We start from the raw sequence: 57,671 nt of genomic DNA, 5'->3' as shown, positions 1-57,671 counted from the left end.
AAGATCGCACCGGCGTTCCTCACGCGGTCGGCGACCGCTGCCGCGTCGGCCGTCTGGATCTCCAGGTGCTCGGCGCCGTAGGCGTCGACCACCCGCAGGCCCTCGTCGATGCCGTCGACCAGGACGATCGCGGACTGCCTGCCGGACAGCGCCGGGCGGATCCGGTCCTCGACGTGCTTGGTGGCCGCGACCTGCGGCTCCAGCTCCTTCTCCACCGCGTCCGCGAGCTCGACGGAGTCGGTGACGAGGACGGCGGCGGCCAGCGGGTCGTGCTCGGCCTGGCTGATCAGGTCGGAGGTGACGTGCACGGGGTCGGCGGTGGCGTCCGCGAGGATGGCGATCTCGGTCGGGCCGGCCTCGGCGTCGATGCCGATCTTGCCGGTGAAGTAGCGCTTGGCTGCGGCGACCCAGATGTTGCCGGGGCCGGTGACCATGTTGGCGGGCGGGCAGGACTCGGTGCCGTGGGCGAACATCGCGACGGCGGTGGCGCCGCCCGCCGCGTACACCTCGTCGACGCCGAGCAGGGCGCAGGCGGCGAGGATCGTCGGGTGCGGCAGGCCGCCGAACTCGGCCTGGGCCGGGGAGGCGAGCGCGATCGACTCGACGCCGGCCTCCTGGGCGGGCACGACGTTCATGACCACGGAGGAGGGATACACGGACCGGCCGCCGGGCGCGTACAGGCCGACGCGCTCCACCGGCACCCACTTCTCGGTCACCGAGCCGCCGGGTACCACCTGGGTGGTGTGCGTGCTGCGGCGCTGCTCGCGGTGGACCAGGCGGGCACGCCGGACGGACTCCTCCAGGGCCGCGCGCACGGCCGGGTCGAGCTGCTCCAGCGCGTCCTTGAGGGCCTGGGCCGGGACCCGCACCGACTCCAGACGCACGCCGTCGAACTTCTCGGCGAAGTCGATCAGCGCCGCGTCGCCACGATGATGCACGGCCTCGCAGATGGGACGCACCTTCTCCAGGGCGGCCTGAACGTCGAAGTCGGCTCGGGGCAGCAGGTCACGCAGGGCGGGGCCCTCGGGAAGGGCGTCGCCGCGCAGATCGATTCGGGAGATCACAGGGTCAATTCTCTCAGACCGGCGTCGAGCACCGTTCGCCCGTATCAATGGCTGATACAGAACCCCGCCATCGGCTGATTCTCCGCTCCTGCCGCAACCCGGAAGATCCTCTTCACGTCTTGCGTTCAGAGCGTCACTCACCGGGCATGAACGGTTGTACGAACCCACGAGTAGCTGGGGAGGAAGGAAGCTCCGTGACCGAGGGGGCAGGCATCCGCAACGGGGAACTGCCGGACGACCTGACCGCCGCCGAGGCCGGCATGTGGCAGGCCTTCCGCAACGGCAGTGTGTACGACCTGCGCAGCGGGGACACGGTCGTGGACGATCCGCACGGCGGGCACCCCTGGGGGCCCGAGCGGACCGTGCGGGCGCGCATCGTGTGCTGGCTGCTGCTGGACGGACCTCCCGCGCTCGCGGGGCGCGTGTCGTCGCTGAAGCTCGTCGGCGTCCGGATCCGGGGCATCCTGGACCTGGCGGGCGGCACGGTCGTGCCGTACGTGGAGATGACCGGCTGCCGGTTCGAGCAGGAGATCCTGCTGCCCGAGGCCCACTTCACGACCGTACGGCTGGTCGACTGCTCGGTGCCGCGACTGGAGGCGGCCCGCGTGCACACGGAGGGCGATCTGCACCTGCCGCGCTGCCACTTCCACAACGGCGTGCGGCTCACTGACGCGCACATCGGCACCGACCTGCTGCTCAACCAGGCGATCGTCCACCGCGACCGCAGCGGCCGGTCGATCGCCGGCGACGGCATGACGGTCGGCCAGGACCTCCAGGCGGAGCTGCTGGAGTCGCACGGCGAGCTCAGCTTGCGCAGCGCCAAGATCGGCGTGTCGCTGAGCCTGCGCGGCGCGAAGCTCGCCAACCCCTGCACGCGGCTCGCCCTGAACGCGCCCCAGCTGACCGTCGAGCGCGCCCTCTACCTGACTCCGGCCGGCGTGGGCAACCCGCTGCTGAGCGGCGTGACCCCGGCGCGCGGCACACGCATGCAGCGCTTCGAGTGCCAGGGCGGGGTCCGCCTGGACGACGGGCGGTTCGGTGACGCGGTCGACTTCGAGCGGGCGCGGTTCACCTTCACCGACGACCAGGAGCTGTCGCTGCGCCGGGTGCAGACCCCCGAGCTGCGCTTCCTCGGGGAGAGGCCGCAGCGCGGCAAGGTGGTGCTGTCCGGCGCGCGGATCGTCAACCTCGTCGACCGGGCGAGCAGCTGGCCCGGCCCGGGCAGTGTGCACATGGGCGGATTCGCCTACGAGAACCTCGTGCCGCAGGGCCCGTTCCCGCTGACCGAGCGCCTGGACTGGGTGGCGGCGGCGACCGCCGAGTACAACCCGGAACCGTACGAGCGGCTCGCCACCGTGCTGCGGGGCGCCGGGGAGGACGAGGACGCGCGCGAGGTGCTGCTCGCCAGGCAGCGCCGCCGCCGCGAGACCCTGCCGCCGGCCGGCCAGCTCTGGGGCTACCTCCAGGACTGGGCGGTCGCCTACGGCTACCGGCCGGGCCGGGCGGCGGTGTGGATGGCGGTGCTGTGGGCGGCCGGCTCGCTGGCGTTCGCGCACGCCTCCCATCCCCCGGTCAACGCCGACGGGCACCCGCACTGGAATCCCTCGCTCTTCGCCCTCGATCTGCTCCTGCCGGTCGTCGACTTGGGCCAGGTGGGCCAGTGGCAGCTGAGCGGCGGCTGGCAGTGGCTGGCCGCGGCAATGATCCTGCTGGGCTGGATCCTGGCGACGACGGTCGCGGCGGGGGCGACGCGGTTGCTGCGGCGGAAATGACGGAACTGACCATCGCCGCAGGGGCTCCGCGGGCGGCTCCGGGAGGCAGGTCCGCACATCGGGCACGGCGTTCGAACAGTTGTTGAGCAGTCACCTTTTATCGGGCCTTGACCGGTCCGCGTACAACTTTCCCGGGTTCCGCAGAGGCCCTGGCGTGTCCCCGACCTGCGGTCTTTCAATGGTCGGCACCATGGCTCTGCTGCCCCGTTCATCCGTACGGCCCGGATGACAAGGACGACGACCAAGGACCTCGCCGCGGGACTGCCGGGCGACGACGAGGTCCTCCTGGACGCGCCCGCCGACCACCTCGGTCCGGTACTCGTGGCCGCCGGACGGGGCGCGTACGAGCCCGCCGCGACGCTGCTGGCCACCACCCGCGAGGCGGCCGCATGGGAGGACCGCGACCGGTAAGCGCTGCGGCTCGCCGCGTTCGCACGCTCCCGCGCGGAGTGGTTCGAGGAATGGCGTGCCGCCGCCCCGGACGACCCGGACACCCTGCTGGGCGCGGCCCAGCTCGCGGTGGACCGCGCCTGGGCCTCCCCGCCCGGGCCGAGCTGCTGCGCCAAGTGGAGCCGTCGCTCGCGGCCGCGGCCGAGGGCGACCCGCGCGATCCGGTGCCGTGGCGGATCGCGCTGGACCACGCGCGGGGCGCACGCCGGGCACCGGGAGTTCGAGCGCCGGTGGAGCCAGGCCGTGCGGCGCTCCCCGCACCACTACGGCTGCCATGTGGCCGCCCTCCAGTACCTGTCCGCGGCCTGGCACGGCTCGCACCGCGAGTGCCTGGACTTCGCCGGGTCGGCCGCGCAGGACGCGGCGCCCGGCTCGCTGCTCCAGGCGCTGCCGGTCCTTCGCCTGCCTGACCGACGGCGGCGGGGCGGAGGTGCCGCGCGAACGGCAGGACGCGGCCGCCGACCGGGCGATCGCGCTGTCGTCCGCGTACCCGGCGGGCGACCCTCCGCAGAGGCCCTGGCGTGTCCCCGACCTGCGGTCTTTCAATGGTCGGCACCATGGCTCTGCTGCCCCGTTCATCCGTACGGCCGGCCGAGATGCGCAACCTACCTGCTGGCGTACTTCCCGGTCCGGCTGGAGCGCTGGTCGGACGCTCTCGACCAGCTGCGCCTGGTCGACCCGTACGCCACGTCCTTCCCGTGGGACCGGGTGTCCGACGACCCGCTGGGCCTCTTCCTGCGGGTACGCGAGGAGGTGCGCGCGGCGACCGCCCCGAACCCCTTCGGTGCTCCGCGCGGCGGGCTGCTCCCGGCTCCCCGGCAGCCACGAAAGTGAGCACGGCGGACGCGCCCGCTCCGGCGACCATTAGGCTTTTGCGTCGTGACCACCGTCCGGCTCCCGCTCTTCCCCCTGAACTCGGTGCTGTTCCCGGGGCTGGTGCTTCCTCTGAACATCTTCGAGGAGCGCTATCGCGCCATGATGCGCACGCTGTTGAAGACGCCCGAGGACGAACCGCGCCGGTTCGCCGTCGTGGCGATCCGCGACGGCCACGAGGTGGCTCCGAGCGCCCCGGGCATGCCCGACCCGACGGCGCTGCCCGAGCGCGGCCCCGCCGCCGGCTTCGGCCCCGACCCGGCCAAGGCCTTCCACGGCGTGGGCTGCGTGGCGGACGCGGCGACGATACGGGAGCGGGCCGACGGCACCTTCGAGGTGCTGGCGACGGGGACGACCCGGGTGCGGCTGCTGTCGGTCGACGCGTCGGGTCCGTTCCTCATGGCCGAGCTGCAGAAGCTGCCCGAGGAACCCGGCGACGAGGCGGGCGCGCTGGCCGAGGGCGTGCTGCGGGCCTTCCGCCAGTACCAGAAGCGCCTCGCGGGCGCGCGGGAGCGGTCGCTGTCGACCGGCGCCGAACTGCCGGACGAGCCGAGCGTGGTGTCGTACCTGGTGGCGGCGGCCACGGTGTTGGACATCCCGACGAAGCAGCGTCTGCTCCAGGCGCCCGACACCTCCTCCCGCCTGCGGGACGAGCTGAAACTCCTTCGCTCGGAGACGGCCATCATCCGTAGTCTGCCGTCGTTGCCGGCGTCGGACCTGACGCGCGGTCCGACGCATCTCAACTGACGTACGACCCTTCGTGGGGAACAGGCGGAAAGCTCCGGGATGGCGAAGAAGACGAAGAAGCAGCAGTCGGGGGGCACGCCCGCGACGGTGGCCCTCGCGGCGGCGGGCGTGGAGTACACGGTCCACGCCTACGACCACGACCCGTCCCACCCCTCCTACGGTGAGGAGGCGGCCGAGGCGATGGGTGTCTCCCCGGACCGGGTCTTCAAGACGCTGGTGGCGGACGTCGACGGCACCCTGACCGTGGCCGTGGTCCCGGTGGCCGGCTCCCTGGACCTGAAGGCCCTGGCCTCGGCGGTGGGCGGCAAGCGCGCGGCGATGGCGGACCCGACCCTGGCCGAACGCACCACGGGCTACGTCCGAGGCGGCATCTCACCCCTGGGCCAGCGCAAGAAGCTCCCCACGGTCCTGGACGACTCGGCGACGGCCCACAGCACGATCTGCGTCTCGGCAGGCCGCCGGGGCCTGGAGGTCGAGCTCTCCCCCGACGACCTCGCCAAGCTGACGAACGCGGTCCTGGCCCCGATCGGCCGTGCGTGACCCCTCGACGCGGGGCCCTTCTTCGGTGAAGCATAAGGGACATGTCGAAGAAAACGCGGAAACGCAGGTGGCGCGTCAAGAAGGGCCGTTCGAACCACGGACGGCGACCGGCGTAGGTTGCGGGTGCCCGGCGCCGGGGCGGCTAGGTGTTCTGTCCACGGAGGTTGGTGACAGCGATCACTGACGTGTGATCTTGAAATGGGTGAGGGCCTTCTGGCCTGGTGTGGATTGCGACCTACAATCACCACCGCGGACACACCGCGCTCGCAGGCAAACCACCCGCCAGCCACGTCCCCAACCTCTCAGGGCAATACAGCTAGGCCGACGAAGAGTCCCCGTACGGCCCGTCACCGTACGGCTCGGGATCCCGAGGCCCGAACAACGCCGTAACCCCGAGATGCACCACCAGCGCAGCCAACGGCCACGCCAGCAAGGCCCCCTTCGCGCCCAGCTTCACCGGCGCCGAAAACGTGACCCCCTTCCCCACGGCCTTCGCGTGAGCGATCACGTCCTGCTCGGGCCCGAGCCACACCCCGAGCCGCCACGCCAGCAGCGACCCGAGCAGCCCGCCGACGCACAGCGCGACCACCAGTGGCACACCCCCACGCCGCCGCAGGAGGAAGACGACGACCCCACTCACGACCCCGAAGGCCAGCGCCAGCAGCGTGAACGTCCCGTCGACGCCGATCGCCTGCTCCCCCTCGGTGTCCTTGAGGTAGACGACCCAGTTGTTGCCGACGACGTCGCCGACCAGCGGCACGTGCGGCGCCAGCCACCACCACAGCAGGCCCAGCAGCACCCCTCCGAGCGCCACGGCCACCGTGATCACGGCGGCCTCCCGGACTTCGGTCTTCATCCCGGGGCCGTCCTGCCCGTACGCGGTTCCCACGGCCCCGGCTCCGGCAGGCGGCACCTGCCAGGCCTGCGGGTGCGCGGCCTGCGCGGACTGCGGGGTCTGTGCGGTCCCGGAGGACTGCGAGGGCCCTGAGGGCCGCTGATGCGGCGGCGGAGGTGGAGTCAACGGAGCGGTCACCCTGTCATCGTGCCAGTTGCGTCGGTCAGCCGCGTCACCGGACGGCCGCCCGCCGGTACGCCCAGGTGGCAACGGCCAGCGAGACCACCCCGACCCCGGCGCACACGGCCAGGTCACCGGCCACGAACGCCCAGTCGGGATGCGCCGTGAAAGTGCGCGCGTAGGCCTCCACACCGTATGTCGACGGCAGCAGGTCGCGCGCGAGGCGCACGAGCTCCGGCATCCGGTCGGCCGGCAGCACACCCAGCAGCAGCGCCGCCGACATGCCCAACTGGCCGAGCAGAGTGGCCAGTTCGGGCCGTGGCGCGAGCAGCCCGCAGGCGGCGCCCAGCCCGGAGAGCGCGGCACCGGCGAGCGGGATCACCGCCACGAGCACCCACAGGTTCCCCAGCGGCAGCCCGAACAGCACGCACCCGAACACGGCGGTCACGACGGTTCCCGGCACCGTGAAGGAGGCGTACGCCCCCGCCGCGCCCAGGACCACGGCCGCCGGCGGCACCGGCAGCGTCGCGTAGTGGTCGAGCCCGCCGCTGGCCCGCAGCTGCCCGAAGTACTGCGCCAGCAGGTTCAGCGCGACATAGGCGACGACCACGATCGAGGACCCGGCCACCACCGACTCGGCCTCGCCGCCGCCGCTCACCACGCCCCGCATCATGATCATGATGCCGATGGACTGGAAGGTCGCCACGAACAGCAGCGGCATCCGCGCCACCCGGGCCCGGGACAGCTGCGCCCGGTACACGGCCACGAGGGACGGCCACAGCCGCGCCCGCGGCCCGAGGACGGCCGCCTCCCGGGCACCGCCGTCTCCCACGGCCGTGGCGCCCGGCAGCACGCCGGCGGGTACGACACTCACGTCGAACTGCTCCTCTTTCCTACGGCGGACGCGGCCCACGCGTCGGCCGCACCCCGTGCGCCGGACGGGTTCCCCCCGGCGCCCGCGTGGTCCCTTACGAATCCGCCGGCCCCGGCGCTCATCCCGTCTCCGCCGGCCCACGCCCGCATACCGTCACCGATCCACACGCTCACGCCTTCACCAACCCCTGCCGGGCCGCGCCGCCCAGCGTCAGGTACACGTCCTCCAGGCTGGGCGTGGCGAGGGTGAAGTCGTCCAGGGCGGCGAAGGCGGCCCCGCCGGTCACCGTGGCAACGGCCGCGCGGGCCTCCTCGGGCGCCAGCCGCAGCGTCCAGCGGCGGCCCGACTCCACGGCCCGCTCCCGCAGCGCGGCAACCTCCGCCACCTCCAGGGGCGCCCGGTCCCGCCACACCAGCTCGACCCGCACCTCGCCCGAGACCCGCTCCCTGAGCCCGGCCGGGGTGTCGCAGGCGATGATGCGGCCCCGGTCCAGGACGGCGACCCGGTCGAGAACGGTCTCGGCCTCGATGACGTTGTGGGTGACCAGCAGCACCGTGGTGCCGCGCTCGGCCCGGCGCCGGTCGACGGCGGACCACACCGCCCGCCGTGCCACGGGGTCCATGCCGGTGGTCGGCTCGTCGAGCACGAGCAGCGGCCGCTCGCCGACCAGGGCGGCGGCGAAGCAGGCGAGCCGCCGCTGGCCGCCCGACAGCTTCTTTACCGGACGCCCGGCGATCGGTGCGAGGCCCAGTTCGTCGAGGACGGCGTCCCGCTCGGCCCGCGCCCGCCGGGCGTCCAGGCCGCGCAGCCGTCCGGTGGTCTCGGCGGCGAGCGAGACGGTCAGCTCGTCGAGGGCGCTGGACTCCTGCCCGAGGTAGGCGAGGATCCGCGCGGCCCGCTCGGGGTGCGCCACGATGTCGTGCCCGAGGATCTCGACCGTGCCGCGGTCCGGCCGCATCAGGCCGGTCAGCTGGCGTACGAGGGTGGACTTGCCGGCGCCGTTCGGCCCGAGCAGCCCGAAGATCTCACCGCGCCGGACGTCGAGCTCGATGTTGTCGGTGGCCCGCACCTCGGGCGTCCCGGGGGCTCCGCGCCGGCCGCGTACCGCGGGATAGGTCTTGGTCAGTCCACGCACCGCGCACACGACGTCGTCCCCGTGCCGAAGTGCCTGTGCCGCGCGCGTACTCACAAAGGACGAGAGTACGGGGTCCGGGGCCTTTACTCGCCCTTGGGGCGACTCGGGGGGATTCAGTCGCCGATTCAGTCGGCCGCCGGAGCGTGTTCCGCCGCCGTGCGCACGTCGATCTCGCGCCAGAACCCGGCCCGGATGGCGTAACGGTCGTGTTCGTCGATCTGGTCGTCCTTGTGCGCAAGCAGCCCGAACCGGGCGGCGTAGCGCAGCAGCTCCCCGTCGATGCGGTGCGGGATCCGCGGATACATCGACGACAGCTTCTGCAGGTGCGTCTGGTCGCCCAGCCGTTCCATCCACCGCCGTGCGAAGACCTGCCCCACCTCATACGGGTCGCCGCCGACGGTCGTGATGTCCTCCTCCCGGTCGGCCCAGCGCTGCTCGGCCGTGGTGAGCTGCGCCAGCGTCGGCATGGAGGCGGCCTCGGGGGGCTCGGCGGCGACGCCCGGGCGGTCCACCCAGCCCTTGTCGGAGGACCAGCGCAGGGTCGCCGTGGCGGGGTGCTGGACGGGCTGTGCGCCGGGTGCGCGCAGGGCGGCCAGGTCCTTGGGGGTGGGCACGCCCTTGGGGGCCGGCACCCGCTCCTCGGTGCCGTTGCGCGCTGCGGGCGTGGGCTGCTGCTCCTCGGCGGGGCGTTCGGCGGTTGTGGCGAGCGCGGATTCGGGCAGCGGCGCGGAGAGGATCGCGGCGATCTCGGGGCGCGGCGCGGGCGGCGGCGCGCAGATGCCGGTCAGCTCCTTGGCCCGTACGGCCTTGGTGATCCAGGTGCGGTCCAGGACGCGCCGCTCGTCGGCCTCGGCGACCAGGTCCTCGGACTGGTTGTAATCGCCGTCGGCGGCCTGCACGGCCCACAGGTGGACGGCGACGCCGTGCTCCTTGGCGGCCATCATGCCGGGCAGCAGGTCGCCGTCACCGGTGACGAGGACGACGTCGGAGCAGGCGCGGTTGCGGGCCAGCTCGGTCAGCTCGGCGTGCATGGCGGCGTCCACGCCCTTCTGCGCCCAGCGCCCGTCGCTGCGGGTCAGCGCGCCCAGCCGGACCGTCACCCGGGGCATCACGCGGAGCCTGCGGTGCTCGGGCTGGGGGACGCGGTCGGGGGCGCCGTCGAACCAGTAGATGCGCAACAGGGGCCGTTCCGTGTCGGACTCGGCCTGTTCGCGCAGCCTTTGGACGAGGGCGGTGTGGTCGACGGTGATCCGGGACCGCGACGGCTCCCCGGCAAGGAGACTGGCGGCGGCCCCCAGCAGATACCCGGCGTCCACCAGGACGATGCAGCGGTCCACGCGATCCACCCTCTTTCCGGGAGGTTTGCTTCGGGCTTGCTTCGAGTCTGCCCGACCTCGCGGGGGTTAACGGCCCGAACTCGATCTTCGGCGTGGCGTTTCGGCGGCTCGCGCCCCGACCACCCCTGTCACAGACGGTAATTATCCGACATGCGCTCTTTGTCCGCCTATGTGAATCTGGTCCCGGCCCTGGCCCCTAGATCCCCCTCAGGAGGCAGATCACCATGGCCAAGAACAAGAAGCAGGACCGCAGCCAGCAGAAGACGTCGGGGGCCGAACACGGCCCGCAGGAAACGCAGCGGCCCATGGAGCCGCCGTCCGAACACCACGTCCCGCCGGTGAATCCCGGTGATATAGCCCGCAAGGGCCGGCAGAAGCGCTTCGGCCACAACTGAGACCGGCGCGCGGGCCGTTGAGCCCAGGCACCGACGAGGGGCGTACCCCGCCTCGGGCACGCCCCTCGTTCACGTCGGTTGCTCGGCCGGCTCTCGTCAGCCCGCCAGGCAGGACGGGCCCAGCAGCACCTTCAGGTCGCCGAACAGCGCGGGATCCGGCTTCACCCGGTGCCGGTCCAGGCGCAGCACCGTCGTCTTGCGCGGCCCCTGGAGCTTGATCCGCACCTCGCTGTCGCCCTTGTGGTGGCTGAGGATCTCGCCGAGGCGGCTGACCATCGGCGGAGTGACCTTCACGGCCGGGATGGTGAGGACCACCGGCGCGTTGCTGCCCGCGTTCGACAGGTCGGGGACCATCAGCTCCATGGCGACCAGGCGCGGCACGTCCTCGCGCTTGTCCAGGCGGCCCTTGACGAACACCACGGCGTCCTCGACGAGTTGGGTCGACACCAGCTGGTAAGTCGCCGGGAAGAACATGCACTCGATGGAACCGGCGAGGTCCTCGACGGTCGCGATGGCCCAGGCATTGCCCTGCTTGGTCATCTTGCGCTGCAGGCCGGAGATGATGCCGCCGATGGTGACGACCGCGCCGTCGGCGTGCTCGCCGCCGGTGAGCTGGGCGATGCCCGCGTCGGCCTTGTCGGCAAGGACGTGCTCCAGGCCGAAGAGCGGGTGGTCGGAGACGTACAGACCGAGCATCTCCCGCTCCTGGGCGAGCAGATAGGTCTTGTCCCACTCCTCGTCACTGAAGGTGACGTCGAGGCCGAAGCCGGGCTCGTTGCTCTCCTCCTCCATGCCGCCGAAGAGGTCGAACTGGCCCTCGGCCTCCTTGCGCTTGACCGCGACCACGTTGTCGATCATCGGCTCGTACTGCGCCATCAGGCCCTTGCGGGTGTGGCCGAGGGAGTCGAAGGCGCCCGCCTTGATCAGCGATTCCGTGGTGCGCTTGTTGCAGACCACCGCCTCGACCTTGTCGAGGTAGTCCGGGAAGGAGGTGTACTTCCCCTTGGCCTTGCGGGTCTTGATGATCGACTCGACGACGTTCGTACCGACGTTGCGGACTGCGGAGAGGCCGAAGAGGATCACGTCGTCGCCCTGGGCGGCGAAGTTCGACTCGGACTCGTTGACGTTCGGCGGGAGCACCCGGATGCCCATGCGGCGGCACTCGTTGAGGTAGACGGCCGACTTGTCCTTGTCGTCCTTCACCGAGGTGAGGAGCGCGGCCATGTACTCGGCGGGGTGGTTCGCCTTCAGATAGGCGGTCCAGTACGAGACCAGGCCGTACGCGGCCGAGTGGGCCTTGTTGAAGGCGTAGCCGGCGAACGGGACCAGCACGTCCCACAGGGCCTGGATGGCCTCGTCGCTGTAGCCGTTCTTGCGGGCGCCGGCCTGGAAGATGACGAAGTTCTTCTCCAGTTCCTCGGGCTTCTTCTTGCCCATGACGCGGCGGAGGATGTCGGCTTCGCCGAGCGAGTAGCCCGCGATGATCTGGGCGGCCTTCTGCACCTGCTCCTGGTAGACGATCAGGCCGTAGGTGACGTCCAGGACTTCCTTGAGCGGCTCCTCCAGCTCCGGGTGGATCGGCGTGATCTCCTGCTGCCCGTTCTTGCGCAGCGCGTAGTTGATGTGGGAGTTCATGCCCATCGGGCCCGGCCGGTACAGGGCCGAGACGGCGGAAATGTCCTCGAAGTTGTCGGGCTTCATCATGCGCAGCAGGGAGCGCATGGGGCCGCCGTCGAACTGGAAGACGCCGAGGGTGTCGCCGCGCTGGAGCAGTTCGAAGGTCTTGGGGTCGTCGAGCGGGAGGCTCAGGAGATCGATGTCGATCCCCTTGTTGGCCTTCACCATCTTGACGGCGTCGTCCATGATCGTGAGGTTGCGCAGGCCCAGGAAGTCCATCTTCAGCAGGCCGAGCGACTCGCAGCTCGGGTAGTCCCACTGCGTGATGGTCACGCCGTCGGTGTGCCTGACCCAGACCGGGACGTGCTCGGTGATGGTCTCGCTGGACATGATCACGCCGGCGGCATGCACGCCCATCTGCCGTACCAGGCCCTCCACACCGCGCGCGGTGTCGATGACCTTCTTCACGTCCGGCTCGTTCTCGTACATCGCCCGGACCTCGCCCGCCTCCGAGTAGCGGGGGTGGTTGGGGTCGGTGATGCCGGACAGCGGGATGCCCTTGCCGAGGACGTCGGCGGGCATGGCCTTGGTGATGCGGTCGCCCATCGCGTACGGGTAGCCCAGCACGCGCGCGGAGTCCTTGATGGCGTTCTTGGCCTTGATGGTGCCGTAGGTGCCGATCATGGCGACCTTGTCGGCGCCGTACTTCTCCGTCACGTACCTGATCACCTCGACGCGCCGGCGCTCGTCGAAGTCGATGTCGACGTCGGGCATCGAGATGCGCTCGGGGTTGAGGAACCGCTCGAAGATCAGGCCGTGCGGGATGGGGTCGAGGTCGGTGATGCCGAGGGCGTAGGCGACGATCGAGCCCGCGGCGGAGCCTCGGCCGGGGCCGACCGCGATGCCGTTCTTCTTGGCCCACATGATGAAGTCGGCGACCACGAGGAAGTAGCCCGGGAACCCCATCTGGATGATGACGTCCATCTCGTACTCGGCCTGCTTCTGGCGGTCCTCGGGGATGCCGCCCGGGTAGCGGCGCTCCAGGCCTCGGCGGACCTCCTCCTGGAACCAGGTGACCTCGGTGTAGCCCTCGGGGATGTCGAACTTGGGCATGAGGTCGCGCTTCTCGAACATGCCGGTGGTGTCGACCATCTCGGCGATGAGGAGCGTGTTGGCGCAGCCCTCCTGCCAGGCGTCCGAGGAGTCGATGGCGTACATCTCCTCCGTGGACTTCAGGTAGTAGCCGGTGCCGTCGAACTTGAAGCGGTCGGGGTCGGAGAGGTTCTTGCCGGTCTGGATGCACAGCAGGGCGTCGTGGGCGGACGCCTCGTGCGCGTACGTGTAGTGCGAGTCGTTGGTGACCAGCGGCGGGATGCCGAGCTTCCTGCCGATCTCCAGCAGGCCGTCGCGGACCCGGCGCTCGATCTCGATGCCGTGGTCCATCAGCTCCAGGAAGTACTTGTCCTTGCCGAAGATGTCCTGGTAGTCGGCGGCCGCCTTGAGGGCCTCGTCGAAGTGGCCGAGGCGCAGCCGGGTCTGCACCTCGCCGGAGGGGCAGCCGGTGGAGGCGACGATCCCCTCCGACCACTGGGCGATGGTCTCCTTGTCCATGCGGGGCCACTTCTGCAGCCAGCCCTCGGCGTACGCGTCCGAGGACAGCCGGAAGAGGTTGTGCAGCCCCGTCTTGTTGACCGCCCACATCGTCTTGTGGGTGTAACCACCGGAACCGGAGACGTCGTCCTTCTTCTGGTGCGGCTGGCCCCAGAGGATCTTGCGCTTGTTGCGCCGGGACTCGGGGGCGACATAGGCCTCGATGCCGATGATCGGGGTGATACCGGCCTTCTTCGCGGAGTGGAAGAAGTCGTACGCCCCGTGGAGGTTGCCGTGGTCGGACATGGCGATGTGCGTCATGCCCATCTCGTTGCACGCCTTGAACATGTCCTTCAGCCGCGCGGCACCGTCCAGCAGCGAGTACTGGGTGTGGACGTGCAGGTGCGTGAACGGCGGCTTTGACACGGTTGCGGCCTCCAAGGCGAACGTGGGTGGACGGGCGTCCGAACGGCTGCGGACAGTCTGGGCGACAGCGTTGAAGTCTATGCCCCGGCACTGACACCGAGGTGGATACTGTGGCGCGAAGCGCCCCGATGAAGGGTGGCGGTCGGGCGACGGGAGGGCGGGGTCCGCCGCGTACCTTCATGCGAAGAAACGCGGGCACTCCCCCGCACCGCCGGACGTTGGTGTGAGGGAAGATCCGTCCCATACGTCACGCACCACCTGCACCAGGAGGCACCCAGCGATGTCGGTTCCGCAGCTCAACGACGAGCACCGCGGCGAGGAGATCCTCGCCGTCTTCGACACCGCCTTCGGCGAGCTCCTGGCCGCCGACCCGGCCGCGTTCCGCGTGAAGTTCCGGAAGATGGCGGCCTCGGCCTTCGCGTTCTACCGGGGCACGGCCTGCCTCTTCTACCACGACCTCACAGCGAACAAGGAGTTCGGATCGAAGCGCGGCGGACCGTACCTGGACGAGCGCACCTCGCGCGTGTGGATCCACGGCGACCTGCACGCGGAGAACTTCGGCACGTACATGGACTCCAACGGCCGCCTGGTCTTCAACGTCAACGACTTCGACGAGGCGTACGTCGGCCCCTTCACCTGGGACCTGAAGCGCTTCGCCGCCTCCGTGGCCCTCGTCGGGTACGCCAAGGCGCTCAGCGACGAGCAGATCACCGAGCTGGTGAGGATCTACGCGGCCGCCTACCGCGAGCGCATCCGCGCCCTGGCCACCGGCGCCAAGAGCGACGAGGTGCCGCCCTTCACGCTGGACACCGCCCAGGGCCCGCTGCTGGACGCGCTGCGCGACGCCCGGTCCCTGACCCGCTTCGGGCTGCTGGACTCGATGACCGAGATCCGCGACTTCGAGCGCCGCTTCGCGCCCGGCGGCGGCTCCATCGAGCTGGACGCGGCCACCCGCTACAAGGTGCTCGCGGCCTTCGACGGCTACCTGGAGACGCTGCCGGAGACCTCGCTGTCCCGCCCGGACTCCTACCGCGTGAAGGACGTCGTCGGCCGCCGCGGCATCGGCATCGGCTCGGCCGGCCTGCCGTCGTACAACATCCTCCTCGAGGGCCACAGCGACGCCCTGGAGAACGACGTCGTGATCTACATCAAGCAGGCCCAGACCCCGGCCGTCTCCCGGCACATCACGGATCCGGCGATCCGCGACTACTTCCAGCACGAGGGCCACCGCACGGTGATCTCCCAGCGCGCCCTGCAGGCGCACGCCGATCCGTGGCTGGGCTGGACCGAGCTGGACGGGGCGGGCCAGCTGGTCGCCGAGGTCTCGCCGTACGCCGTCGACCTGGACTGGGGCGACATCGACGACCCGGAGGAGATCGCGCAGGTCGTCGCCGACCTGGGCCGGGCCACGGCGACGATGCACGCGGCGGCGGACGACCAGTCCGGCGAGTCGCTGGTGCCGTTCTCCACCGAGCGGGCCATCGACGCGGCGATCGCGGCCGACGAGGAGGGCTTCGCGCCCCTGCTCGTGGACTTCGCGCACAGCTACGGCGCACGCGCGCGTGCCGACCACCAGATCTTCGTGGACCTGTTCCGCAACGGCCGGATCCCGGGTCTGTGACGGAAAGGCCGCACACAGGGACCCTTTAAGGGTCTCTTACCGGGGCACGTGACACACTCTCCTCCGCTATGGACATATCAGGGACCCAGCTCAGAGCCGTCCGCGCGGCGCTGTTCACGGCCTCCGTCGTGACCCTCAGCACCGCGTCGCACGTGCTGCTGTCCCGGGTCCCCCTGCCGCTGAACACGGTGGCCGCGGTCGCGGTCGCCGTGTTCGTGCTCGCGTACGTCCTCGCCGGCCGCGAGCGCGGCTTCGGGCGGATCGCCGCCCTGCTGATCCCGCTGGAGCTGGCCGCCGACACCGTCTTCACCACCGGCCAGCACGTCTGCTACGGCCCCGCGGGCGGCCCGGTCGCGGGCCCGCTGCGCTCCGTCGGCTTCGACGTGCTGTGCGGCGGCGGCACCGACGTCGGCACCTCGCTGGTCCGATTGAGCGGGGGCGGCGCGCAGCGCCTCCATGAGGGGTGGTGGCCGGGTGACGGGTGGGCCGGCACCGACACCGACCGGCTCGCGGCTCTGCTCGCCCACGCCGACCCGGCGACCGCCTGGCTGCTGCTCGCCGCGCACGTCGGCGTCGGCCTCCTCGCGGCCGGCTGGCTGCGCCGCGGCGAGCGGGCGCTGGCCCAGCTGCTGCGCGCGGCGGCCGTGACCACGTTCCGGCCGCTGCTGCTCGCGGCCGCCGCCGTGACGGTCCGGCCGGCCCCGGCGGTCCCCCGGCCGGCGCGGCCCGCGCCGCGGATCACCGCCCTGCGCACCCGCCTCCTCGTGCACACCCTGGGACGGCGCGGACCGCCGTGCTCGGTCGCCCTCGCCTGAGCGACACCGCCGTCGCCCGGCCGGAGCGCCTCACCCGTCGCCCTCGCCCGGACGGCACCCCTGAGCACGACCAGTCCCCCACACGTACCCCGCGCACGAGAGCTGCGCGTCCCACAGGAGAACACCACCATGAGCAACCGGAACAGTCAGACGGCGAAGACGGCGGCCCGTGAGCGGCTGCGCGCCGAGCGCGAGCGCGAGGCCAAGCGGGCCAAGACCAAGCGGCAGATCATCGTCGCCTGCTCGGTCGCGGCCGTGCTGGCGGCGGCCGGCGGCATCGGCTACCTCGTCGTCCAGGCCAACAAGCCCGGCCACTGGGAGGCCGTGAAGGACGAGAAGGTCGTCGCGCCGGCCAACACCACGGGCACCAACGGCACGACGGTGGTCATCGGCAAGGACACCGCCAAGAAGACCCTCAAGGTCTACGAGGACCCGCGCTGCCCGATCTGCGCCCAGTTCGAGCAGACCGTCGGCTCGACCGTCAAGAAGGACATCGACGACGGCAAGTTCAAGATCCAGTACATCGGCGGCACGTTCATCGACGGCGACGCGCTCAGCAAGGGCACGATCGGTTCGCGCGGCGAGGGCTCCAAGAACGCGATGAGCGCCATGGGCGCCGCGCTCAACGTCAGCCCCGAGGCCTTCCTCGAGTACAAGACCGCGCTGTACTCGAAGAAGTGGCACCCGGAGGAGACGGACGACAAGTTCAAGAGCGACGACTACCTCATCGAGGTCGCGAACACCGTCCCCGCGCTGAAGAACAACGCCAAGTTCCAGACCGCGGTGAAGAACGGCACGTATGACGCCTGGGCGCTGGCGATGTCGAAGACCTTCGACACCAACAAGGACGGTGTGACGGGCACCCCGAGCTTCGTCATGGACGGGAAGATGCTCACCACCCCCGGCACCCAGAACCCGCCGATGACGGTGGCCGAGTTCAACTCCGTGGTGGGCGCGGCACTCAAGGGCTGACGCTTCCGGCAGCCGTATCGGCGCTGAAGAGCGGGCGAACTTTTGCGAGTTCGCCCGCTCTCGTTCATACCGATCAGTAACCTGATCGTCCGTGACCAGTCGATACAGATCGTCCGAGCGCGCCCAGACGTCCTCGGAGACTTCCAACTCGCTTGCCCCGCACCGTCGTACGGTCGTCAAGGCCGCGGCCGCCACCGCCGTACTGGCCGGCCCGCTCGCCGCCGCGCTGCCCGCGCGTGCGGCCACCCAGGCGCCCGCCTTCCTGCACGGGGTCGCCTCCGGCGATCCGCTGCCGGACGGCATCCTGCTGTGGACCCGCGTGACCCCCACCGCCGAGGCGATACCCGGCTCCGGACTCGGTCCGGACACCGAGGTGAGCTGGGTGGTGGCGAAGGACAAGGCGTTCACGAGCATCGTCGCCAGGGGCTCGACCACCGCGACCGCCGCCTCCGACCACACCGTCAAGGCCGACATCCGCGGCCTGGAGCCGGCCACCGCCTACTGGTTCCGCTTCTCGGCCGGCGGCACCGACTCCCCGGTCGCCCGCACCCGCACCGCGCCCGCCCACGACGCCGCCGTGACGGGCCTCCGCTTCGGCGTGGTCTCCTGCGCCAACTGGGAGGCGGGCTACTTCACGGCGTACCGCCATCTCGCGGCCCGGGGCGACCTGGACGCCTGGCTGCACCTCGGCGACTACATCTACGAGTACAAGTCCGGCGAGTACGCGGCCCGCGGCACGGTGGTACGGCCGCACGCGCCGGCGAACGAGATCCTCACCCTCGCCGACTACCGCGTCCGGCACGCCAAGTACAAGACCGACCCCGACCTGCAGGCCCTGCACCACAAGGCGCCGGTCATCGCCATCTGGGACGACCACGAGTTCGCCGACAACGCCTGGTCGGGCGGCGCGGTCAACCACACCGAGGGCGCCGAGGGCGCCTGGACCGCGCGCAAGGCAGCCGCGAAGCAGGCCTACTTCGAGTGGATGCCGGTGCGCCCGGCCATCGAGGGCACCACCTACCGGCGCCTCCGCTTCGGCAAGCTCGCCGACCTCTCCCTGCTGGACCTGCGCTCGTTCCGCTCGCAGCAGGCCTCCACGGGCAGCGACTCGGTCGACGACCCGGACCGCACGCTCACCGGGCGCGCCCAACTCGACTGGCTGAAGGCCGGGTTGAAGGCGTCCGACACCACCTGGCGGCTGGTCGGCAACTCGGTGATGATCTCGCCGTTCGTCGTCGGCTCCCTCTCCGCGGACCTGCTCAAGCCGCTCGCCAAGCTGCTCGGCCTGCCGCAGGAGGGCCTCGCCGTGAACACCGACCAGTGGGACGGCTACACGGACGACCGCCGTGAACTCCTCGCCCACCTGCGCTCGAACGCCATCCGCAACACCGTCTTCCTGACCGGCGACATCCACATGGCGTGGGCCAACGACGTGCCGGTGGACGCCGGTACCTACCCGCTGTCGCCGTCCGCCGCCACGGAGTTCGTGGTCACCTCGGTGACCTCCGACAACCTCGACGACATCGTCAAGGTTTCCGAGGGCACGGTCTCGGCGGTCGCCGCGCCGGTGATCCGCGCCGCCAACCGGCACGTCCACTGGGTCGACACCGACCGCCACGGCTACGGCGTGCTGGACATCACCGCCGACCGCGCGCAGATGGACTACTACGTCCTGTCCGACCGCACGAGCCCGAACGCGACCTCCGCCTGGGCGCGTTCGTACCGCACGCGCAGCGGCACGCAGAAGGTCGAGCGGACGTACGACCCCGTGTAGCCGTCGGCTACAGGCTGTCGAGGAAGCCGAGCGCCACCCGCCAGGTGGCCTCGGCGGCCTCCTCGTCGTAGTCCGGCAGGTCCGGATCGGTGTACAGGTGTCCGGCCCCGGCGTACCGGTAGACCTCCACGTCGGCGCCGGTCCGGCCCATCTGCAGGTACCAGGCGCTCAGCCAGTCGTCCGTCTCGAACGGGTCGGGTTCGGCCACGTGCAGCTGCACGGGCAGGTCGTCCACCTTGGCGCCCGGCGCGATGTCCGACGTGCCGTGCAGGAGCAGCAGGCCGCGCGCCTTGTCGTCGCCGAGCGCGAGGGTCTGTGCGATGGAGGCACCGAGCGAGAACCCGGCGTACACGAGCCCCCGCTCCGAGTAGGGCGCCGCGGCCAGGACGGCCCGCTTGAGCAGCTCGTCCTTGCCGATCTCGTCCTTGAAGGCCATGCCCTCCTCGACCGTGTCGAACGTACGGCCCTCCAAGAGATCCGGCGTCCACACCTCGTGCCCGGCGGCGCGCAGCCGGTCCGCGGCCTGGCGCACCGCGGGTCTGAGGCCATAGGTCGAGTGAAAGAGCATGATGTTCATGAGGCCATGGTGCCAGCCGGGTACGACAACGCCGGATCGCGGGCGTCCGCGGGCCGCCCCGCGAGACCCTCGCCACACCGCCCCGCGCCCTACCCGCGAACGCCGTGAAGACACATGTTCATGCCCGCTGGGAGCCGGTTAGATTCGCAGGCATGGAGAACGTACTCCGCCCGATGATCGTGATCGGCGGCTCGGTCGTCCTCACGCTGGCCGTCGGCTGGATCACCGACCTTGTGCTGCGCAAGGCCGACGAACGGCACCACGAGACACCGCTGTGGGGCCTGCTGCGCCGTGCCCGCATCCCCTACCAGCTCGTGCTGTGCGCGGCCCTGCTCAGAGGGTCCTACGACCAGGCCAAGCTGCTGGAGCAGCACAAGGTCGGTATCGGCAGGACACTGACCCTGGTGCTGATCGGGTCGGCCGCCTGGCTGGTGATCCGGATCGGCAGCGGTGGTCGAGACCTCGTACACGCGCTACGCCAGCGCCCGCGCCCACCGGGATCCGGCCAGGGTGCGCCGGGTGCGCACACAGGTCGAGCTGATCATGCGTGTCGTCTCGGCGGTCGTGTGCGTGGTGGCGATCGCCTCGATGCTGCTGACGTTCCCGGCGATGCGCGCGGCCGGCGCCTCGCTGCTGGCCTCGGCCGGCATCCTCGGCATCGTCGCCGGTGTCGCCGCGCAGTCCACGCTGAGCAACATGTTCGCCGGGCTGCAGATCGCCTTCGGCGACATGGTGCGGATCGGCGACACGGTGGTGGTGGACGGCGAGTGGGGCACGGTCGAGGAGATCACCCTGACGTTCCTGACCGTGCGGACCTGGGACGAGCGCCGGATCACCATGCCGGTGTCGTACTTCACGTCCAAGCCGTTCGAGAACTGGTCGCGCGGCACCTCGCAGATGTCCGGCATCGTCTACTGGCACCTCGACCACACCGCGCCCATCGAGGCGATGCGCGACAGGCTCCGCGACATCCTGCGCGAGTGCCCGGCCTGGGACGGCCGTGCCTACGGCCTCCAGGTCACGGACTCCACGCCGAACACCATCCAGGTGCACGCCCTGGTGACGGCGAAGGACGCGGACGACATCTGGACGGTCCGGGTCACGGTGCGCGAGCAGATGATCCGCTGGCTGTGCGAGGAGCACCCGTACGCGCTGCCCCGCGTCAACATGGCGGACGCGGTGCCGGCGCCGGGCCGCGTCGACGGTCCCCACCCGCCCCGCGACGGCGCCAGGCAGCGCGCCGTCGAACAGCCCTGGACAGGCCGCGGCTGACTCCCTGCAGGCGTCTCAGTGGCCGCGCTCGGCGCCGCCGTTGACCTGGATGATCTGCGAGGTGATGTGGCCGGCCGCCGGGGAGGCGAGCCAGTGCAACGTGGCGGCGACGTCCCCCGGCGTCCCGGCGCGCCCGGTGGAGGTCTCTGCGATGAGCCGCTCCCGCCGCGCCTCGTCCATCGCGTCCCCGAAGAAACCGGTGTCCTCGACGTATCCGGGCGCGACCACGTTCACGGTGATGCCGCGCGGCCCCAACTGCCGGGCCAGGTCGTGGGCATACGGGTGCAGGGCGGCCTTGGACGCCGCGTAGGCGCCGCTCCCCGACCCCCGGTAGGCGGCGATGGAACTGAGGAACAGCACCCGCCCGCCGGGCTCGGCGAGCCGGTCCTTCAGGGCCTCCGTGAGCAGCACGGCGGTCAGGGTGTTGAGCCGGAAGTTGACGGTCCAGTTGTCCGCGACGAGGTCGAGCGGGTCCTCTCGCTCCACCCGTGGTTCGAGCTGCCCGGAGCCTCCGGCACTGTGGATCAGCACGTCCACGGCGCCGAGCTCGTCGGCGACGAACCGGGCGACTCCGCGCACGCCCGCGACGTCACCGACGTCGGCGGCATACGTGAGCGCGCCCGGCACCCCCGCCTTCTGCAGTACCTCGCCCCGCCGCCCGAGCAGCAGAACCCGATCCCCGTCGGCCGCGAAAGCCTGCGCCGCGGCAAGCCCGATCCCCGTACCGCCACCACTGATCACGACGTTGCGAGTCATGATCAGAGCCTATAGAGAGGACGGGGAACGGCGAAGGAACCCGCACCCGCAGCCACAGCCGTCGACGGCGAGTGACCCCCATGGGAGAGGCCCACCCCTCGACCGACTGGAAACGGGTGGTGCGCGGGCCGGGGATCACCGCAGACTGCGTACGTCAAGGTGCCGAAGCACCCGGTCCACGATCTCGGGGTCGGCCCCCGGTTCGCTCCGCGCCGCCAGCACCTCGTGCCGCGCCGCACTCAGCATCTCCCCCTGGATCCGCCGCACCCGCTTCAGTCTCCGCACCCGGTGCTCGTGTGCCTCGCGCCGCTCCTCGTCCCCGATCTCCGGACTGATCCGCACCCCGATCTCGAACGCCCGCCGCTGCATCTGCTCGGACAGCTCCTCCGGCAGATCCTCCACCGCCTCGATCTCCTTCAGCCTCCGCTTGGCCGCCTTCGCCGCCCGCACCGCCAGCTGCTTCTCGAACTCCTTCTCCCGCTCCGTGTCGGCCTGCACCCCCAGCCGCTTCACCAGCCACGGCAGCGTCAGCCCCTGCAGCACCAGCGTCGCCATGATCACCCCGAAGGCGATGAACACGATCTCGTCCCGGTCGGGGAACGGCGCACCGTTGTCCATCTTCAACGGAACGGCCAGGGCCAACGCCACCGAGGCCACACCCCGCATCCCCGCCCACCACATGACGACGGTCTCCCGCCAACTCAACGGGATCTCCTCGTCGTAGTCCCGCAGCGCGTGCAACCGCTTGGTGAGCCAGGTCGCGGGCAGCAGCCACGCCAGCCGTACGAGCACCACCACACCCACGATCGCCGCCGCCCACCCGAGCAGCTCGCCCCACCGCCCGGACGCGGTCCGGATGGCGTTGTGCAGCTCGAGCCCGACCAGTCCGAAGGCGACCCCGGTGACGAGCGTGTCGACGACGTCCCAGACCGTGTGCCCGGCCAGCCGCGTCATCACATCGTCGGCGTCGGTGGCGTACTCGGCCAGGAACAGCGCGGTGGTGAGCACGGCGAGGACGCCGGAGCCGTGCAGCTCCTCGGCGAGCACGTAGGACGCGTACGGTACGAGCAGGGTGAGCCCGATCTGCAGGGTCGCGTCCTCCAGCAGGTCCATCAGCTTGCTCGCGCCCCAGCCGAGGGCGAGTCCGACGGCCACCGCCACCACCGCGGACAGCACCAGGTCGAGCCCGGCCCGCCACGGCGAGAACGTCCCGCTCACGGCGGCCGCGATCGCGACGTGATAGAGCACGATGGCCGTGACGTCGTTGAACAGCCCCTCGCCCTCCAGGATCGACACCAGGCGGCGCGGCAGCCCGAGCCGCCCGGCGACCGCGGTCGCCGCGACCGGGTCGGGCGGGGCGACCATCGCGCCGAGCGCCACGGCGGCGGCGATCGGCAGCCCGGGCACGATGGTGTGGGCGACGACGGCGACGCACACGGTGGTGACGAACACCAGCGCCACGGCCAGCAGGAAGATCGGCCGTTTGTTGGCGGTGAACTGCCGCCAGGACGTGCGCCGTACGGCGGCGTACAGCAGCGGCGGCAGCAGGGCGGGCAGGATCAGGTCGGGCGCGATGGTCACGTTCGGCACGAAGTCGAGCACCGCGAGCAGGATCCCCAACAGTGTCATCAGCACCGGCGCCGGCAGCCCCAGCCGGTCCCCGACGGACACACTCACCACGGCCCCGAGCAACACCACGAACAGCAGGGCCAACTGATCCACGGTCGGCGCTCCGGAAGGTCCGACATTCACACGGCGGACTTCAAGCCTGCCACGTCACCTTCTCACCGGCCTTTCCGGCACCGCGGGCTACAGAGCGCGCCGCATCGCCCGGTGCGGGATGCCCGCGTCCAGGAACTCCGGCCCGTACGCCTCGTACCCCAGCCGCTCGTAGAAGCCCAGCGCGTGCGTCTGCGCGTGCAGGTCCACCGCCGCCAGTCCACGCGCGCGTGCCGCGTCCTCGATGGCCCGCACCAGGGCCACGCCGACGCCCCGCCCGCGGGCCTCCTTGGCGAGAGCGAGCCGCCCCAGGGAGCCCACTGCCGGGTCCCCGCCCGTCTTGGCCGCGGCCGCCTCGCCGTACAACAGCCGGCCGGTGCCCAGTGGCACCCCGTCCTCCCGGACGGCGTGCACGTGCAGGGCGACGGCGTCGTACGCGTCGTACTCGATCTCCTCGGGGACCCCCTGCTCGCCGACGAAGACCTCCTTGCGCACCGCGAAGCACGCCTCGCGGTCGGCGGGGTCCTCGGCGACGCGCACGGTGTACGACGGGGCGCTCACGCGTAGGTCTCCTCGCGGACCTGGTCCAGGGCCTTCTGCAGGTCCTCCGGGTAGTCGCTGGTGAACTCCACCCACTGTCCGTCGCCAGGGTGCTCGAAGCCCAGCCGCACGGCGTGCAGCCACTGGCGGGTCAGGCCGAGCCGCTTGGCGAGCGTCGGGTCGGCGCCGTAGGTCAGGTCACCGACGCAGGGGTGCCGGTGGGCGGCCATGTGGACGCGGATCTGGTGGGTGCGCCCGGTCTCCAGCTTCACGTCGAGCAGGGAGGCCGCGCGGAAGGCCTCGATCAGGTCGTAGTGGGTCACCGAGGGCTTGCCGTCGGCCGTGACCGCCCACTTGTAGTCGTGGGTGGGGTGGCGGCCGATGGGCGCGTCGATGGTGCCGCTGGTCGGGTCGGGGTGGCCCTGCACGAGGGTGTGGTAGCGCTTGTCGACCGTGCGCTCCTTGAACTGGCGCTTGAGCGACGTGTACGCGTACTCGGACTTGGCGACCACCATCAGGCCGGACGTGCCGACGTCGAGGCGGTGCACGATGCCCTGGCGCTCGGCGGCGCCCGAGGTCGAGATCCGGTAGCCGGCCGCGGCGAGGCCGCCGATCACCGTCGGGCCGGTCCAGCCCGGCGACGGGTGCGCGGCCACGCCGACCGGCTTGACGATCACGACCACGTCATCGTCGTCGTGCACGATCTCCATGCCCTCGACCGGCTCGGCGACCACCTGCACCGGCGCGGGCGCCTGCGGCATCTCGACCTCGAGCCAGGCGCCGCCGCGCACGCGCTCCGACTTGCCGACCACCGTGCCGTCGACCAGCACCTTGCCCGCGGCGGCCAGCTCCGCCGCCTTCGTACGGGAGAAGCCGAACATGCGGGAGATGGCGGCGTCGACGCGCTCGCCCTCCAGGCCGTCGGGCACGGGCAGGGTACGGATCTCGGGAATCGTGCTCACCCGTCGAGTATGCCGGACGGGTCCGACAGCCCCGTACGCCCGCCCGTCGTACGCCCTTCCGCACGGGGGCGACGAGCACGAGCCGGCTGCCGGCGCGCCCCGTCGGCGCTCGTCCCTACAGGCGGACGACGACGGGGACGGTGTCGTCGCGTGCGCCCGAAATGGTGAGCAGGTCGGTCAGGAGCCGGTCGGCCAGCACGTCGGGCTCCGCCCCCCAGGTGCTCCTTACGCTCAGGACCGGCGGCGGCCGTACGGTCAGGTCCGGCGGCGGCCGTCGTGGACGGTCAGGGGCCGGCCTCCGCCCTGGTGGACGGTCGGCAGGGCCGGCTTCAGTCCTTGTGGATGGTGCCGTCCGGGTCGAGGCCGCGGAAGGACAGCAGCACGATCAGGATGCCGCCGCAGACGATCGCCGAGTCGGCGAGGTTGAACACGGCGAAGTGCTTGGGGGCGATGAAGTCGACGACCGCACCCTCGAAGACGCCCGGCGAGCGGAAGATGCGGTCGGTGAGGTTGCCCAGCGCGCCGCCGAGCAGCAGGCCGAGCGCGATCGCCCAGGGCAGGCTGTACAGCTTGCGCGCGAGGCGGGCGATCACCACGATCACGGCGGCCGCGATCACCGTGAAGATCACGGTGAAGGCCTCGCCGAAGCCGAAGGCCGCGCCCGCGTTGCGGATGGCCTCGAACTTCAGCCAGTCCCCGATGATCTCGATCGGCGCGTGGTGCTCCAGGCGGGCGACCACGATCATCTTGCTGATCAGGTCGAGGGCGTACGCGAAGGCCGCGACCGCGAACAGCACGGCGATCCGGCGCTTGCCCCGGGGCCGCTCGGCCGGGGCCTGACGGCCACCTGCGCGGGGCGCGGCCGACGTGCCGGTCACGTCGTCCGCCCCGCCCGCTGCCGTCGTTCCGCCGGTGCCGGACCCGCCGACGGGAGCCTCGGCCCCCTCGGCGCCGGACCGCTCGCGCGGCGCCGCGTTCTCGCCGGGCCGCTCCTGCCCGGCCCGTGCCGCGTCCGGGGTGTCCGGCATACCGATGATGCGCTCCGCCTCTGCCACGTGAGTCCCTCAACCTAGGTGCCTGACTGAGGACGAGACTACGGCACGCCTCCCCGGACCCATGTGCTCAGGAGGCGTAACGAGGGGTCGGTCAGTACCGGCGTTCCTGCTTCTGCTTGCACTCCACGCACAGGGTGGCCCGCGGGAAGGCCTGCATGCGTGCCTTGCCGATGGGCTTGCCGCAGTTCTCGCACAGGCCGTAGGTGCCCGCGTCCAGCCGCTCCAGGGCACGCTCCGTCTGGGTGAGCATCTCGCGCGCGTTGGCGGTGAGCGCCATCTCGTGCTCGCGCGCGATGTTCTTCGTGCCGGTGTCGGCCTGGTCGTCGCCCGCGCCGTCCCCCGAGTCCCGCATCAGGCCGGCCAGCCACTCCTCGGACGAGGTGATCTCGGCGCGCAGCCGCTCCATCTCGGACTGCAGCCCCGCGCGGGCCTCCGCGACCTCTTCCGGGGTCCAGGGGTCCTCCCCCGGGCGCACCGCGAGTTCTCCGGGCTCGGCCGTTCCGACCCATGCCTTGGGGACGGCGGTCTGCGTCGCCGCGGCCGTGCCAGGAGTCTTCTTCGCAACCACCGTCGTGGCTCCCGTCTGCTTCGCGGCCTGGGCCGCGCCCACCTTCTTGGCCGTGCTCTTCTTGGCCGCACTCTTCGCGGAGGCACTCGGCACGGAAGCACCCTGCCCAGAGACACCCTCCGGGGAACGCACTTGCGCAGAAACTCCCTCCGCGGCCCCACCTTCGCCGGCACCGCCCTCGCCTGCGGCGCCTTCGTCTGCGGTCCTCTTGGCGGCCGCCTTCTTGGCGACGGCTGCCTTGCCGACGGCCTCCGTGGCCGCGGTGTCCTTGGTGGCGGTCTTTTTCGCTGCGCCCTGCTCCGCCGCGGCATCCTTGGCTGCGGTCTCCTTTGCCGCGGCCTTCTTCGCGCCGGCCTTCTTCGCGCCGGCCTTCTTCGCCGCCGCCTTCCCGCCGACCTCCGTCTGCGCCGGGGCCTCGGCCGCCGCCGGTCGCTCGGGCGCCTTCTGCTCGGCTGCCGGTCGCTCGGGCGCCTCCTCGACCGCCTTCTTGGAAGGGGCGGCCCTCGCAGCGGTCGCCTTCCTCTTGGTGGCGGCTTTCCTGCCGGCCGCCTTGGGAGCCGCCGCCCCACCGGCTGCCTCCGAGACGGCCGCCTCTGCCGTGGCCGCCTGCGCGGCAGCCCTCTTGGCCGAGGTCTTCCTGGCGGGCGACCTCCCCGTGCCCGTTTTCGTCTCAGCTCCCGCCGGAGGCGCCTGCGCGGCCGCCGAGTTCACTGTGGCCTTCTTCGTGGCCTTCTTCGCGCCGCCGGTCCGCGCCGCGGCCGCCTTCTCGCCGCCGGCCTTGGCCGTGCCCGCCGCCTTCTCCTTCGCAGCCTTCGCCGTGACCTCGGCCTTCTCCTTCGTGGCCTTTGCCGTGGCCGTCCTCTTCGCCGGCTTCTTCCCGCCGGCCGACTCCGTGGTCCTCGTTGTGGCCGCCTTCTTCATGGCCGCCTCCTTCGCGGCCGCGCCCCCGGAAGTGGCCGTCTTCCCACGTGCCGCCGTCGGTGCATCCGACCGCGTGGCCGGTTCCGCGGCCGTCTTCGCGGTCGACGCCCCGGTCGACGCCCGCTCGGTCCTATCCGTCCCGTCCGTCCCGTCCGCCCCGCTGGCCCCCGTCGCAGCCCCCGCCGCAGCCGATCGCACCGGCTCCGCCGTCTTCACCGGCTTCGCCGTCTTCGCCGGCCTGGCGGCACGGGCCGCGCCACCCCTCTGCGTGCTCTTCTTCCCGCTCACGTCCTTGGCCGCCCCGCCGGAGGCCCACCTGGACCTGCCGGACGCCGACTGCTCGGCGGTCTTCTTCGCCACCATGGCCGCGGCCCCTTCACATATTGTGATTTTGCTCGCGAATCGTGCTGGGACGATAAATCGACTTCAGTCCCGCGGCAACGGGGCATGCCGCCCGATTCGCCCGCCTCGCGCGTACCGCTCGGCCGGCATGCATGCGTTGTGCCCAGCTCTTCGCCAGGTAATCCGACCAGCTGCGCATCCCAGGATCCGAACACGCGTACCTCGCCGTTCGGGTCACCGCGCGCCCCGCCGGGTCCCCTGCCCGCGCGGTACGAAAACCGGTCGGCCGCTGTCCCCGCGGCGCCGTACACTGGGCGGAGCGAAAAGCGTGGATGGGGACGAGTAGCGGCGTACGCAGCCCAGAGCGACCCGGGGACGGTGTGAGCCCGGGGGCGAGCGCGACGTGAAGATCACCCCGGAGCCGCCGGAAGAACGCCTCAGCGAAACGGCAGGGGTCAGTAGAACCGGCATCGCGATCACAATGAGGGGGCTCACTGGTGCGTACGGCGCACCGGGGGGCCAAGGAGGGTGGTACCGCGGGAGCGCGCCGCACACGGCGTAGGCAGCACGAAGGCTCTCGTCCCTCCGACGGAAGGCAGCACGTCCGCCGGAGGAAGATCGATGACGCAGTACCGCCAGGTGCCCGCCCAGGTCGACCTGCCCGCGCTCGAGCACGCGGTGCTCGACTTCTGGCGCGAGCAGAAGATCTTTGCCAAGAGCCTGGAGCAGTCCGAGGGCCGCCCCGAGTGGGTGTTCTACGAGGGCCCGCCCACGGCCAACGGCATGCCGGGGGCCCACCACATCGAGGCGCGCGTCTTCAAGGACGTCTTCCCCCGCTTCCGCACCATGCGCGGCTACCACGTGGCGCGGAAGGCCGGCTGGGACTGCCACGGCCTCCCGGTGGAGCTGGCGGTGGAGAAGGAACTCGGCTTCTCCGGCAAGCAGGACATCGAGGCGTACGGCATCGCCGAGTTCAACGCCAAGTGCCGCGAGTCCGTGACCCGGCACACCGACGCCTTCTCCGAGCTGACGACCCGCATGGGCTACTGGGTCGACCTGGACGACGCCTACTGGACCATGGACCCCGAGTACGTGGAGTCCGTCTGGTGGTCGCTGAAGGAGATCTTCAACAAGGGCCTGCTGGTCCAGGACCACCGCGTCGCCCCCTGGTGTCCGCGCTGTGGCACCGGCCTGTCGGACCACGAACTGGCGCAGGGCTACGAGACGGTCGTCGACCCGTCCGTGTACGTCCGTTTCCCGCTCACCTCCGGTCCGCTCGCCGGCGAGGCCGCGCTCCTGGTGTGGACGACGACCCCCTGGACGCTGGTGTCCAACACCGCGGTCGCCGCGCACCCCGAGGTCACCTACGTCGTCGCAACGAACGGCGAGGAGAAGCTCGTCGTCGCCGAGCCGCTCGTCGGCAAGGCGCTCGGCGAGGGCTGGGAGAGCACCGGCCAGACCTTCACGGGCGCCGAGATGGAGCGCTGGACGTATCAACGTCCGTTCGAGCTCGTGGAGTTCCCAGCCCCCGCCCACTTCGTCGTGACCGCCGAGTACGTCACGACCGAGGACGGTACGGGTCTGGTCCACCAGTCCCCCGCCTTCGGTGAGGACGACCTCAGGGTCTGCCGCGCCTACGGGCTGCCGGTGGTCAACCCCGTCCGCCCGGACGGCACGTTCGAGGAGGACGTCCCGCTGATCGGCGGCGTCTTCTTCAAGAAGGCGGACGAGAAGCTCACCGAGGACCTCAAGGACCGCGGTCTGCTCTTCAAGCACCTGCCGTACGAGCACAGCTACCCGCACTGCTGGCGCTGCCACACCGCGCTCCTCTACTACGCGCAGCCGTCCTGGTACATCCGCACCACGGCGATCAAGGACCGCCTGCTCGAGGAGAACGAGAAGACCAACTGGTTCCCGGAGACCGTCAAGCACGGCCGGTACGGCGACTGGCTGAACAACAACATCGACTGGGCGCTGTCCCGCAACCGCTACTGGGGCACCCCGCTGCCGATCTGGCGCTGCGAGGACGACCACCTCACCTGCGTCGGCTCGCTCGCGGAGCTGACCGAGCTGACCGGCACCGACCAGTCGGGCCTCGACCCGCACCGCCCGTACATCGACGAGGTCACCTTCGCCTGCCGCCACGACGGCTGCGGCAAGACAGCCACGCGCGTGCCCGAGGTGATCGACGCCTGGTACGACTCCGGTTCGATGCCGTTCGCGCAGTGGGGCTACCCGTACAAGAACAAGGAGCTGTTCGAGGCCCGCTACCCGGCGCAGTTCATCTGCGAGGCCATCGACCAGACCCGAGGCTGGTTCTACACGCTGATGGCGGTCGGCACGCTGGTGTTCGACAAGTCGTCGTACGAGAACGTCGTGTGCCTGGGCCACATCCTCGCCGAGGACGGCCGGAAGATGTCCAAGCACCTGGGCAACATCCTTCAGCCGATCCCGCTCATGGACCAGCACGGCGCGGACGCGGTCCGCTGGTTCATGGCGGCCGGCGGCTCGCCCTGGGCGGCACGCCGCGTGGGCCACAGCACCATCCAGGAGGTCGTCCGCAAGACGCTCCTCACCTACTGGAACACGGTCGCCTTCCAGGCCCTGTACGCGCGCACGTCGAACTGGGCGCCGAGCGAGGCCGACCCGGCCCCGGCCGACCGCCCACTGCTGGACCGCTGGCTGCTGAGCGAGCTGCACGCGCTGACCGACCAGGTGACGCAGGCCCTGGAGGGCTACGACACCCAGCGCGCCGGCAAGCTGCTGTCGGCGTTCATCGACGACCTGTCCAACTGGTACGTCCGCCGGTCGCGTCGCCGTTTCTGGCAGGGCGACAAGGCGGCGCTGCGCACGCTGCACGAGGTCCTGGAGACGGTGACCAAGCTGATGGCGCCGATCACCCCGTTCATCACCGAGCGGGTGTGGCAGGACCTGGTCGTGCCGGTGACCCCGGGCGCCCCGGAGTCGGTGCACCTGGCGTCCTGGCCTCAGGCGGACCTGTCCGCCATCGACCCGGAGCTGTCGCAGCAGATGGTGCTGGTGCGCCGGCTCGTGGAGCTGGGCCGTGCCACGCGCGCGGAGTCGGGTGTCAAGACCCGGCAGCCGCTCTCCCGCGCGCTGGTGGCGGCCGCGGGCTTCGACTCCCTCGACCCCGAGCTGCACACGCAGATCACGGAGGAGCTGAACGTCTCGTCGCTTGCGTCCCTCTCCGAGGCGGGCGGCTCCCTGGTCGACACGACCGCCAAGGCCAACTTCCGTGCGCTGGGCAAGCGGTTCGGCAAGCGGGTCCAGGACGTCGCCAGGGCCATCGCGAACGCTGACGCGGCCGCACTGTCCCTGGCCCTGCGCGAGGGAACGGCGTCGGTGGAGGTCGACGGCGAGAACATCACCCTCACGCCCGACGAGGTGATCATCACCGAAACCCCGCGCGAGGGCTGGTCGGTGGCCTCCGACGCGGGCGCGACGGTCGCCCTCGACCTGGAGATCACGGAGGAGCTGCGGCAGGCCGGTCTGGCCCGTGACGCGATCCGCCTGATCCAGGAGGCCCGCAAGAACAGCGGTCTCGACGTCGCCGACCGCATCGCCCTGCGCTGGACGTCCACGGACCCGGCGGTCATCGCCGCCCTGTCCGAGCACGCCGGCCTGATCGCCGACGAGGTGCTCGCCACGGACTTCGCCCAAGGCGAGGCGGACGACACCTACGGCGAGCCGTTCACGGACGAAGGCCTGTCCCTGACGTTCCGCCTGCGCAAGGCGTAAGAGAGCGGCACGTACGAGGGCCCGGCCCCCGCCTCCCGCCTCGGGGGACCGGGCCCTCGCCGTTGCCGGTGCCGGGGCACCCCGTCTCGCACGCAACCCGCGTAAAAAGGGCGGGGCCCCGGATCGAAACCCGGGGCCCCGCCCATTGAACGCTGCCGACGCCTACGCCGTACTCCTGGCCGTCAGGCCGCCGCCGTCAGTTGTCGTCCTCGTCGATGAGGAACCCGCGCATCGGCGAGGGAGCCTGACCCATCGGCGACGGGCCCTGCGGACGCACCGGCGCCATCGGCTGGGTCATCGCCGGGGACATCTGCTGCTGACCGCCGTAGGACGGGCCGGACGGGCTGGGGGCACCGCCCATCGTCTGGTTGCCGCCGTACGACGGGGCGCTCGCGCCGGCCGGGGCCATGGAGGGCGCCGGGGACGGCGGCAGGGACGCGGTCGCCGGGGTGCGCGGCGGGGCCAGCGAGTCGTCGGCCTGGGTCTCCAGCTGGCGCAGCTGCGACTCCAGGTACGACTTCAGCCGCGTGCGGTACTCGCGCTCGAAGCCGCGCAGGTCCTCGACCTTGCGCTCCAGCGTGGCGCGGGCGGACTCCAGGGAGCCCATCGCGACACGGTGCTTCTCCTGCGCGTCCCGCTCGAGCGCGTCGGCCTTGGCGCGGGCGTCACGCTCGAGACCCTCGGCACGGCTGCGGGCCTCGCCGACGATCTTGTTGGCCTCGGAACGGGCCTCCGCAATCGCCTGGTCGGCGGTCTGCTGAGCCAGCGACAGCACGCGCGCGGCGCTGTCGCCGCCGGGGCCCTGACCCATCGGACCGGGGCCGCCCATGGGGCCGCCCATCGGGCCCGGACCCATCTGGCCCTGCATCGGGCCCTGGCCCATCGGACCCGGACCCATCTGGCCCGGACCCTGCGGGCCCTGACCGCCGGGGCCGGCGGGCAGCTGCGGGGCACCGCTCGGCAGCTGGGGCGGGCCACCCATGGGGCCGCCCATCTGCTGCTGCGGCGGGCCCGATATGCCGGCGGGTACCGGAGCGCCCGGTCCTCGCATGCCCTGCTGCTGGTGCTGCGGGTGCTGCTGGTCCTGGCCCTCCGGGGGCTTGCGCATGTTCTGCTGGTTCTGCGCGGCCGCGCGCGTGGCCGCGGCCAGTTTGGCGCGCAGGTCCTCGTTCTCGCGGAGCAGGCGGGTCAGCTCGGCTTCGACCTCGTCGAGGAAGGCATCGACCTCGTCCTCGTCATAGCCTTCTCGGAGGCGGACGGTCGTGAACTGCTTGTTCCGCACGTCCTCGGGGGTCAACGGCATCTCTTCACCTCAACGTAGTCGTCGGCATTCGGCAAGACCGTAGTTCACATCGCTCACAGCCGGCTCACGATCGAGATCAGGATGTAGACGATGATCATCAGCACGAAGAAGGACAGGTCGAGCGCCACGCCCCCGAGACGCAGCGGCGGGATGAACCGCCGCAGAAGCTTCAGCGGTGGATCGGTGACAGTGTAGGTGGCCTCGAGAATGACCACCATCGCCTTGCCGGGTTGCCACGAGCGGGCGAACTGGAAGACGTAGTCCATGACCAACCGGAAGATGAGCACGATGAGGAAGCACATCAGCGCGATGTAGATCACATCCAGGAACACGCTCATGACCCGTGCTTCCCTCTCCCCTGTTCCGTGCGTTTCCGGTGGTGCGTCTCAGCTCTGGTTGAAGAACCCGCCCTCTGCGATGCGGGCCTTGTCCTCCGCCGTGACATCGACGTTAGCAGGCGACAACAGGAACACCTTCTGCGTCACCCGCTCGATACTGCCGTGAAGACCAAACACCAAACCGGCCGCAAAGTCGACAAGTCGCTTCGCGTCCGTGTCATCCATCTCAGTAAGATTCATGATCACCGGGGTGCCTTCACGGAAGTGTTCCCCGATGGTACGGGCCTCGTTGTAGGTCCGGGGGTGAAGCGTGGTGATCCGGTAAGGCTCTCGTTCCGACACGACCTTGGGCATGATCACCGGCGCGTTCTTCTCCAGGCTCTGACGTTCTTGTGTGATGGATGCCACGGGCGCGATGCGCGCCGGACGCCCGGATTCCGCCGGGAGCGAAGCGGAATGGGACACCGGGTCGCGTGGCGCCGGAGGCTGCACCATTCGCACCGGTTCGTCCCTTTGGGGCTGATGTGTTCCGTGCGACTGGTGCGACGGCTCATGCCGTCGGCGGTCCCGTTCGGGCTCCGGGTCCAGTTCGGGTTCGAAGTCGTCATCGGGGTCGAATCCCCGGCCGTCGTACCCATCGTCCTCCACGAGGCCGAGGTAGACCGCCATCTTGCGCATCGCGCCGGCCATGCTCTGAGTCCTCCGCTCTGTGGTGGATCGACTGACGACTGCCAAGTGCCCGCGATCCACGAGGTCGTTGCGCCGCCTTCGGCGGTATTGACCATATTTTCTGCTGTGGTCCGACTTCCTGGCGACGTTACCCGAGCCTGGGGCGGACTCCGAGTACCGCGGTGCCGACGCGCACATGTGTCGCTCCGGCGGCCACGGCCTGTTCGAGGTCCGCACTCATTCCTGCCGAGACCATGGTTGCAGCCGGATGGGCTCGGCGCAGGTCAGTCGACAAATCCATGAGCCGCTCGAACGCCGCCTGTTGGCGCCCCGCGTACTCTCCGGTAAGCGGGGCGACGGTCATCAGCCCGTCGAGCCGCAGCCCCGGAGCCTCGGCGACGAGATCGGCCAACTCTTCGATTCCGTCGGGCGCCACGCCTCCCCGCTCCCCCCGTCTGCTCTCCCCCGCGTCCAGCGCGACCTGGATGAGGCATCCCACTTCGCGCTCCGCCCGCACGGCCTGCTTCGACAGGGCCGCAACGAGCCGGGAACGGTCGACGGACTGCACGACATCCGCGTAACCGACCACAGATCGCACCTTGTTGGTCTGAAGTTGACCAACAAAATGCCAAGTAATGGGCAGATCCGCGCATTCGGCGGCCTTGGGCGCCGCCTCCTGGTCGCGGTTCTCGGCGACGTGACGCACACCGAGTTCCGACAGGATCCGCACATCCGACGCCGGGTAGGTCTTGGTGACCACGATAAGGGTCACCTCCTCCCGCGGGCGGCCCGCGGCCGCGCAGGCGGCGGCGATGCGTTCCTCCACCTTCGCCAGGTTTCCGGCGAGTTGTTCCTTACGTTCCGTCATGCCCCATCAGTCCAGCCAGACATAGCCCGCGAGCCGCCCGGTGGTGCGATCGCGGCGGTACGAGAAGTGGTCGCCCGACTCCAGCGTGCACACAGGCGACTGCTCCCGGTCATGCACCCCGAGCCGCTTCAGCTGCGCGTGCACGCCGGCGCTCACGTCGACCGCCGGCGTGCCCCAACTCGTCTCGGAGTGCGCCGCCGGCTCTGCGGCGGCCACCTCGGCGCGCATCGCCTCCGGCACCTCGTAGCACCGCCCGCAGACGGCGGGCCCGGTGCGGGCGACGATCCGGGCCGGCTCGGCGCCGAGCTCCACCATGGCCCGTACGGCGGCGGGGACGACCCCGGCGACCATGCCGGGCCGTCCGGCGTGGGCCGCGGCGGCGATCCGGGCGACGGGGTCGGCGAGCAGCACCGGCGTGCAGTCGGCGGTGAGCACGGCGAGGGCGAGTCCGCGGCGGGCGGTGACGACCGCGTCGACCGACGGGATCTCGGCGGAGGAGCCCCACGGCCCGTCCACCACCGCCACGTCCGCCCCGTGCACCTGGTTCATCCAGACCACCAGGGCCGGGTCGAGTCCGAGCGACTTGGCAGCCAGTTCGCGGTTGGTGCGTACGGCGTCGGGGTCGTCGCCGACCGCGCCGCCCAGATTGAGCTCCTCGTACGGAACGGCGCTCACCCCGCCCCACCGGTCGGTGAAAGCGAAGTGCGCGCCGTTCACGGTGTCGTGCTGTCCTATCACTTGAGGAAGTCCGGTACGTCCAGCTCCTCGGCCGCGCTGTCCGTGTAGGTCCGCGACGGCGGGACCGGCGGGGCGGCGGCCGGGAGGTCTTTCACCGGCGCCGGAGCGGCGGGCTCCGGCTCCTCCTTCGGCTTCACGCTGCCGAGCGAGCCGAAGGTCGGACGGCTCTCGGGCTGCTGCCGTACCGGGGTCGGCTCCTCGCGCTTGACCGAGGACGAGCCGAGGACGTTGTCCCGCCGGGCGGGCGGCTGGCCGCCGTCGAAGCCGGCCGCGATCACGGTGACCCGGACCTCGTCGCCGAGGGCGTCGTCGATGACCGCGCCGAAGATGATGTTGGCCTCGGGGTGGGCGGCCTCGCTGACCAGCTGAGCGGCCTCGTTGATCTCGAACAGGCCGAGGTCGGAGCCGCCGGAGATGGACAGCAGCACGCCCCGGGCGCCGTCGATGGAGGCTTCGAGCAGCGGCGAGGAGATCGCCATCTCGGCCGCGGCCACCGCGCGGTCGTCGCCGCGGGCCGAGCCGATGCCCATGAGGGCGGAACCGGCCTCCGACATGACCGACTTGACGTCGGCGAAGTCGAGGTTGATCAGGCCGGGGGTGGTGATGAGGTCGGTGATGCCCTGCACACCGGACAGCAGCACCTGGTCCGCGGACTTGAACGCGTCGAGCACGCTGACCTGGCGGTCCGAGATGGACAGCAGCCGGTCGTTGGGGATGACGATGAGGGTGTCGACCTCTTCACGGAGCTCGGCGATGCCGTCCTCGGCCTGGTTGGCGCGGCGCCGTCCCTCGAAGGTGAACGGGCGCGTGACCACGCCGATGGTGAGGGCACCCAGCGAGCGCGCGATGTTGGCCACGACGGGCGCGCCGCCGGTGCCGGTGCCGCCGCCTTCACCGGCCGTCACGAAGACCATGTCGGCCCCCTTGAGGACCTCCTCGATCTCCTCACGGTGGTCCTCGGCGGCCTTGCGGCCGACGGCCGGGTTGGCTCCGGCGCCGAGTCCGCGGGTGAGTTCGCGGCCGACGTCGAGTTTGACGTCGGCGTCGCTCATCAACAGCGCCTGTGCGTCGGTGTTGATGGCGATGAACTCGACGCCCTTGAGACCGACCTCGATCATCCGGTTGATGGCATTGACACCACCGCCGCCGACACCGATGACTTTGATGACTGCGAGGTAGTTCTGCGGTGCTGCCACGTCGAAGGCCTCTCGCCTCGAGTTACGTGTCGCCGCCTCGCGGTTGCGCCGCGATCCGACGACTGATGCCGAATGGGACGGTCCGAACGCCGACCCGAACCCTAACCCTGAAGTTTAGGGTTACCAGTGTGCCTGTTCCCTGGACTCTTCCGAACAGGACACTAAGTCGACAAGTGGCGCACGTTCAACGAACACGCCGAACCTCCCGTTTTTCTTTTCACCCTATGTGATCAGGCATAGCGGTGCCCAACCAGGGTGCTGGCCTGCGCGGATGTGCGTCAACTCCCTGATGACGCAGGCGCGGTGGGAACGCTGACGTCGAAGTGCCGCGCGCCGCGCGCGGCTTTCATCAGGGCGGTGAGCGTGCGCGCCTTCTCGCCGCTCTTCTCGCTGCTGCCCCACGCCACGGTGCGCCCGTCGTTCAACTCCAGCGAGATGTCGTCGTAGGTACGGACCTTGACGACCCGGGTCTCGCGCGCGACCTCGGCCGGAATCCGCCCGGCGACCGTGACCGCCTCGCGCACGAGCCGGCTCTCGCCGAAGCGCCGCAGGCTCGCGGCCGCCGAGCTTGCGCGAGAGAGGGACAATTCCAGGACGGGTACGCCTTTCGGAGCCCGCGAAACCACGGCGAATCGGACACCGGCGTCGTCCACTTCGATGAAGTTTCCGCCCTTTTTCTCCACCAGAACCGGAGTGCGCTCGACCACTTTCAGGCCGATTCCATGGGGCCAAGAGCGAACGACGTCAACCGAGTCAATTCGGGGCAATTCATGGCGCAGGCGTGCCGCGATCGCATCGGTGTCGACAGAAATCAGCGGCGCCCCGACCGGTACCTCGGCGGCCGCGCGCACCTGCGCGGGCGTCAAGACCCGTGCCCCGGAGACGGATACGCGCTCCACGCGCGTCCACGGCGAGCCGTACAGCAGCCAGAGGGAACCGGCACCGAGGAGCAGCGCGACGGCCGCCAGGATGACGATCGTACGAAGGCGGGGCAGCCTCAGCCGACGGGCCGGAGGCGGGCCGGACGACTCCTGCTGCCGCTCACCGCGCTCGGCGGTCGTCGGTCCGGCCACGCTCTCTGCCCTCCGTGCATATGGTCCTAACGGTGCGAGGCGATCGCCTCGTACACCATGCCGACGAGCAGGTCGTCGGCGTCCCGGCGGCCGAACTCGCTGGCGGCGCGGGACATCTGGTACAGCCGGTGCGGATCGGCGAGCACGGGCAGGACGTTCTGCTGCACCCATTCCGGCGTGAGTTCCGCGTCGTCGACCAGCAGTCCGCCGCCCGCCTTGACCACCGGTTGGGCGTTCAGCCGCTGTTCGCCGTTGCCGATGGGCAGCGGGACGTAGGCGGCCGGGAGCCCGACGGCGGAGAGTTCGGCGACGGTCATCGCGCCCGCGCGGCAGAGCATCATGTCGGCCGCGGCGTACGCGAGGTCCATCCGGTCCAGGTAACTTACCGGGACATAGGGGGGCATTCCCGGCATCTGGTGCACCTGCGGCAGTTCGTTCTTCGGACCGACCGCGTGCAGGATCTGGATCCCGGCCTGCTGGAGGTAGGGGGCGACCTGCTGAACGACCTCGTTGAGGCGGCGGGCGCCCTGCGAGCCGCCGGAGACCAGCAGCGTCGGCAGGTTCGGGTCGAGCCCGAACATCGCGCGGGCCTGGGGGCGCATGGCGGCCCGGTCGAGGGTGGCGATGGACCGGCGCAGCGGGATGCCGATGTAGCGGGCGTTCCGCAGCTTGCTGTCCGGCGTGGAGACGGCGACCTGGGCGGCGTACCGCGAACCGATCTTGTTGGCCAGGCCCGGGCGGGCGTTCGCCTCGTGGATGACGATCGGCACGCCGAGCCGCTTGGCGGCCAGGTAGCCGGGCAGGGCGACGTAGCCGCCGAAGCCGACGACGACGTCCGCCTTGGTGCGCTCAAGGATCTGCTCGGTCGCCCTGATCGTGCCGCGCAGCCGGCCCGGGACGGTGATCAGCTCGGGGGTCGGCTTGCGTGGCAGGGGTACGGCGGGGATCAGCGCGAGTTCGTAGCCACGCTCGGGTACGAGACGTGTCTCGAGGCCGCGCTCCGTGCCCAGGGCCGTGATCCCCACGGTCGGGTCCTGCCTGCGCAGGGCGTCCGCGAGGGCGAGCGCGGGCTCGATGTGGCCCGCGGTTCCTCCGCCGGCGAGTACGACATGCACCGAAATTCACCGCTCTCCGGACGAACGCGCCGCCGAGGCACGCCGTCGCATCGTGTTCCATCTCCGAGACCCTCGATCGGACCTCCGATCGAATGCAGAGCCTCCCGCCCGCTTTCTACCAAAGCGAGGTTGCCGCATCGCAAGCGCCGCCCGCGCAGCGGGCTCGTCCCGCGCGAAGGCGATCATCAGCCCGATGGCGAACATGGTCGGCAGCAGGGCGGATCCCCCGTAGGAGAACAGCGGGAGCGGGACGCCGGCGATCGGCAGCAGACCGAGCACCGCACCGATGTTGATCACCGCCTGCGCGGTGATCCAGGTGGTCACGCCTCCCGCGGCATACCTCACGAAGGGGTCCTCCGTGCGTCCGGCCACGCGGATACCCGCATAGCCTAGAGCCGCGAACAGGGCGAGCACCGACAGCGTCCCCGCGAGGCCCAGTTCCTCACCGGTCACGGCGAAGATGAAGTCGGTGTGCGCTTCAGGGAGTTGACCCCATTTTTCCACACTCGCGCCGAGTCCGGAGCCGAAGAGTCCGCCGGAGGCGAGGGCGTAGATGCCGTGCACCGCCTGCCAGCAGGTCCCGCCCGGCCCCAGGTCGGTGGCGCCGATGCAGGCGAGCCGGTCCATCCGGTTCGGGCTGGTCTTGATGAGGATCACACCGATCGCGCCCGCGATCGACAGCACGCTCACGAACAGCCGCGTGGGCGCGCCCGCCAGCCACAGCAGGCCGAACAGGATCGCGGTGAGGATGATCGCCGTCCCCATGTCGCCGCCGAGCATGATCAGACCGAGCAGTATGAAGGCGACCGGCACGAGCGGCACCAGCATGTGCTTCCACTGCGTCAGCAGCTTCTTTTCCTGCTTGCGCGCGATCAGGTCGGCGCCCCACAGCACCAGCGCCAGCTTGCCGATCTCGCTGGGCTGGATCTGGAAGGAGCCGCCCAGCGAGATCCAGTTCTGGTTGCCGTTGACCGCCGTCCCTATCCCGGGCACCTGTACCAGCGCCATCAGGAACACAGCGCCCGCCAGGATCGGGTAGGCCAGCGCCCGGTGCAGCCTGACCGGCATGCGGGACGCGGCGAACAGCAGCCCGGCTCCGATCACGGCCGCCAGGAGCTGCTTGCGGAAGAAGTACGACCCCGGCAGCGCCATCTGCAGCGCCGTGATCTGGGAGGCCGAGTAGACCATCACCAGGCCCAGCACGGTGATCAGCAGGCTGCCGCCGAGGATCAGGTAGTACGCCGTCAGCGGCCGGTCCCAGGCACGGCGGGCACGCATGACCAGGCGGCGTACGGAGTTGCCGCGCGGCGCCCCGGGAGCCGCGGGCCGGCCAACGGCCCGCTGGACGGGCGGCCGGCCGGTACGGCTACCGGGCATCGGCGCCTCCGCCGTACGTCGGCCGCGAGTGTGTGACTCGGTGCGCGCGTCCCACGCGTCCCTCCCAAGGTCGCCCGGCAGGCGGCCGGGTCAGGCGCCGAGTTCGCGAACCGCCTGAGCGAACGCGTCACCGCGCCTGTTGTAGTTGGCGAACATGTCCATGGAGGCGCAGGCCGGGGCCAGCAGCACGGTGTCGCCGGGCTGTGCGAGCCGCTTCGCCTCCTGGACAGCCTGGAGCATCGCCCCAGTGTCGGTCCGGTCGAGGTCGACGACGGGGACTTCGGGGGCGTGTCGCGCGAGGGCTTCACGGATGAGCGCGCGATCGGCACCGATGAGGACGACACCGCGAAGTCGCTTTGCCGACTTCGCGACCAGCTCGTCGAAGGTGGCCCCCTTCGCCAGACCGCCCGCGATCCACACGATCGACTCGTACGATGCCAACGAGGCTTCGGCGGCGTGGGTGTTGGTGGCCTTGGAGTCGTCGACGTACGCGACGCCGTCCACGTCGGCCACGTGCGCGATGCGGTGGGCGTCCGGGGTGAAGGCCCGCAGTCCGTCCCGTACGGCCTTGGCGGGCACCCCGAAGGCGCGGGCGAGGGCCGCCGCGGCAAGGGCGTTGGCGATGTTGTGCGGCGCCGGCGGGTTGACGTCGGAGACCTCGGCGAGCTCCTGGGCGTTCTTCTGCCGGTTCTCGACGAAGGCGCGGTCGACCAGGATGCCGTCCACGACGCCGAGTTCGGACGGCGCGGGCGTGCCGAGGGTGAAGCCGATGGCCCGGCAGCCCTCCTCGACGTCCGCCTCGCGCACCAGGTCCTCGGTGGCCTTGTCGGCGACGTTGTAGACGCAGGCGACCCGATTGCCCTCGTAGATACGGCCCTTGTCGGCGGCGTAGGCCTCCATGGAGCCGTGCCAGTCGAGGTGGTCGGGCGCCAGATTGAGCACCGCCGCCGAATGCGCCCGCAGGGAGGGCGCCCAGTGCAGCTGGTAGCTGGAGAGCTCGACGGCCAGGACGTCGTAGGGCTCCTCGCCGAGCACGACGTCCAGCAGCGAGACACCGATGTTGCCGACGGCGGCCGTGCGCAGGCCCGCCGCCTTCAGGATGGAGGCAAGCATCTGCACGGTGGTGGTCTTGCCGTTGGTGCCCGTGACGGCCAGCCAGGGGGGAGCGTCGGGGCCGCGCAGCCGCCAGGCCAGTTCCACGTCGCCCCAGACGGGGACGCCCGCCTTGTCGGCGGCGGCGAACAGCGGCTTGTCCGGCTTCCAGCCGGGGGCGGTGACGATGAGCTCGGTGCCCTCGGGCAGGGTGTCGCCGTCGCCGAGGCGCACGGTGATCCCCAGGGCCTCCAGCTCGGCCGCCTGCGCCCGCGCCCGCTCGTCGTCGCCGTCGTTGACGACGGTGACGTGCGCGCCGAGGCCGTGCAGGACCTTGGCCGCCGGGACACCGGAGACGCCGAGCCCGGCGACGGTGACGTGCTTGCCCTGGAATTCCGAAGGCGCCGAGGAGGTCACTTGTCTGCTGCCCATCCCGCGTAGAAGAGGCCCAGTCCGACGATCACACAGATGCCCTGAATGATCCAGAAGCGGACCACGACGAGCACTTCGGACCAGCCCTTGAGTTCGAAGTGGTGCTGGAGTGGCGCCATCCGGAAGACGCGCTTGCCGGTGAGCCGGAAGGAGCCGACCTGGATGACGACCGACATGGTGATGAGGACGAACAGGCCGCCGAGCAGCGCAAGCAGCAGCTCGGTGCGGGAGCAGATCGCCAGGCCCGCGAGCACACCGCCGAGGGCGAGCGAACCGGTGTCGCCCATGAAGATCTTGGCGGGCGAGGTGTTCCACCACAGGAAGCCGAGGCAGGCGCCCATCAGCGCGGAGGCGACGACCGCGAGGTCGAGCGGGTCGCGGACCTCGTAGCAGGCGTTGGGGTTGGTCAGGGTCTGCGCGTTGGCGCAGGACTCCTGGAACTGCCAGACGCCGATGAAGGTGTAGGCGCCGAAGACCAGCACGGAGGCGCCGGTGGCGAGGCCGTCCAGACCGTCGGTGAGGTTCACGCCGTTCGACATCGCGAGGATCATGAACAGCGCCCAGACCACGAACAGCACCGGGCCGATCGTCCAGCCGAAGTCCGTGATGAACGACAACTTCGTGGAGGCGGGGGTGTTGCCGCGATTGTCGGCGAACTGCAGCGACAGCACCGCGAAGGCGATGCCGACGATCAGCTGGCCGGCCATCTTCGCCTTGGCGCGCAGACCCAGCGAGCGGCGCTTGACGATCTTGATGTAGTCGTCCAGGAAGCCGACCAGGCCCATGCCCGCCATCAGGCCGAGGACCAGCAGGCCCGAGTACGTCGGCGCGTAGCCGGTGATGACCTTGGACAGGAAGTACGCGGCGATCGTCGCCAGGATGAAGGCGATGCCGCCCATGGTCGGCGTACCGCGCTTGCTGTGGTGCTCGCGCGGGCCGTCGTCGCGGATGTACTGGCCGTAGCCCTTGCGGGCGAGGAGTTTGATCAGCAGCGGGGTGCCGATCAGGGTCAGGAAGAGGCCAATGACACCTGCGAACAGGATCTGCTTCATCATCGGGCGGCAACCTCACCCTCGGCACCGGTCTCGAGCAGCGCCTGGGCGACGCTCTCGAGCCCGACCGAACGGGACGCCTTCACGAGTACGACGTCCCCCGGGCGCAACTCGCTGCGCAACAGGTCGATCGCCGCCTGTGCGTCGGACACGTGCACCGACTCCTCACCCCACGAACCCTCGTTATATGCGCCCAGTTGCAGCCAGGACGCTTCCCTGCCCCCGACCGCGACGAGCTTGCTGACGTTGAGCCGGACGGCGAGCCGTCCCACCGCGTCGTGCTCGGCGAGCGCCTCGTCCCCGAGCTCGGCCATCTTGCCGAGCACCGCCCAGGTCCGCCGTCCCTTGCCCATGGCCGCCAGCGCGCGCAGGGCGGCCCGCATGGACTCGGGGTTGGCGTTGTAGGCGTCGTTGACGACCGTCACGCCGTCCGGGCGCTCGGTGACCTCCATGCGCCAGCGGGAGAGGGAGCCCGCCTCGGAGAGCGCGGTGGCGATCTCTTCCGCGGACATGCCCAGCTCATGGGCGACGGCGGCCGCGGCGAGCGCGTTCGACACGTGGTGCTCACCGTACAGGCGCATGGTCACATCGTTTGCACCGGAGGGTGTGTGAAGCCTGAACGAGGGCTGTCCGCTGTCCGTGAGTCTCACGTTCTCGGCACGTACGTCCGCTTCGCCGGACTCACCGAAAAGGATCACCTTCGCCTTCGTACGGGAGGCCATGGCCCGTACCAACGGGTCGTCGGCGTTGAGGATCGCGGCACCGCCCTCGTCCGCCGGGGGCAGGCCCTCGACGAGTTCGCCCTTCGCCTGGGCGATCTGCTCCCGGCCGCCGAACTCGCCGATGTGGGCGGTGCCGACGTTGAGCACGACGCCGACCCTGGGCGGGGTCAGATCGGTGAGGTAGCGGATGTGGCCGATGCCGCGGGCGCCCATCTCCAGCACGAGGAACTGCGTCTCCTCGGTGGCGGTGAGCGCGGTGAGCGGCAGCCCGATCTCGTTGTTGAGGGAGCCGGGCGTGAACACGGTCGGCGCCTTGCGCTGGAGCACCTGGGCGATGAGGTCCTTGGTGCTGGTCTTGCCCGCGGAGCCGGTGAGGGCCACGAGGGTCGCGCCGAGCCGTTGTACGACGTGGCGGGCGAGGGCGCCGAGGGCGCTCCGGACGTCCTCGACGACGATCGCGGGCACGCCGACGGGGCGCGACGCCAGCACGGCGACCGCGCCCGCTTCCACGACCGCCTGCGCGAAGTCGTGGCCGTCCACGCGCTCCCCGACGAAGGCGACGAAGAGGCTGCCGGTCTCCACCTCCCGGGAGTCCCGGACGACGGGTCCGGTGACCTGGACGGACGGATCCGGTATGTCGTGCGTCTGCCCGCCGACGACTGCTGCGATCTCGGCGAGAGAGAGGGCGATCACAAGTTCATCCCTGGGTCTTCTGGATAGCTTCGCGAAGCACCTGGCGGTCGTCGAAGGGACGGACCACTCCGGCGATGTCCTGGCCCTGCTCGTGGCCCTTGCCCGCGACCAGCACGGTGTCACCGGGTTGCGCGCGGGCGACGGCGGCGGCGATCGCGGCGGCCCGGTCCTCGAAGAGGAGCACCTCGCCGCGCTCGTGCACGGGTACGGACGCCGCGCCCTGGAGCATGGTGGCGAGGATCGCGAGGGGGTCCTCGGAGCGGGGGTTGTCGGAGGTCAGTACGGCCGTGTCGGCGAGCCGGGCCGCGGCGGCGCCCATCGGCGCGCGCTTGGTCGTGTCACGGTCGCCGCCGCAGCCGAGCACGACGTGCAGGCGGCCCTTGGTGACCTTGCGCAGGGCGCGCAGCACCGACTCGACGGCGTCGGTCTTGTGGGCGTAGTCGACGACCGCGAGGTACGGCTGTCCGGCGTCCACGCGCTCCAGCCGCCCCGGCACGCCCGCTACGGCGGCGATGCCGTCGGCGGCGGCCTGCGGATCGAGGCCGGCGGCGGCGAGGGCGACGATCGCGGCGAGGGTGTTGGCGACGTTGAAGGGGCCCGGCAGCGGCGACTTGGCGGCGATCCGCTGCCCCTCGGGGCCGATCACGGTGAACGTCGAGTCCATCGGGCCGACCTGGACGTCCTCGGCGCGCCAGTCGGCGTCGGGGTGGCCCTCGGCGGAGAAGGTGACGACGGGGACCGTGGCCTCCCGGGCGAGCCGCCGCCCGTACTCGTCGTCGTGGTTGATCACCCCGAGTTTGCTGCGTTTCGGCGTGAACAGCTGTGCCTTGGCCCGGTAGTAGTCCTCCATGTCGGAGTGGAACTCCATGTGTTCCGGGCTGAGGTTGGTGAAGACGCCGATGTCGAAGACGCAGCCGTCGATACGGCCGAGGACCAGGGCGTGGCTGGAGACCTCCATGGCGACCGCCTCGACGCCGCGTTCGCGCATGACCGCGAACAGGGCCTGGAGGTCGGTGGCTTCGGGGGTGGTGCGCTCGGACTTGATGCGCTCGTCGCCGATGCGCATCTCGACCGTGCCGATCAGTCCGGTGGACCTGGCCGTCTTCAGGCCGCCCTCGACGAGGTAGGCGGTGGTGGTCTTGCCGGAGGTGCCGGTGATGCCGATCTGGAGCAGGTCGTGGCCGGGGTGGCCGTAGATGGTGGCCGCCAGCTCGCCCATCCGCCCGCGCGGGTCGTCGACGACCAGGACCGGCAGGCCGGTCGCGGCGGCCCGCGCGGCGCCCGTCGGGTCGGTCAGCACGGCGACGGCACCGAGGCCGACCGCCTGCGTGACGAAGTCGGCGCCGTGCGCGCGGGCCCCGGGCAGGGCGGCGTACAGATCGCCGGGGCGCACGGCGCGCGAGTCGTGGGTGATGCCCATGACCTCGACGGCGCTCTGCGGGGTCTCCGGCTGCTCGGCACCCAGCCGACCGGCGAGCTCCGCGAGGGGTGTGGCGGAGACGTGAACCGGTCGCGGCGGTCCCGGATAGGTCACGGAAGCGCCCTTCTGGGTGGTTTGGGACTGATCAGCGTGTGGCACGGCGGTGAGCGTACCGGGCGTACCCGCCTGCGAGCGAAGCGAGGGCTCGAGCGGGGTGCGGTTCCCGGGGTCCGGGGTGATCGTTGTCACGGGGCTGGTTCCTGGTCGGTCTGTCCGGTGGTGCGGATCACGGTGCCGGTCACGGCTTGAAGTCGACGGGCAGGTTCGCGGACTGCGCCCCGGTCGGCGGCACCTGGAGGGTCTTGAGAGCGAACTCCATGACCTGCTTGTAGATCGGGCCGCAGATCTGGCCGCCGAAGTAGCTGCCCTTGGTGGCGTTCTGGATCGCGCAGTAGACGGTGATGCGGGGGTTGTCGGCGGGTGCGAACCCGGCGAACGACGAGGTGTAGCCGCGGTACCTGCCGGTGGCCGGATCCACGCGGTTGGCCGTGCCCGTCTTGCCCGCGACCCGGTAGCCGGGGATGCGTGCCGTGATGCCGGTGCCCTGCTCGTCGTCCACGACGGACTCCAGCATCTCGGCGAGCTCCTTCGCCGTCTTCGCGCTCACGACCCGCGTCTTTGCGGGCCTCGGGGCGGGCGTGAAGCGGCCGTCGGCGCCCCTGGTGCCGCGCACCAGCGTCGGCTGGACCCGGACGCCGCCGTTGGCGATGGTCGAGTAGACGGACGCCGCCTGCATGGCGTTGATGGAGAAGCCCTGGCCGAAAGGAATCGTGTACTGCTGCGAAGTGGACCACTTGTCGGGCGGCGCGAGGATGCCCCTCGTCTCGCCGGGGAAGCCGAGCCCGGTGTAGTTGCCGATGCCGAACTTGCGCAGGTACGAGTACAGGACCTTGTTGGCCTGCGCCTGCGTCTTGCCCAGCTGCCCGGTGGCCAGGATGGTGCCGATGTTGCTCGACTTGGCCAGCACGCCGTTGAGCGTCAGGTACCAGGTCGCGTGGTCGATGTCGTCCTGGAAGAGCCGGTCGCCGCGGTGCAGCCGGTTGGGCACGACGACGTGCGTGAGCGGCGTGGCCGCGTTCTCCTGCAGGACGGCGGCCATCGACATGACCTTGGCGGTGGAGCCGGGCTCGTAGGCGTCCTGGAGGGCCGCGTTGCCCAGCGCCGACGCGTCGGCCTTGGACAGGTCGTTGGGGTCGAAGCCCGGCGAGTTCGCCATGGCGAGGATCTCGCCGGTCCGGGTGTCCTGCACGATCACGTAGCCGCGGTCCGCCCCGGACTTCTCCACCTGCTCGGTGATGGCGTTCTGGGCGGCCCACTGGATGTCGCGGTCGATGGTGAGCTCCACGTCGGAGCCGGCCACCGCGGGCGTCTCGGTGGAGCCCACGGTGGGCACCTCGCGGCCGCCGGACTGGGCGTAGCGGACCTTGCCGGCCTTGCCGGAGAGCTGCTTGTTCATCTGCTGCTCGATGCCACCGCCGCCCCGGCCGTCGGCGTTGACCCAGCCCAGTATCCCGGCGGCGAGGTCGCCGTTGGGGTACACGCGCTTGCTGCTGGGGTCGGCGAAGACGCCGGCGAGGACGTTGACCGTGGACCTGTCCGTCTGGGCCTTCTTGGCGAGCGCGGTCTTCAGGTCCTTGATCTGCTTCCAGACCTGCGGGGTCTGGCGGCGCGCCAGCAGGACGTACCGCGTGTTCTGCGTCCGCAGCTTCTTGGCGATCGCAGCCTGGTCCTGGCCGAGGATCGGGGCGAGCAGGGCGGCCGCCTGCTCGGGCCCGTCGCCGATCTTCAGCTGCTCGCGCGTGAACATCGTGGGGTCGGCCGTGATGTCGTCGGCGTCCACGCTGATCGCGAGGGCCACGCCGTTGCGGTCGGTGATCCTGCCCCGCTCGGCGGCGAGCGTGTGGACGACGTAGCGGTTCGCGTCGGCCTTGGCCGCGTACGCGCTCGCGTCGACGGCCTGCACCTGGAGCAGCCGTACGACGAAGACAAGCAGCACCAGGGTCAGCGCGAGGGCGACCATGCGCAGGCGCGGGCGGGGGCTGCCGAGCCGGAGGACGCGCGCGGCCCCGGGGCGGGGCGGGCCGGGGCGGCGGGCCGGGCGGGCGCCGGGGCCGGGGCGCTGCCGGCTGCCGGGGCGGGCCGGCCTGGCGGGTCCGGGCACGCGGCGGCGCGGCGGTTCCCTGTCGGACACTTCCGTCACCTGCCGGGGGTCGTGGTCGTGGTCGTGGCGGGCTGGGGCGGGGTCGGGGTGGCCGTGAGGGCCGGGTCGGGGGGCGAGGCGTTCTCCGGGGCGGTCGGCGGCGCGATCGAGGTCGTGCTGTTGGTGAGAGCGGTCCCGAGCACCTCGGGTGGTACGGCCACCGGGGCCTCCTCCACGGAGGACTGCTGGGCGGCGGCCGAGGGGACGCCCTTCACCGTGCCGTCGGGGTTGAGGAAGGCCGGGTCGCCGCCGGGCACCATGCCGAGCTCGTGGGCGCGGCGCTGGAGGGCGTCCGGGGCGGAGTAGGAGTCGATGTCCCGCTCGAGGGCCTGTTCCTCGTCGGTGAGGTTCTTGGTGTCCTTCTGCAGGTCGTCGAGCTGGAACGCCCCTTCGCTGAGCGCGGAGTTCAGCACCAGGAGCCCGATGAGGCCGCCGCCGAGGAGGAGCACGACGAGGAGGACGAAGGGCGTGCGGGCGGCCTGTCCCCGGTTCGCCGGGAGGAGCCGCGCGAGCCGGGCGGCCCGGCCTCTCAGTTCGGGCTTCCTGCTCACTGGTCCCCCCGAGTCCGCTCTTCCCACTCACCCACCGCGCGGGGGGCGGCGTTGAACCCGTACGGCCGCCCCGTCACCTGCCTCACTCGACGTCCTCCCTGATGCGCTCGGCCCCGCGCAGCCGGGCGGGTGCCGCCCGCCGGTTCTGGGCGACTTCTTCCTCGGTGGGAAGTTCGGCACCGCGCGTCAGCAGCTTGAGCCGGGGCTGGTAGCGCTCGGGGACGACCGGCAGCCCGGGGGGCGCGGTCGAGGCGGCGCCGGCGGCGAACACCTGCTTCACCAGACGGTCCTCGAGCGAGTGGTACGACAGCACGGCGATCCGCCCGCCGACGTCGAGCGCCTTCACCGCGGCCGGGATCGCCCGCTCCAGGACGGCGAGTTCGCCGTTGACCTCGATGCGCAGCGCCTGGAAGGTGCGCTTGGCCGGGTTGCCGCCGGTGCGCTTGGCGGCTTGCGGCAGGGCGTCCCGGATCAGTTCCACGAGGCGGGCGCTGTTGGTGAACGGCTTCTTCTCCCGCTCGCGCACGATCGCGGACACGATCCGCTTGGCCTGCTTCTCCTCGCCGTAGGCCCGGAGGATGCGGACCAGTTCGCCGGCCGGGTAGGTGTTGAGGACCTCGGCGGCGCTGATGCCGGCCGTCTGGTCCATGCGCATGTCGAGGGGCGCGTCCTGGGCATAGGCGAAGCCGCGGTCGGCCTCGTCGAGCTGCATGGAGGAGACGCCGAGGTCGAACAGGATCCCCTGGACGCGCGGGATGCCCAGTCGCGCGAGCACGTCGGGCAGCTCGTCGTAGACGGCATGCACCAGGGTGGCCCGCTCGTCGAAGGGGGCGAGACGCTCGCCGGACAGGCGCAGTGCCTCCTTGTCGCGGTCGAGGCCGACGAGCCGTACCTCGGGGAAGCGGGTGAGCAGCGCCTCGCTGTGGCCGCCGAGGCCGAGGGTACAGTCGACGACCACCGCTCCCGGCCGCTCCACAGCGGGCGCCAGCAGGTCCAGGCACCGCTGGAGCATCACGGGGACGTGTCGACTCTGGCTCAAGGGGCCCTCTCAGGTCCGGCGCGGGCCGTACGCACCACCGGGTCCCCGCCCTCCCCCAGTTGACGCCGGGGGTGCCCCCAGTGAAGGGGAGGCCTGCCGGCGCCGGAAGCGTCAGCCGACCGGGAGCGGGAGGAGGCCGAGCCGTACGTACGCGCCGCGCACGTGGGGAGACCGTCCGTGCGTGTGCCGGGGTCTCCGGGGAAATGCAGTCCAGCAGGGAGAGCCACGCCTCCCGCTTCGCGTCACTTTAGTCCACCCTGTCTCCCGGTCAATCAACCGGCCTGCGCGTCGCCCGTCGGAGTATCGGCGACACCCCAACGACACCCCAATTCGAAAATATTCACCCGTACAGGTGCAGGTTTGCGCTTCGTGTGGAGTCGCTCACAACAAGCCACGGTGGCGTTCTTTGTCCCTTCTCGCAGCAGGACTGGAACGCGGGTGACCAGTACCGTCATGAGTATGACGACTTCTGCAGCAGTGCCCGCCGGGTCCGAAGGCGCCATAACCGGCGGCGGCACCGTTACCGATCGCCTCGTGGAGGCCAACCAACGTTATGCCGCCGCGTTCACCGACCCCGGGATGGACGCCCGCCCCGTCCTGCGGGTCGCTGTCGTGGCCTGCATGGACGCCCGTCTCGACCTGCACGATGCGCTCGGCCTGGAGCTCGGCGACTGTCACACCATCCGCAACGCGGGCGGCGTCGTCACCGACGACGTGATCCGCTCGCTGACCATCAGCCAGCGGGCGCTCGGCACCCGCAGCGTCGTCCTGATCCACCACACCGGCTGCGGTCTGGAATCCCTCACCGAGGAGTTCCGGCACGAGCTGGAGATGGAGGTCGGGCAGCGCCCGGCCTGGGCCGTGGAGGCCTTCCGGGACGTCGACCAGGACGTACGGCAGTCGATGCAGCGCGTGCGCACCTCGCCGTTCCTGCTGCACACCGACGACGTGCGCGGTTTCGTCTTCGACGTCAAAACGGGTCTGCTGCGCGAGATCGACCCCGCCTGAGGGGCCCGCCCGTCCCGCCCATCCCGCGAGAAATTCCGCACACGTCGAACCGCCATCGCACGCAAAAGGCTGTAAGACCCGACATATCGCGGCCAGTTGTCCACAGGCGAGTGACACGAACCAGTAACGGCAACAAGAATGCGGGTGTGGCGTCACGCGGAACTTTTCACGCGTGGTGTCCGTGTTTCGGGGTGGGCCGGTCCGCGCAGCAGAGCGTCGGTCCGGAAAGTTGGGGTATCCCCTGCTCGTTCAGAGCCTGGGGAAGGGCCGAGGAGGGCCGGGTGACGACCTATGACGATCGAGCGAGCCTTACAGATCTGACTGCCACTGTGGAGCGGGTCCGCAGTTCGGTGGAAGGAGTGATCGAGGGCAAGCCCGAGGTCGTACGGCTTTCGCTGACCGTGCTGCTCGCCGAGGGACATCTTCTGATCGAGGACGTCCCGGGGGTGGGCAAGACGATGCTCGCCAAGGCGCTGGCGCGGTCCATCGACTGTTCGGTGCGGCGCATCCAGTTCACGCCCGACCTGCTGCCGTCGGACATCACCGGCGTGTCCATCTGGGACCAGCAGCGCCGGGACTTCGAGTTCAAGCCGGGCGCCGTCTTCGCGCAGATCGTGATCGGCGACGAGATCAACCGCGCCTCCCCCAAGACCCAGTCGGCGCTGCTGGAGTCGATGGAGGAGCGCCAGGTCACCATCGACGGGCAGACGTACGAGCTGCCCAGCCCCTTCATGGTGGTGGCCACGCAGAACCCGGTCGAGATGGAGGGCACCTACCCGCTGCCCGAGGCCCAGCGCGACCGCTTCATGGCCCGTGTCTCCATCGGCTACCCGAGCCCGGACGCGGAGCTGCAGATGCTCGACGTGCACGGCGGGGTGAGTCCGCTGGACGACCTCCAGCCGGTGGCACACGCGCACGACATCGTCAAGCTGATCGAGGCAGTGCGCGGCGTCCACGTCGCCGAAACGGTCCGGCGGTACGCGGTGGAACTGGTCGCCGCCACGCGTACCCACCCCGACCTCAGACTCGGCGCCTCCCCGCGCGCGACGCTGCACCTGCTGCGCGCGGCGAAGGCGTCCGCAGCCCTGAGCGGCCGGGAGTACGTGCTGCCGGACGACGTGCAGGCCCTCGCCGTGGCCGTCCTGGCCCACCGGCTGCTGCCCACCGCCCAGGCCCAGCTCAACCGCCGTACGGCGGAGCAGGTCGTCCAGGAGATCCTGCAGCGCACCCCGGTGCCGGCGGCGCCCCAGCAGCAGAGCGGCTTCGGCCTGGGCCGCGGCACGCCGGCGTTCGGCCAGCAGCCGCCGCGGAGGCTGTGATGACCACCCCGGGGACGGCGCACGCGGAGGACGACCGGGGCGACGGTGGCGGCCTCCGCACCGCGCTGGCCGGTCTGACCACCCGCGGACGCTCCTTCCTGGCCGCGGGAATCGCGACCGCGATCTGCTCCTACGTCCTGGGGCAGAGCGACCTGCTGCGGGTCGGCCTGCTGCTCGCCGTGCTGCCGCTGGTCTGCGCGACCGTGCTCTACCGCACGCGCTACCGGGTCGCCGGCAGCCGCCGTCTGTCCCCCGCGCGCGTGCCCGCCGGCAGCGAGGCCCGCGTCCATCTGCGGATGGACAACGTCTCGCGGCTGCCCACGGGCCTGCTGATGCTCCAGGACCGGGTGCCCTACGTGCTCGGCCCCCGGCCCCGCTTCGTGCTCGACCGCGTGGAGCCGGGCGGCCGCCGCGAGGTGTCCTACCGGGTCCGCTCCGACCTGCGCGGCCGCTATCCGCTGGGCCCGCTGCAGCTGCGCCTGACCGACCCGTTCGGGATGTGCGAACTGACCCGCTCCTTCTCGACGTTCGACACCCTGACCGTCATCCCGCGCGTGGAACCGCTGCCGTCGGTGCGCCTGAGCGGCGAGGCCAAGGGGTACGGCGACGGGCGGCAGCGCTCGCTGGCGCTGGCGGGCGAGGACGACGTGATCCCGCGCGGGTACCGCTACGGCGACGACCTGCGCCGCGTGCACTGGCGCTCCACCGCGCGCTACGGCGCGCTGATGGTGCGCCGCGAGGAGCAGCCGCAGCGCGCCCGCTGCACGGTGCTCCTGGACACCCGGGGCCTCGCCTTCCGGGGCGCGGGCCCGGACTCGGCCTTCGAGTGGGCCGTGTCGGGCGCGGCCTCCGTTCTGGTGCACATGCTGGAACAGGGCTTCTCGGTGCGGTTGCTCACCGACACCGGCAGCTCGGTGCCCGGCGAGGGCAGCGACGGGTTCGCGGGCGCGAGCCAGGAGTCGGCGGACGCGGCCGGGCTGATGATGGACACCCTCGCGGTGATCGACCACTCGGACGGCGGGGGACTGTCCCGGGCGTACGACGTGCTGCGCGGCGGCAACGAAGGGCTGCTGGTGGCCTTCTTCGGCGATCTCGACGAGGAGCAGGCCGCGATCGTCGCCAAGATGCGGCAGCGCAGTGGCGGCGCGGTCGCCTTCGTGCTGGACAGCGACGCGTGGGTGCGGGAACCGACCGACGTGCCCGGTCCCGTGAACAGGACGGAGGAGCGGCTGCGGATGCTGCGCGAGGCGGGCTGGACGGCCGTGAGCGTGCCGCGGGGCGCCCCGCTGGACGAGGTGTGGCGCCAGGCGGACCGGGAGCGCACCGGCGTCGGCGCGTCGAGCGGGACGGGCATCGGGGAGGGGTGGTCGTGAGCGGGCGGACACGACTGGCGCTGTGCGCCACGGCGGCCACGCTGATGGCGGCGTGCGCCCTGCTGCCGCTGGTCTCCCCGGCGACGTGGATCCTGCAGGCCGCCATCCTGCTGGCGGCGCAGTCGGGCGTGGGCGCGGCGGCCCGGCGGGTGCCGCTGGCCCGGCCGCTGACCGTGGCGGCGCAGGCCCTGGTCACGCTGGTGCTACTGACCCTGGTCTTCGCCCGCGCGCAGGCCTTCATCGGGCTGATCCCCGGGCCGGACGCGTTCCGCCACTTCGCCGACCTGTTGCAACAGGGCACGGACGACGTCGGGCGGTACGCGATACCGGCGCCGCTGTCCCCCGGCATCCGGCTGCTGCTCATCGGCGGCGTCCTGGTGATCGGGCTGATCGTGGACACCCTCGCGGTGACCTTCCGCAGCGCGGCCCCCGCGGGCCTGCCGCTGCTCGCGCTGTACTCCGTGGCCGCGGGGCTGTCCGACGGCAGCGCCGACTGGCTGTGGTTCCTGGTCGCGGCCGCCGGCTATCTGATGCTGCTGCTGGCCGAGGGACGGGACCGGCTCTCGCAGTGGGGCCGGGTGTTCGGCGGGGCGCCGCGCACCCCGGGCGGGGATCCGAGCGGCGCGGTGGCGCCGGTGCGCACCGGGCGCCGCATCGGCGCGGTCGCGCTGGGCATCGCCCTGGTGGTGCCGCTGACCCTGCCCGCGATGCAGGGCGGCCTGCTCGACGCTCCCGGGACCGGCGTCGGCTCGGGCACCGGGGACGGCGGCACGATCTCCGCGGTGAACCCGCTGGTGTCGCTGCGCGACAGCCTGAACGTGGACGAGGACCGCACGGTGATGACGCTGCGCGCGGACACCGGCGACACCTCGGACCTGTATCTGCGGATCGTGTCCCTGGACGACTTCGACGGCACCACCTGGAAGCCGTCCCAGCGGCACATCATCGGCGTGCCCGACCCGTTCCCCACCCCGGCCGGCCTCGGCCGCGACGTCAAGCGCTCGGAGATCACCACCACGATCTCGGCGGCCGACTGGTACGCCCAGGACTGGCTGCCGATGCCGTATCCGCCGAGCGGCGTGCGAATCAAGGGCAGTTGGCGTTACGAACCCGTCGGCATGACGCTCGTCGGCGACCACGGCCAGAGCACGCGCGGACTGACGTACCAGGTGAAGAGCCTGGACGTGCAGCCGACGGCGCAACAACTGGCCACGGCGCCGGACCCGTCGCCGGGTCTGAGGACCGAGTACACCAAGGTGCCCGCGTCGCTGCCGGCCGTGGTCGCCAGGACCGCCCGCAAGGTCACCGACGGTGCGGCGAACCACTACGAGCAGGCGGTCAAGCTCCAGGACTACTTCGCCGTGACCGGCGGCTTCCAGTACGACACCCGGGTCGAGGTGGGCAGCGGCCCTCAGGCGATCGCACGGTTCCTGAAGGACAAGCAGGGCTTCTGCGTGCACTTCTCGTTCGCGATGGCCGCGATGGCCCGCACACTCGGTATACCGGCCCGGGTCGCGGTGGGTTTCGCGCCCGGTGCCCCGCAGGCCGACGGCACGGTGTCGGTGGGGCTGAAGGACGCGCACGCCTGGCCCGAGCTGTACTTCGAGGGCGTCGGCTGGACCCGCTTCGAGCCGACGCCGACCCGCGGCACGGTGCCCTCGTACACCCAGTCGGACACGCCGGGCAGCACCCTGCCGGCCCCGGCGGCGCCGTCCAGCGCGGCAAGCGCGGCGCCCTCCACCGCGCCCTCGGCGAGCCAGAGCTGCACGCCGGAGCTGAAGCGGCTGCAGGAGTGCGCGAGCCCGTCCGCGCAGGCCGTCCCGCACCACGACGACGGCCCGAAGTGGTACGCGGTGCCGGCGTGGACGCTGGCCGGGCCGGCCGCCCTCGCGCTGCCGCTGTCGCCGCTGCTGTGGCGGAGGCGGATCCGGTCCGTCCGGCTCGGCGCGCACGGACGCAGCGAAGCGGACGCGGCGGTCCACACCCTGGCCGTCTGGCAGGAACTGACGGACACGGCCTGGGACTTCGGGATCCTGCCCGACGAGTCGCAGACCCCGCGCAGGGCGGCCGCCCGGATCGTCCGCCTCGGGCATCTCGACCCGGTGACCGCGGCGTCGGTGCACCGGCTGGCGGACGCCGTGGAACAGGTCCTCTACGCTCCGCGGCCGCGCCCCACAGCGGGCCTCGCGGAGGACGTCCGCCGCATCACCGAGGCCCTGCGCAGCACGGTCGGCCGTGGGACCAGACTCCGCGCCACGTTCGTCCCGCGCTCGGCCGCGCGCCTGGCGTGGGCGGCCTCGGCCTGGTGGGCCTCACTGAGGGCCCGCGCGACGGCCGCCCGGCCGACGGTGCGCAAGCCGTCGGGGCAGCAGGGCTGAGGCGGTACGGCAGCGAGGTGCCGCCGACAGGCCGCGGCCCCTCCGGGACGCGGTCTGCGAGCAGGTTCGACCCCTCCGGGAGGCGGGCTGCGAGCCGGTTCGACCCCTCCGGGAGGCGGGTTGCGGGCACGCCCCGGCTCCTCCGGGATGCCGTCTGTCGCAGGTTCCGGCCCCTCCGGGAGGCGGTTTCCGGACATGCGTGAGGGGGTGACCACCGTCGGTGGTCACCCCCTCAGTCACGTCTTGAGGAGCTGCTCGGCGGGCTAGTGGCCCTGCTCGTCGCGGCGGCGCTGCCAGCGCTCTTCGATACGGTCCATCATGGAGCGCTTCGGCCGGGCCTGACGGCGGGCGTGCGGGCCGCCGACGGGCTGCTCGCCCGGCTTGGGGGCCTTGCGCCAGCCGGTCACGGCCAGCACGGCACAGCCCAGCATGACGAGGAAACCCACCACACTGACCCAGATCTGCTGGGCGACCATTCCTGCCATGAGGAGCGCGATACCCACGAGGAAGCCCGCGACCGCCTGGTAGACCCGCCGCCGGGTGTACGTACGCAGCCCGCTTCCCTCAAGCGCCGACGCGAACTTCGGATCTTCGGCGTACAGCGCTCGCTCCATCTGCTCGAGCATGCGCTGCTCGTGCTCCGAGAGCGGCACGGAGTCCTCCTCATCGTGCAGTCGCCGGGGCGACCCGGGGGGTCCCTTCAGGATAGGCAGGGAATCGCCCCCGTGAAACCCGCCCCTCTGCGCCAATTGGCCAACCGAATCCGCCATGGCCGACCCGGCTCGCTGAGGCTTCCATTCCCCGGCGGCCGGCCCGTCATGCCGGGCCGTGTCCTTCGATCATACGGCGCAAAGGCCTCGATCGGGGGGGCCTGTGGCGGACTCCATCCGCGGGCCGGGACGCCGATCAACGGGCCACCGCCAAGGGCGGCTCAGGCCTCGGCGGCCCCCTGCGTCTCACCGAGCACGTGGAGCTGCGTGGCCACGGAGTGGAACGCCGGGAGTTCGGCCGCCGCGGCCTCCAGCTTCAGCAGCGCGTCCAGGGCTCCGGGCTCGGTGTCCACCAGCACGCCGGGCACCAGATCGGCGAAGACCCGTACACCGTGCACCGCGCCGACTCTCAGCCCCGCGGCCTCGACGAGCGCGGTGAGCTGGTCGGCGGTGAAGCGGCGCGGCATCGGGTCACCCGCGCCCCAGCGCCCGTCGGGGTCGTCGAGGGCCTGCTTGGCCTCCTTGAAGTGGCCGGCCAGGGCGCGCGCGAGCACGGCGCCGCCGAGCCCGGCGGCGAGCAGGCTGAGGACCCCCTCGGTGCGCAGGGCGGCCACCGCGTTGCGGACGCCCTCGGCGGGGTCGTCGACGTACTCCAGGACGCCGTGGCACAGCACGACGTCGTAGCCGCCGCGCTCGACCACGTCGAAGAGCCCGTGGGCGTCGCCCTGCACGCCCTGTACCCGGTCGGCCACGCCGGCCTCCGCGGCACGGCGCTCCAGCGCGAACAGCGCGTTGGGGCTGGGGTCGACGACGGTGACCCGGTGGCCGAGGCGGGCGAGGGGCACGGCGAAGTTGCCGCTGCCGCCTCCGGTGTCGAGGACGTCCAGCGACTCCCGACCCGTGGCCTTGACCCGGCGGTCGAGGGCGTCCTGGAGGACCTCCCAGACCACGGCGGTACGGAGAGAAGCGCGGGGGCGCATCGGGTCCGACACGGCAGTTGACTCCTCGGCGCGGCCCCGCCTCTGGCACGGCGGAGCGATCGGGCTGCCTCCCCGGCCCGGGGTGCGGGAGGAGGGAAGGCTTCAGGCGCCCTCCACCCTATTGCCTACGGCGTCGTACCTGCCCATCGCCTCCACCGCCGTGGCAGGTCATCCACCTCGCGCCACGGTCGGCACCCACCACGCCGAGCGGATGCCAGGGCTGCGCCCGCACGCCGGCCCACCTCCGCAGCACACGGCCGGCCCCGCAGACACGGCTCCCCTCCGCAGCACACGGCCGGCTCCCGCAGACACGGCTCCCCTCCGCAGCACACGATCGGCTCCCGCAGACACGGCTCCCCTCCGCAGCACACGATCGGCTCCCGCAGACACGGCTCCCCTCCGCAGCACACGATCGGCTCCCGCAGACACGGCTCCCCTCCGCAGCACACGATCGGCCCCCGCAGACACGGCTCCCCT

General features: G+C 71.3%; 44 protein-coding genes and 2 pseudogenes (1 of these 46 cut by a window edge). 15 read left to right on the top strand and 31 right to left on the bottom strand.

The window, feature by feature from the left end; translation table 11 throughout:
* Nucleotides 1-1,064, bottom strand: partial view of a histidinol dehydrogenase gene (gene hisD, locus ABZV31_RS03155; RefSeq protein ID WP_355887292.1) — the 5' portion only. 262 nt of this gene lie to the left of the window's left edge; the window shows 1,064 of its 1,326 coding nt (coding positions 1-1,064); its start codon is at nt 1,062-1,064; its stop codon lies off the left edge, out of view.
* A gap of 194 nt (nt 1,065-1,258) precedes the next feature.
* Here hisD and ABZV31_RS03150 point away from each other — a divergent pair, with 194 nt between their 5' ends.
* The 4 genes and pseudogenes from ABZV31_RS03150 to ybaK all read left to right on the top strand — a co-directional run bounded on the left by ABZV31_RS03150 (nt 1,259) and on the right by ybaK (nt 5,446).
* Complete coding sequence (locus ABZV31_RS03150) at nt 1,259-2,836, top strand: oxidoreductase (RefSeq protein ID WP_355887289.1); 1,578 nt, start codon at nt 1,259-1,261, stop codon at nt 2,834-2,836.
* Between the two features lie 178 nt (nt 2,837-3,014).
* Nucleotides 3,015-4,120: pseudogene (locus tag ABZV31_RS03145) on the top strand (hypothetical protein).
* A 45-nt stretch (nt 4,121-4,165) separates the two neighbouring features.
* The gene (locus ABZV31_RS03140; protein ID WP_355887286.1) at nt 4,166-4,906 is read left to right on the top strand and encodes an LON peptidase substrate-binding domain-containing protein; all 741 of its coding nucleotides are present in this window, start codon (nt 4,166-4,168) and stop codon (nt 4,904-4,906) included.
* Nucleotides 4,907-4,945: 39 nt separating this feature from the next.
* Nucleotides 4,946-5,446 (top strand): Cys-tRNA(Pro) deacylase, encoded by a 501-nt coding sequence (gene ybaK, locus ABZV31_RS03135; RefSeq protein ID WP_355887283.1) that lies wholly within the window; start codon nt 4,946-4,948, stop codon nt 5,444-5,446.
* 316 nt (nt 5,447-5,762) lie between these two features.
* Here ybaK and ABZV31_RS03130 read toward each other — a convergent pair whose 3' ends face one another.
* From ABZV31_RS03130 to ABZV31_RS03115, 4 genes are all read right to left on the bottom strand, one after another.
* Nucleotides 5,763-6,479, bottom strand: coding sequence for an AAA family ATPase (locus ABZV31_RS03130; RefSeq protein ID WP_355887280.1), 717 nt, complete (start codon nt 6,477-6,479; stop codon nt 5,763-5,765).
* A gap of 34 nt (nt 6,480-6,513) precedes the next feature.
* Entirely contained in the window at nt 6,514-7,335 is an 822-nt protein-coding gene (locus tag ABZV31_RS03125) for an ABC transporter permease (protein WP_355887277.1), read from the bottom strand.
* 169 nt (nt 7,336-7,504) lie between these two features.
* Nucleotides 7,505-8,479 (bottom strand): ABC transporter ATP-binding protein, encoded by a 975-nt coding sequence (locus ABZV31_RS03120; RefSeq protein ID WP_355887595.1) that lies wholly within the window; start codon nt 8,477-8,479, stop codon nt 7,505-7,507.
* Between the two features lie 116 nt (nt 8,480-8,595).
* Nucleotides 8,596-9,807: an NYN domain-containing protein gene (locus ABZV31_RS03115; RefSeq protein ID WP_355887274.1), complete on the bottom strand. Its 1,212-nt coding sequence runs from the start codon at nt 9,805-9,807 to the stop codon at nt 8,596-8,598.
* A 224-nt stretch (nt 9,808-10,031) separates the two neighbouring features.
* On the opposite strand from ABZV31_RS03115, the gene ABZV31_RS03110 reads away from it, so the two are divergent.
* On the top strand, nt 10,032-10,202 hold the full coding sequence (locus ABZV31_RS03110) for a hypothetical protein (RefSeq protein ID WP_355887271.1): 171 nt from the start codon (nt 10,032-10,034) through the stop codon (nt 10,200-10,202).
* 96 nt (nt 10,203-10,298) lie between these two features.
* Here ABZV31_RS03110 and dnaE read toward each other — a convergent pair whose 3' ends face one another.
* Nucleotides 10,299-13,835, bottom strand: coding sequence for a DNA polymerase III subunit alpha (gene dnaE / locus ABZV31_RS03105; protein WP_355887268.1), 3,537 nt, complete (start codon nt 13,833-13,835; stop codon nt 10,299-10,301).
* A 280-nt stretch (nt 13,836-14,115) separates the two neighbouring features.
* On the opposite strand from dnaE, the gene ABZV31_RS03100 reads away from it, so the two are divergent.
* From ABZV31_RS03100 to ABZV31_RS03085, 4 genes are all read left to right on the top strand, one after another.
* Nucleotides 14,116-15,456 (top strand): DUF2252 domain-containing protein, encoded by a 1,341-nt coding sequence (locus ABZV31_RS03100; RefSeq protein WP_355887265.1) that lies wholly within the window; start codon nt 14,116-14,118, stop codon nt 15,454-15,456.
* 68 nt (nt 15,457-15,524) lie between these two features.
* Nucleotides 15,525-16,271: a hypothetical protein gene (locus tag ABZV31_RS03095; RefSeq protein WP_355887262.1), complete on the top strand. Its 747-nt coding sequence runs from the start codon at nt 15,525-15,527 to the stop codon at nt 16,269-16,271.
* Between the two features lie 129 nt (nt 16,272-16,400).
* The gene (locus tag ABZV31_RS03090) at nt 16,401-17,243 is read left to right on the top strand and encodes a thioredoxin domain-containing protein (RefSeq protein ID WP_355887260.1); all 843 of its coding nucleotides are present in this window, start codon (nt 16,401-16,403) and stop codon (nt 17,241-17,243) included.
* A gap of 91 nt (nt 17,244-17,334) precedes the next feature.
* Nucleotides 17,335-19,017, top strand: a complete 1,683-nt coding sequence (locus tag ABZV31_RS03085) for an alkaline phosphatase D family protein (RefSeq protein WP_355887258.1) — start codon at nt 17,335-17,337, stop codon at nt 19,015-19,017.
* Between the two features lie 7 nt (nt 19,018-19,024).
* On the opposite strand, the gene ABZV31_RS03080 is transcribed toward ABZV31_RS03085, so the two are convergent.
* Nucleotides 19,025-19,594, bottom strand: coding sequence for a dienelactone hydrolase family protein (locus ABZV31_RS03080; RefSeq protein ID WP_355887255.1), 570 nt, complete (start codon nt 19,592-19,594; stop codon nt 19,025-19,027).
* A gap of 152 nt (nt 19,595-19,746) precedes the next feature.
* Here ABZV31_RS03080 and ABZV31_RS03075 point away from each other — a divergent pair.
* Nucleotides 19,747-20,866, top strand: a pseudogene (locus tag ABZV31_RS03075) (mechanosensitive ion channel domain-containing protein).
* Between the two features lie 15 nt (nt 20,867-20,881).
* On the opposite strand, the gene ABZV31_RS03070 reads toward ABZV31_RS03075, so the two are convergent.
* From ABZV31_RS03070 to ABZV31_RS03045, 6 genes are all read right to left on the bottom strand, one after another.
* A complete protein-coding gene (locus ABZV31_RS03070; RefSeq protein ID WP_355887252.1) occupies nt 20,882-21,622 on the bottom strand; it encodes an SDR family oxidoreductase in 741 nt (246 codons plus the stop codon).
* Between the two features lie 135 nt (nt 21,623-21,757).
* Entirely contained in the window at nt 21,758-23,344 is a 1,587-nt protein-coding gene (locus tag ABZV31_RS03065; RefSeq protein ID WP_355887250.1) for a Na+/H+ antiporter, read from the bottom strand.
* Nucleotides 23,345-23,431: 87 nt separating this feature from the next.
* Nucleotides 23,432-23,902 carry a GNAT family N-acetyltransferase gene (locus ABZV31_RS03060; RefSeq protein WP_355887247.1) on the bottom strand — a complete coding sequence of 157 codons (471 nt, stop codon included), beginning with the start codon at nt 23,900-23,902 and terminating at the stop codon, nt 23,432-23,434.
* The gene (locus tag ABZV31_RS03055; RefSeq protein ID WP_355887245.1) at nt 23,899-24,843 is read right to left on the bottom strand and encodes an RluA family pseudouridine synthase; all 945 of its coding nucleotides are present in this window, start codon (nt 24,841-24,843) and stop codon (nt 23,899-23,901) included. The genes ABZV31_RS03060 and ABZV31_RS03055 overlap by 4 nt, the downstream gene beginning before the upstream one ends.
* A gap of 329 nt (nt 24,844-25,172) precedes the next feature.
* Nucleotides 25,173-25,898, bottom strand: coding sequence for a signal peptidase II (lspA, locus tag ABZV31_RS03050; protein WP_355887242.1), 726 nt, complete (start codon nt 25,896-25,898; stop codon nt 25,173-25,175).
* Nucleotides 25,899-25,989: 91 nt separating this feature from the next.
* The gene (locus ABZV31_RS03045; protein ID WP_355887239.1) at nt 25,990-27,387 is read right to left on the bottom strand and encodes a TraR/DksA C4-type zinc finger protein; all 1,398 of its coding nucleotides are present in this window, start codon (nt 27,385-27,387) and stop codon (nt 25,990-25,992) included.
* A 963-nt stretch (nt 27,388-28,350) separates the two neighbouring features.
* Here ABZV31_RS03045 and ileS point away from each other — a divergent pair.
* Entirely contained in the window at nt 28,351-31,488 is a 3,138-nt protein-coding gene (gene ileS, locus ABZV31_RS03040) for an isoleucine--tRNA ligase (RefSeq protein WP_355887237.1), read from the top strand.
* A 196-nt stretch (nt 31,489-31,684) separates the two neighbouring features.
* Here the strand turns inward: ileS and ABZV31_RS03035 are convergent, their stop codons facing one another.
* From ABZV31_RS03035 to rsmH, 16 genes are all read right to left on the bottom strand, one after another.
* On the bottom strand, nt 31,685-32,791 hold the full coding sequence (locus tag ABZV31_RS03035; RefSeq protein WP_355887235.1) for a DivIVA domain-containing protein: 1,107 nt from the start codon (nt 32,789-32,791) through the stop codon (nt 31,685-31,687).
* A 53-nt stretch (nt 32,792-32,844) separates the two neighbouring features.
* Nucleotides 32,845-33,129, bottom strand: a complete 285-nt coding sequence (locus ABZV31_RS03030) for a YggT family protein (protein ID WP_276106645.1) — start codon at nt 33,127-33,129, stop codon at nt 32,845-32,847.
* 48 nt (nt 33,130-33,177) lie between these two features.
* Nucleotides 33,178-33,819, bottom strand: coding sequence for a cell division protein SepF (gene sepF / locus ABZV31_RS03025; RefSeq protein ID WP_355887231.1), 642 nt, complete (start codon nt 33,817-33,819; stop codon nt 33,178-33,180).
* A 127-nt stretch (nt 33,820-33,946) separates the two neighbouring features.
* Nucleotides 33,947-34,666: a YggS family pyridoxal phosphate-dependent enzyme gene (locus ABZV31_RS03020; protein WP_355887228.1), complete on the bottom strand. Its 720-nt coding sequence runs from the start codon at nt 34,664-34,666 to the stop codon at nt 33,947-33,949.
* A gap of 6 nt (nt 34,667-34,672) precedes the next feature.
* Nucleotides 34,673-35,404, bottom strand: coding sequence for a peptidoglycan editing factor PgeF (gene pgeF, locus ABZV31_RS03015; RefSeq protein WP_355887225.1), 732 nt, complete (start codon nt 35,402-35,404; stop codon nt 34,673-34,675).
* Nucleotides 35,401-36,600 (bottom strand): cell division protein FtsZ, encoded by a 1,200-nt coding sequence (gene ftsZ / locus ABZV31_RS03010; protein ID WP_355887222.1) that lies wholly within the window; start codon nt 36,598-36,600, stop codon nt 35,401-35,403. The genes pgeF and ftsZ overlap by 4 nt, the downstream gene beginning before the upstream one ends.
* A 278-nt stretch (nt 36,601-36,878) precedes the next feature.
* Nucleotides 36,879-37,673: an FtsQ-type POTRA domain-containing protein gene (locus ABZV31_RS03005; RefSeq protein WP_355887219.1), complete on the bottom strand. Its 795-nt coding sequence runs from the start codon at nt 37,671-37,673 to the stop codon at nt 36,879-36,881.
* 26 nt (nt 37,674-37,699) lie between these two features.
* Entirely contained in the window at nt 37,700-38,788 is a 1,089-nt protein-coding gene (murG, locus tag ABZV31_RS03000) for an undecaprenyldiphospho-muramoylpentapeptide beta-N-acetylglucosaminyltransferase (RefSeq protein ID WP_355887216.1), read from the bottom strand.
* Nucleotides 38,789-38,794: 6 nt separating this feature from the next.
* Nucleotides 38,795-40,165 (bottom strand): putative lipid II flippase FtsW, encoded by a 1,371-nt coding sequence (ftsW, locus tag ABZV31_RS02995; RefSeq protein WP_355887214.1) that lies wholly within the window; start codon nt 40,163-40,165, stop codon nt 38,795-38,797.
* Between the two features lie 90 nt (nt 40,166-40,255).
* Entirely contained in the window at nt 40,256-41,689 is a 1,434-nt protein-coding gene (murD, locus tag ABZV31_RS02990) for a UDP-N-acetylmuramoyl-L-alanine--D-glutamate ligase (RefSeq protein WP_355887212.1), read from the bottom strand.
* Nucleotides 41,671-42,741, bottom strand: coding sequence for a phospho-N-acetylmuramoyl-pentapeptide-transferase (gene mraY / locus ABZV31_RS02985; protein WP_355887592.1), 1,071 nt, complete (start codon nt 42,739-42,741; stop codon nt 41,671-41,673). The genes murD and mraY overlap by 19 nt, the downstream gene beginning before the upstream one ends.
* On the bottom strand, nt 42,741-44,156 hold the full coding sequence (gene murF / locus ABZV31_RS02980; RefSeq protein WP_355887209.1) for a UDP-N-acetylmuramoyl-tripeptide--D-alanyl-D-alanine ligase: 1,416 nt from the start codon (nt 44,154-44,156) through the stop codon (nt 42,741-42,743). Before murF ends, mraY begins: the two co-directional genes overlap by 1 nt.
* Before the next feature lie 4 nt (nt 44,157-44,160).
* Complete coding sequence (locus tag ABZV31_RS02975; RefSeq protein ID WP_355887207.1) at nt 44,161-45,825, bottom strand: UDP-N-acetylmuramoyl-L-alanyl-D-glutamate--2,6-diaminopimelate ligase; 1,665 nt, start codon at nt 45,823-45,825, stop codon at nt 44,161-44,163.
* Nucleotides 45,826-45,874: 49 nt separating this feature from the next.
* Nucleotides 45,875-47,827 carry a penicillin-binding protein 2 gene (locus ABZV31_RS02970; RefSeq protein ID WP_355887204.1) on the bottom strand — a complete coding sequence of 651 codons (1,953 nt, stop codon included), beginning with the start codon at nt 47,825-47,827 and terminating at the stop codon, nt 45,875-45,877.
* Between the two features lie 5 nt (nt 47,828-47,832).
* Nucleotides 47,833-48,387: a septum formation initiator family protein gene (locus tag ABZV31_RS02965; RefSeq protein WP_355887202.1), complete on the bottom strand. Its 555-nt coding sequence runs from the start codon at nt 48,385-48,387 to the stop codon at nt 47,833-47,835.
* An 82-nt stretch (nt 48,388-48,469) separates the two neighbouring features.
* A complete protein-coding gene (gene rsmH, locus ABZV31_RS02960; RefSeq protein ID WP_355887199.1) occupies nt 48,470-49,426 on the bottom strand; it encodes a 16S rRNA (cytosine(1402)-N(4))-methyltransferase RsmH in 957 nt (318 codons plus the stop codon).
* A gap of 459 nt (nt 49,427-49,885) precedes the next feature.
* Here rsmH and ABZV31_RS02955 point away from each other — a divergent pair, with 459 nt between their 5' ends.
* From ABZV31_RS02955 to ABZV31_RS02940, 4 genes are all read left to right on the top strand, one after another.
* A complete protein-coding gene (locus ABZV31_RS02955) occupies nt 49,886-50,434 on the top strand; it encodes a carbonic anhydrase (protein WP_355887197.1) in 549 nt (182 codons plus the stop codon).
* A gap of 281 nt (nt 50,435-50,715) precedes the next feature.
* Nucleotides 50,716-51,753, top strand: a complete 1,038-nt coding sequence (locus tag ABZV31_RS02950; protein ID WP_355887194.1) for a MoxR family ATPase — start codon at nt 50,716-50,718, stop codon at nt 51,751-51,753.
* Nucleotides 51,753-53,126 (top strand): DUF58 domain-containing protein, encoded by a 1,374-nt coding sequence (locus ABZV31_RS02945; RefSeq protein ID WP_355887191.1) that lies wholly within the window; start codon nt 51,753-51,755, stop codon nt 53,124-53,126. The genes ABZV31_RS02950 and ABZV31_RS02945 overlap by 1 nt, the downstream gene beginning before the upstream one ends.
* Nucleotides 53,123-55,504, top strand: a complete 2,382-nt coding sequence (locus tag ABZV31_RS02940) for a DUF3488 and transglutaminase-like domain-containing protein (protein ID WP_355887188.1) — start codon at nt 53,123-53,125, stop codon at nt 55,502-55,504. Before ABZV31_RS02945 ends, ABZV31_RS02940 begins: the two co-directional genes overlap by 4 nt.
* 263 nt (nt 55,505-55,767) lie before the next feature.
* Here the strand turns inward: ABZV31_RS02940 and ABZV31_RS02935 are convergent, their stop codons facing one another.
* Both ABZV31_RS02935 and ABZV31_RS02930 read right to left on the bottom strand, forming a co-directional pair.
* Complete coding sequence (locus ABZV31_RS02935) at nt 55,768-56,157, bottom strand: DUF3040 domain-containing protein (RefSeq protein WP_355887185.1); 390 nt, start codon at nt 56,155-56,157, stop codon at nt 55,768-55,770.
* Between the two features lie 278 nt (nt 56,158-56,435).
* Nucleotides 56,436-57,206: a methyltransferase gene (locus ABZV31_RS02930; RefSeq protein ID WP_355887182.1), complete on the bottom strand. Its 771-nt coding sequence runs from the start codon at nt 57,204-57,206 to the stop codon at nt 56,436-56,438.
* Between the last annotated feature and the right edge of the window lie 465 nt (nt 57,207-57,671).

Origin of the sequence: Streptomyces sp. NPDC005202 (assembly GCF_040608235.1) — a bacterium.
Classification (GTDB): domain Bacteria; phylum Actinomycetota; class Actinomycetes; order Streptomycetales; family Streptomycetaceae; genus Streptomyces.
This window is presented reverse-complemented; position numbering and strand designations above follow the sequence as displayed.

What these genes read in the sequence shown, in the direction of transcription:
- ybaK (WP_355887283.1), top strand. Translation starts at nt 4,946, where the DNA reads ATGGCGAAGAAGACGAAGAAGCAGCAGTCGGGGGGCACGCCCGCGACG.
- ABZV31_RS03110 (WP_355887271.1), top strand. Translation starts at nt 10,032, where the DNA reads ATGGCCAAGAACAAGAAGCAGGACCGCAGCCAGCAGAAGACGTCGGGG.
- ABZV31_RS03100 (WP_355887265.1), top strand. Translation starts at nt 14,116, where the DNA reads ATGTCGGTTCCGCAGCTCAACGACGAGCACCGCGGCGAGGAGATCCTC.
- ABZV31_RS03095 (WP_355887262.1), top strand. Translation starts at nt 15,525, where the DNA reads ATGGACATATCAGGGACCCAGCTCAGAGCCGTCCGCGCGGCGCTGTTC.
- ABZV31_RS03090 (WP_355887260.1), top strand. Translation starts at nt 16,401, where the DNA reads ATGAGCAACCGGAACAGTCAGACGGCGAAGACGGCGGCCCGTGAGCGG.
- ABZV31_RS03080 (WP_355887255.1), bottom strand. Translation starts at nt 19,594, where the DNA reads ATGAACATCATGCTCTTTCACTCGACCTATGGCCTCAGACCCGCGGTG.
- ABZV31_RS03070 (WP_355887252.1), bottom strand. Translation starts at nt 21,622, where the DNA reads ATGACTCGCAACGTCGTGATCAGTGGTGGCGGTACGGGGATCGGGCTT.
- ABZV31_RS03045 (WP_355887239.1), bottom strand. Translation starts at nt 27,387, where the DNA reads ATGAAGAAGGCGGCCACAACGAGGACCACGGAGTCGGCCGGCGGGAAG.
- ileS (WP_355887237.1), top strand. Translation starts at nt 28,351, where the DNA reads ATGACGCAGTACCGCCAGGTGCCCGCCCAGGTCGACCTGCCCGCGCTC.
- ABZV31_RS03035 (WP_355887235.1), bottom strand. Translation starts at nt 32,791, where the DNA reads ATGCCGTTGACCCCCGAGGACGTGCGGAACAAGCAGTTCACGACCGTC.
- ABZV31_RS03030 (WP_276106645.1), bottom strand. Translation starts at nt 33,129, where the DNA reads ATGAGCGTGTTCCTGGATGTGATCTACATCGCGCTGATGTGCTTCCTC.
- sepF (WP_355887231.1), bottom strand. Translation starts at nt 33,819, where the DNA reads ATGGCCGGCGCGATGCGCAAGATGGCGGTCTACCTCGGCCTCGTGGAG.
- ABZV31_RS03020 (WP_355887228.1), bottom strand. Translation starts at nt 34,666, where the DNA reads ATGACGGAACGTAAGGAACAACTCGCCGGAAACCTGGCGAAGGTGGAG.
- ftsW (WP_355887214.1), bottom strand. Translation starts at nt 40,165, where the DNA reads ATGCCCGGTAGCCGTACCGGCCGGCCGCCCGTCCAGCGGGCCGTTGGC.
- murD (WP_355887212.1), bottom strand. Translation starts at nt 41,689, where the DNA reads ATGGGCAGCAGACAAGTGACCTCCTCGGCGCCTTCGGAATTCCAGGGC.
- mraY (WP_355887592.1), bottom strand. Translation starts at nt 42,741, where the DNA reads ATGAAGCAGATCCTGTTCGCAGGTGTCATTGGCCTCTTCCTGACCCTG.
- ABZV31_RS02955 (WP_355887197.1), top strand. Translation starts at nt 49,886, where the DNA reads ATGACGACTTCTGCAGCAGTGCCCGCCGGGTCCGAAGGCGCCATAACC.
- ABZV31_RS02945 (WP_355887191.1), top strand. Translation starts at nt 51,753, where the DNA reads ATGACCACCCCGGGGACGGCGCACGCGGAGGACGACCGGGGCGACGGT.